Raw genomic sequence first — 55,617 nt, 5'->3', positions numbered from 1 at the left:
CCGGCGTCGACGGCTATCTCGACCTGTCGGTGCGGGTGGTGTGCTCCTCAGGAACCTACATCCGCGCGCTGGCTCGCGACCTGGGTGCCGCGCTCGGAGTCGGCGGCCACCTCACGTCGTTGCGTCGCACACGGATCGGGCCGTTCAGCGTCGCTGACGCACCGACACTTGACGACCTCGACATGTCGACAGCCCTGATTGGACCGGCGGATGCTGCCACCCTGCTCTTTCCCCGTCTTGACCTGAGTGCAGAGCAGACCATCGACCTCGGCCACGGCAAGCGCATCGAACTGGATGCCGGCCAACCGGCCTCTGTGCCGATCGCTGCCATCGCGCCCGACGGCAGGCTCGTCGGACTCATCGAACGGCGGGGAAACTCGTCGAAGGTGTTGGTGAACTTCCCGCCGGATGAGCCAGGCCCCCCGGCGCTGTCGAGCGAGCAGGCGGCGCCGAGCGGGCAGGCAGCGCCGAATGACACCGCGGCCAACCCACAGGCTCACACACAAACAACTACGAACGAGGATTCTGCAGAATGATCGAATGGTTCGCCTGGATCCAGATCGCCATTGCCACACTTGCCGGCGTCATGTCGATTGTGCTCGGCCTCGTCGGTCGGAAGCCGAATGATCTGACGATGGGGGCAACCCTGCTCGTCGAGATACTGCTCATCGTGCAGTTCGTCGTCGCCTTGATCGCTCCAGCGCTCGGAAACGCGGCGAGCGGCAGCCTTCTCGAGTTTTACGTGTATTTGGTCAGTGCCATCTTGCTACCGATCGCCGCCGGGTTCTGGGCTTTGATCGACCGCAGCAAATGGAGCACCGTCATCCTCGGCGTCGGCTGCCTGTCGGTGGCCGTCATGCTCTACCGGATGCTTCAGATCTGGAATGTGCAGGTCGGTTGATTTGTCACGCGCCACGATGCTGCGATAATTGCTAGGCGATGACTGAACTACAGACTGAAAAAGCCACTCCGTCGACCGGAGTCAAAGGCGTTGGCCGACTCCTCATTGCCGTATACGGCGTGCTCGCGCTGGCGGCGACCGGTCGATCGTTTGTGCAGATCGTCGGCAAGTTCGACGAAGCCCCTGTGGCCTACTCGCTCTCAGCCCTCGCAGCCGTCGTTTATATCGTGGCAACTGTCGCACTGATCGCCCGCGGCGGTATCTGGTATCGCATCGCCTGGATCGCCATCGGATTCGAGTTGCTCGGCGTCCTGGTCATCGGCACGCTCAGTCTGGTTGATCCTGCGCTCTTCCCGCATGACACCGTGTGGTCCGTCTACGGTCGCGGCTACCTCTTCATCCCGCTGGTGCTTCCGCTTCTCGGTATGTGGTGGCTGGCCAAGCACCCTCTCTCACCTCAAGTGCGTTCGTCCAACTGATGAGGACCTTCTACGGCGTCGAAGAAGTACCGGCCGACTGGCCGGCTTCTGCTATCAGTATCGGAAAGTTCGATGGTGTGCATGCGGGTCACCGTGCAGTCATCGGCGAGCTGAAGGCCCTGGCCGAACGCGACGATCTGGCATCCGTCGTAGTTACCTTTGACAGAAATCCACTGGCGCTGCTGTCTCCGGAAGACTGCCCGAAATCTCTCGTGAGCACCGAACAGAAGCTTGACCTGCTGTCTGAAACCGGCATCGATGCGACTGTCGTCATCGCTTTCACTCGCGAGTTTGCCGCGCTCTCGCCGCAGGAGTTCATCGAGCGCATTCTCGTGAGCTCCCTGCACGCCACTCACGTGATGGTCGGGTCAGACTTCCGCTTCGGCGCGAAGGGCGCAGGGGATGTTGCTCTGCTCCAGCAGCTGGGCAGCACGTACGGCTACACGGTGCACATCGTCGATGACGTCAAGCCCGATTCCACGCACCGAGTGTCATCAACCTGGATTCGCGAACTACTTTCTGCCGGCGATGTCGCTGCGGCCAGTGAACTCCTCGGGCACCTGCCGACGGTACGCGGGATCGTCGTACACGGCGCTGCCCGCGGTCGTGAGCTCGGTTATCCCACAGCCAACCTGTCGCCGGAGTCCGAGGGGCTCATCCCCGAAGACGGCGTTTATGCCGGATGGCTGACGGATGCAGGCATCCGCTATCCCGCAGCGATCTCGGTTGGCAACAACCCCACATTCGAAGGCGTCCCGCACAAGCAGGTCGAGGCATACGTTCTCGACGAAGACATCGACTTGTACGGCCACATGGTTGATGTGTCGTTCGTCGAACGCATCCGTGGCATGGTCGCGTTCACCGGGATCGCCCCGCTGATCGAGCAGATGGCCGACGACGTCGACAAGGTGCGCGCGGTCTTGTCTTAGGCACCTGACCGAAACGGGCCGCTACCTATGAAGAGAGCGGCCCTTTTTCGCGCCCGAACAAGAAGACCAAGTGCTCCTGCGCAGTGCGCTCCAACGGGGTTCCTGCACCGACGCGCCACTCAGCATCCGTTGCGACAAGCACGCGCGTGCGCAGCACCGCCTTGATCTCGGTGGGTGCGATGAGGCTGCGTCGGAGGGCAACTGCACCGGATGCCGCGGGAGCGACGGGTAACTCGATGCCGAGCGGTTCGGCCAGGTCGATGCCGTGCACGACTGCTTCGGTCAGTTCGCTGATACCGGTGCGCCCCTTGCCTACCGTTTTGTCTGCAGCGATCTGCCTGAGGCGGGCGATGAGCTCGGCCGGCTCCGCTTTGGCCGCCTGCCTGCTGACATCGTCGATGGCCTTGTTGGGGTTCACGTGATGCCCGACGTAGGCACGACCGATGCTGGTGAGCATCTCCCGATTCGAACTGCCGGTGCGCCAGACCAGGTGGCCGACGACATCCTGCACCCGCCAGCCCGCGCAGAGGCTAGGTGCCGCCCACTGTTCTGGGGTGATGGTGGTGAGGGCATCGGCGATGGCATTCAAGGTGACACCGATGTGCCCGCCCCAGTCGGCGTTTACCCGAGACTCGTCACTGCGTGCACGCAGGCTCAGCGGAAGGTAGTTGGCGAAGGTGGCCATGCGCTCCAGCCTAGACTTCATTCGTGATTGATAACCCGGCCAAGGCTCTCTGGGCCGGTCGTACCCTGGCGCTGCTCGGCATTATTCTCGTTGCGGCGAATCTTCGAACTGCTGTCGCCGCGCTCTCACCGATCGTTTCAGACATCACTGTCGACGTGCCGCTGAGTTCGTCCGCTGTCGGAGTCCTGGGGATGCTGCCGCCCATCTGTTTCGCCGTCTTCGGCATTTTCACGCCCCGCTTCACCCGAAAGTTCGGGCTGGAGAGCGTCTTGATCGTGTCGCTCATCGCGATCGGTCTCGGTCACCTCATCAGGGGAACGTCAGGATCGCTGGCTGTTCTTCTGATCGGCAGCGTTGTCACCTTCGCCGGTCTCGGCGCTGGAAACGTGTTGTTGCCGCCGCTGGTCAAGAAGTATTTCCCGGATCGGGTCGGACTGATCACCTCCCTCTACGCGACGGTCTTGTCGTTCAGCACACTGGTGCCGCCGCTCGTCGCTGTTCCGGTTGCTGAATCGGCCGGCTGGCGAGTTTCGCTCGGCATGTGGTCTGTGCTGGCCCTGATCGCGCTGGTGCCGTGGATCACGATGATCATGAGACACCGCACGTCGTCTGTTCCGACGCCCACCGCTGACGATGCCGAACCGCGGGTGCTAGGCAACATCTGGCGCTCGTCGATCGCCTGGGCGATTGCCATCGTTTTCGCGGCATCCGCTCTGAATGCCTACGCCATGTTCGCCTGGCTGCCGCAGCTGCTCATGCAAACCGCGGATGTGACGCCGGCGCAGGCCGGACTGCTGCTCTCGCTGTACGCGGCGATGGGTACGCCCTGCGCGCTGATCATTCCAATCCTCACTTCGCGCATGCGCAACGTGGGAATTCTCGTGTATGTCGGTGCCGTCTGTTTTGTGCTCGGTTACCTCGGCCTGATCCTGGTCCCGGCCACTCTCACCTGGCTCTGGGTTGTTCTGGCCGGACTCGGCCCGCTGCTCTTCCCACTCGTGCTGGTGCTCATCAACCTGCGCACCCGTACCCACGACGGTTCGGTCGCTCTCAGCGGATTCGCCCAGAGTGTCGGCTACAGCATCGGCGCACTCGGGCCTCTTGTCGTTGCCCTGCTGCACGAGGTGACCGGCGGCTGGACCTGGCCACTCATCTTCCTCATCGTCACGGCGCTCGTTGTTGCCATCGCCGGCGCCATCATCTCGCGCCCGCACATGCTGGAAGACGAACTACACATCCCGACCTGAGGCATCCGCTCTCCCCAAGCCAGCCCTGGCTGAGTACTCTTGCCCCAGGTGCACCGGCGCCGGGTGGGAGCAGGAGCCATGGAGACAGTACGTTCGGCCGACGGAACGGTCATCGCATTCGACCGATCCGGCACCGGCCTGCCGCTCGTGCTCATCGGCGGTGCCTTCAACACACGGATGTCGGCGAGCGGCTTGGCTGCGTTGCTGAGCGACAGATTCACCGTCTATTGCTACGACAGGCGAGGGCGCGGCGACAGCGGTGGCACACGCGACGCCGGGGACTACGACATCGAGTGGGAAGTTCAGGATCTGGCCGCAGTCTTGTCGGCCACAGGCGGTGATGCGTTCGTATACGGGCATTCATCGGGTGGATCCATCGCGCTCGAGAGCTCGGCGCGTGGTCTGGCCATGCAGAAGCTGGCCGTCTACGAGCCACCGTATGCCGGCCAGGATGGTCCGACAGCGGAGTTCGCCGAGAAACTTCGTTCCCTGGTTGAGAATGGCCACCGCGATGAGGCTGCGGCGGAGTTCATGGCACTGGTCGGCATGCCCCAACCGATGATCGAGCAGGTGAAGCAGTCACCGTACTTCCCGTCGATGGCAGCCATGGCGCACACTCTTCCCTACGACGTGGCACTCGTAAACGGGGGAGTGGCGCCGGTGGATCGGTTGGAGAAAGTCACTGTGCCCGCCCTTGCCATCGCGGGCGGATCGAGTCCCGCCTGGGCGACGAACGCCGCGCAGGTCATCGCGGAGTATGTTCCGGAGGCGACATACGTCGTCTTGCAGGGTCAGGACCACAATGTGTCGGATGAGGTGCTCGCCCCCGTGCTGGCCCAGTGGTTCGGCCAGGCAGTCTAGGCATCTGCGTCGGAAGGCTGCCGCCGCGTCGCGAATACAGGGCGAATCGGTCAACTGTCACCGAAAACAGGAAGAATTCGCCGATTTCGCATCACGCTTCCTGTATTCGCGACGTTGCAATGGAGTCGAGCCCTGAACCTAGACGAGCTCCGCGCGATGAATCAGTGCCGCGGCGCCGATGAGTGGCCCTTCACCAGAGAGCGACGACGGTACTACCTCCACGCGACGCGCGAACTCGAACTCGGTGCGCAGCTCGATCGCCTCCCGTATGAAGTCGAACAGGTCGGGCGTCACGTGTGAGAAACCGCCACCGATAGCCACACGGTCGAGGTCGACCAGGTTGGTCGCTGAGGAGATAGCCTGGCCGATGGCTGTGCCGCTCCGCCGAACAGCCGCGCGGGCGATCTCGTCTCCAGCCGCGTAGGCCGCCGCGAGGTCTTCGCCGGTGTGGCCAGCCCAGCCCTGACGTTTGGCCCAGGCGACCGTGTTCGGACCGGATGCGATGGCCTCCAGACATCCGCTTCCGCCACACGCGCAGGGATCGTCGAAGCCGCCGACCTCGACGTGGCCGATATGTCCGGCGTTGCCGCTCGGGCCAGCGACGGTCTGGCCATTCAGGATGAGCCCGCCGCCGACGCCCGTCGAGATCACCATGCCCATCAGGTTCCTGACTCCGATACCGGCTCCGACCCAGTGTTCTGCGAGCGTGATGCAGAGGCCATCCATGCGGAGGCGCACCGTGGTCTCCGGCGCCAATTCCTGCACCAGGTCGTGCAGCGGGTACCCTCGCCAGGCTGGAAGGTTGAGAGGTGAGACTGCGCCGGTGGACACGGTGATCGGGCCGGCGGTGCCGATCCCGATCCCCGCAAGTATCGCGTCGGCCGGCAGCGCATTCAGTGCACTTCTCACAACGGATGCCACGCTCGCAGCCAGGTCGGCGCTCGACGCCGCAGGGCCGGTTGCCGCGCGAGCCCGGGTTCCCGGAAGCAGTGCACCAGTGTCATCGACGATGGCGGACTCGACCTTGGTGCCACCCAGGTCGATGGCGATGGCGAGGGCGCCATGGGTTGTCTCTGACGGTGCTGGCACTTCAATCTGCATGCTCAGAGCTTAGGGCTAGGTCGACGGCTGGCCTTCAGCCTGCATCTCCGCGAGCATCCGCCTTTCGAGCTCGGATTCGGGATGGTCGTTGGGGTCCATGCCGATGAGCCAGGTTAGTCCCTTGTGTCCGTTCGGATTGCGGCCCACCAGTGCAATTGCGATGAGTACGCCTGCAGCTGCCGTTTCCTTCGCCCAGGCGTGTACCTCGGTGAATGTCGCGTCGGTCACATCGACAGTGTGGATCGCTCGCTCAGGCCCGGTGGCGAAATAGACCCGGAAGGTCGGCCGCCGGGTTGCCATACTGGGCGGATGACATCCGCACCAGTAGATCCGTCGCCCGCCGTTCCGCAGCTCGTGCCAGAGCTGGGCGTTACGGATCTGGGCGAGAGTCTCGCTTTCTGGGTCACGCTCTGCGGATTCGAGGTGCTCTACGATCGCCCGGAAGAAGGGTTCGCCTACATCCACGTGGGCTCTGCGCACCTCATGCTTGACCAGATGGGCGTAGGGCGCGACTGGACGACTGGCCGTCTTGAGCGGCCACTCGGTCGGGGGGTGAACTTCGAAATTGCGGTACCGGATATCGCTCCGATAGTTGACCGGCTCGCGGCAGCCAAATGGCCGCTGTTCATGGAACCGGAAACCAAGCGCTACCAAACCGGAGAAACGGACGTGCAGGTGTCCCAGTTCCTGGTTCAGGATCCCGACGGGTACCTCGTTCGATTCTCAGCGCGCGTCACTGCCGCCAACAACTAGTCGGACTGCGCCAGTCTCGACTCATGGTTGGGCGGCACGCGGGACCACGTATGCATCTCTGGTCGACTCAGCGACGCGATTCGGTGCGGCTACTACCGGAAGGCATTCTGGACGTAGTCAACACCGTCCTCGGGATCGACGCCGAGCTCTCGGACTCGCTCCACATACGCGCGGGCCGCCGCCTGCGCCAATCGCTGGTTGGTGTCGCCGCGCCGGGCAATGAAGGAGCCATGACGGCCCCGCGTTTCGATGACCTCATCGTGTTCCAGGGCGCGATAGCACCGCGCTACGGTGTTTGGTGCAAGACCGAGGTCGCCCGCAAGCCGCCGCACGGTGGGCAGCCTGGTGCCGGGGGCGAGTTCGCCATCATGAACCTGCCCGGCGATTTGGATGCGCAGCTGCTCGTACGGCGGAACCGGTGAATGCGGGTCAATGCTGAGCATCAGTGCGTGGCTCGCTCCGGCAACGGCCAGAGTCGCCGGTTGGTTCGCCTGCTCGCGGGGAGAGCCGTCAGAACAATGGGGAGATACCCGATCACACAAACTGCGTACACCTCAATCGGCGCGGGCCCAACTAGCCAGGAAGCAGCGGTGACCAGCGCCGCGGTGCTGAGGGCAATGGACGCGATCCACAGATCACGGAGCGCGGATGCCCGGAGTGCGTCATCCCACTGAAGTTCAAGTTCGCTGCTGGCTGGCTGGGGAACGGCAAGCAACGCTCGGCAGAGGAGGGCAACAACAGGGACACCGATTAGGGCAATCGCGGCAAGCGAGACCACTGCGGGCAGCGGAAGGCCGATGTCGGCATCGGGTCTACGCGAGCCGAGGAGGAGAGTGGCTCCGGCGGCAGTTGCAACCCCGGCCGCAGTCACCGCAGCCCACACCCAGCCCGGATGTACGTAGTCGAACAGGCTGTGCGACCTGGCACGCGCAACTCGCGAGGCGTCTGGGCCTGGCTCTGCGAACTGGCGCACGGCGACGAGTGCAGCGCTTGCGGTACCCACAGCAATCGCAATGCTCCCCACTGCGTATCCTGCGACGCCGCTGGGAACGAGAGCAGGGTTCTTCACAAAAAATGGGATCAGGAACAGGAGTGACGCGATCCAGCCGAGCCCGAAGCCGGCGAAACGATTCCAGACTCGTCGATCAATATTCATAACGATGTCTTCGGTGACCGGGAGCCTGATTCGATTGACAACGGCATAGACGAGATACTCGCGCCGACTCTTCGATGACCGGTAGATCATGCTCCCGCCGATGATGAGCACCGAGATGCCGGTGAACCACAATAGAAAATCCATGTCGCTGTTTCCCCCGGGTCTTTCTAGCCTTGTAGCAAGGTTGTACCAAGGTATCCCGATTGAAGTCGAATGTTCCAGAGGATGGCTTGAATGCACATCCGCTATCTGCTCATATGAGCAACTACGCCCACACGTGTTGATCCGAGCAGCGGAGCCACCTAGGGTTGAAAGAGCGGCCACGAGCTGCACCCAGCGGATGGAGGTCAAGGCGTGAGTGAAATCGACGAGTTGTTGTCCATCCGTGCGGCTGAGCTGTACTACGAAGAGAACAAGACTCAGGATGAGATCGGGTCGATTCTTCGGCTCACCCGCTGGAAGGTCGGGCGCTTGCTCGCCCAGGCGAAGGCCAGCGGCTTCATCAGAATCGAAATCGTTCACCCACGGGCCAGACGCCTGCCTGTCGAACGCCGTCTCCGCGAGGTGACGGGCCTGTCCGACGCGATCGTGGTGTCATCCGCCGGCGTTTCGGGTGACGAACTGCAGTCCCGCACCGCCCAAGCCGCGGCCGACTACCTCACGAGCCTGCGTCCGATTCCGCGCACCCTCGGTATCAGCTGGGGTCGTACCCTGCATGAGGTCTCGCTTCACCTCAAGCAGGGCTGGGCGCCCGGGGTCAACGTCGTGCAGATCAACGGAGGCGTGAGCCTCAATAAGCGCGCGGGAACCGCAGCCACGACTGCAGTCACCATCGCGCAGAAGGCGATGGGTGCAGCGACGCTGCTGCCGAGCCCAGCCATCCTTGAACGACTCGAGACCAAGCAGGCGATCGAAGGCGACCGCGCAGTCGCGGCCGTCCTCGACATGGGAACGAGCGCATCCGCTTACCTGTACAGCGCCGGTCAGGCCGACGAAAACTCGGCGCTCGTCGACAGCGGCTACTTGACCACCGAGCAAGTGAGTGAGCTCGTGCGCAAGGGAGCTGTCGGCGACATCGTCGGACGCTACATCGACAGCAACGGCAACATCGTCGATCCCGCGCTTGATGAGCGCACCGTCGGCATTCAGCTCGAACAGCTGCGACGCGCGAAGACGGCAATCGCCGTCATCGCTGGCAGCAACAAGCACGCGGTCGCCCAGGCCATCGTGCGCAGCGGTCTCTGCACAGTTCTGGTGACAGACGAAGAGACAGCGAACGCAATTCTGAACGATCACAACCGCAAGGGAAACTCATGACAAGCAGTCAATTGGCCACCAGGGAGCGCACACTGACGCTTCTGGGAGGCGAGGCAACGGATGCGAACCTGCGCCGCTACCTGCACGGCATCCCGGGAGTCGACGCTGTCGGCCTCGAACAACGTGCAGCAGCCCTCGGTACCCGCTCGATCAAGACCACCTCGAAGCGCTGGGCACTCGACACGATCATCCGCCTGATCGACCTCACCACGCTCGAGGGTGCAGACACCCCAGGCAAGGTGCGCTCGCTCGTCGGCAAGGCACTCATGCCCGACCCGTCAGACCCGAGCTGCCCGCGCGTTGCAGCCGTGTGTGTGTACGGCGACATGGTTCCGTACGCCGTCGAAGCGCTCGGTTCTGCCCACTCGGCCGGTACCGACAGCGGCATCAACGTCGCAGCAGTGGCCACCGCCTTCCCGAGCGGCCGCGCATCGCTCGCCATCAAACTGGCAGACACAGCGGATGCCGTCGCCTCCGGCGCAGACGAGATCGACATGGTCATCGACCGCGGCGCTTTCCTGTCTGGCCGATACGGTGAGGTCTTCGACCAGATCGTCGCAGTGAAGGAAGCCTGCAAGCGCGCCGACGGCAGCTACGCCCACCTCAAGGTCATCCTCGAGACCGGCGAACTGAACACCTACGACAACGTGCGCCGCGCATCCTGGCTGGCCATCCTCGCTGGGGGAGACTTCATCAAGACCTCGACGGGCAAGGTCGCACCGGCCGCCACTCTGCCCGTCACCCTGTCGATGCTCGAAGTCGTCCGCGACTGGCACCGCCTCACCGGCGAAAAGATCGGCGTGAAGCCGGCCGGCGGCATCCGCACCTCCAAGGATGCGATCAAGTACCTCGTGGCCGTCGCCGAGACCGTCGGAGAAGAGTGGCTCCAGCCGCACCTGTTCCGTTTCGGTGCGTCGAGCCTGCTCAACGATGTGCTGCTGCAGCGCCAGAAGATGACGACCGGGCACTACTCCGGCTCCGACTACGTGACGATTGACTAAGGACTCCTCCATATGAACTTTCTCGACTACGCCCCGGCGCCCGAGTCGCAGGCGATCCTGAATCTCCGCAGCGACTACGGCCTCTTCATCAACGGCGAGTTCGTCGCCGGTCGCGGCACACCGTTCGCCACCATCTCTCCGGCAACCGAGAAGCAGATCGCCATGATCAGCAACGCCAATGCAGCGGATGTCGACGCCGCCGTCGCCGCTGCCCGCCTGGCCCACGACACCGTCTGGTCGAAGCTGTCCGGCAGCGACCGCGGCAAGTACCTGTTCCGCATCGCTCGCCTCGTGCAGGAGCGGGCCCGCGAGCTCGCCGTCGCCGAGAGCCTCGACAACGGCAAGCCCATCAAGGAGAGCCGGGATGTCGACGTGCCCCTGGTCGCCGCGTGGTTCTTCTACTACGCCGGCTGGGCAGACAAGCTCGACCACGCAGGCCTCGGCCCGAACCCGTCATCGCTCGGTGTGGCAGCCCAGGTCATCCCGTGGAACTTCCCGCTGCTGATGCTGGCCTGGAAGATCGCGCCGGCATTGGCCGCGGGTAACACCGTCGTGCTGAAGCCCGCAGAGACTACCTCGCTCACCGCACTGCTCTTCGCTGAGATCGTGCAGCAGGCCGGTGTGCCAGAGGGCGTCGTCAACATCATCACCGGCGCGGGAGACACAGGGCAGCTGCTCGTCAACCACCCGGACGTCAACAAGGTTGCCTTCACCGGATCAACGGCAGTCGGCCGGGCCATCGCTCGCTCCGTTGCCGGCACCGACAAGAAGATCACCCTCGAGCTCGGTGGCAAGGCCGCGAACATCGTCTTCGACGATGCTCCAATCGACCAGGCCATCGAGGGCATCGTGAACGGTATCTTCTTCAACCAGGGCCAGGTCTGCTGCGCAGGCAGCCGTCTGCTTGTGCAGGAATCGATCCACGACGAGGTCGTCGACCGTCTCAAGGAGCGGATGTCCACCCTCCGTCTCGGCGACCCGCTCGACAAGAACACCGACATCGGTGCCATCAACAGCGCCGAGCAGCTGGCGCGCATCACCGAGCTGTCGAACATCGGAGAGCAGGAAGGCGCCGAGCGTTGGAGCGCCGACTGCGCGATCCCCGAGAACGGGTTCTGGTTCGCCCCGACGATCTTCACGAACGTCTCGACGAGCCACCGCATCGCCAGGGACGAGATCTTCGGACCTGTGTTGTCTGTGCTCACCTTCCGTACGCCGGCCGAGGCAATCGCCAAGGCGAACAACACCCCGTACGGCCTGTCTGCCGGAATCTGGTCAGACAAGGGCAGCCGCATCCTTGCCGTTGCCGACAAGCTGCGTGCCGGCGTGATCTGGGCTAACACCTTCAACAAGTTCGACCCGGCCAGCCCGTTCGGCGGCTACAAGGAATCCGGCTACGGACGCGAAGGCGGCAAGCAGGGCCTGTCCGCCTACCTGAAGTCGGCATCCGCTCGGCCCGCGCTTGTGCGCGATCAGGCAGCGGTTGCGGGCGACGCAGCGACGCAGAAGGCTGTCGAAGGCGAAGCAGCAACCAAGAAGACCGCAGACAAGACCTCAGAGAAGTCAGCAGCAGGAAAGAAGGCCACCAAGTGACCCGCCTCGCCGTCCCCAAGACCTACAAGCTCTACATCGGCGGTAAGTTCCCGCGCAGCGAGTCCGGCCGCGTGTACGAGATCACCAGCCGCTCGGGTGAGTTCCTCGCCAACGCTGCGCTGGCTTCGCGCAAGGATGCCCGTGATGCAGTCGTCGCAGCCCGCTCGGCGGGTAGCGGCTGGGCAGGAAGCACCGCGTACAACCGTGGCCAGGTGCTGTACCGCATCGCCGAATTGCTCGAGGGTCGTCGCGCACAGTTCGTCGACGAGATCATGCACTCGGAGGGTGTCACCGCGTCCGTCGCCGCCGAGCAGGTCGATGCTGCCATCGACCGCTGGGTCTGGTACGCCGGCTGGGCTGACAAGTACGTACAGGTCGCGGGCAACGCCAACCCGGTGTCAGGCCCGTACTTCAACCTGTCGGTGCCAGAGCCCACAGGTGTTGTGGCCATCGTCGCGCCGCAGGGCGCTGGCTCACTGCTTGGACTCGTCAGCGTCGTTGCCCCTGCACTTGTCTCCGGCAACACCGTCGTCGTGATCGCCAACGAGGCGATGCCGCTCTCGGCCATCAGCCTCTCCGAGGTGCTCGCCACCAGCGATGTTCCCGGTGGCGTCGTGAACATACTCACCGGTTCGCCGGCCGAGATGGCTCCCTGGCTCGCCAGCCACGCCGACGTGAACGCACTCGACCTCACGGGGGCAGGCGCACTTGACTGGGTCGACCTGCAGATCGCAGCAGCAGACACCCTCAAGCGCGTCATCGCGCCGGAGAACGGACCGGATGCCGCATCCCCATCCATCGACCGGATCGTCGCGCTCACCGAGACCAAGACCGTGTGGCACACCAAGGCGCTGATCTAACACCAGCACCACGCACTACCAGCACCACCTCGTGACCGCGCCAGAACTGGCGCGGTCACTGTGCATTCCGGCAGAGTTCCGGGTGCAAGGGGCCGCGCAACCGTAGTCTGAGGTGATGAGCAGACGCCGAGTTCTCGTCACGGGTGCGACAGGTTATATCGGGGGGCGACTCGTCCCGCGCCTACTTGAAGCCGGATACGACGTTCGCGTGCTGGTGCGGTCGCCACAACGACTGACCGATGTGCCGTGGGCAGCGGATGTCGAGATCGCCCAGGGAGACCTCACCGATCTGGAATCGGTTCGCCAGGCCTGTGAGGGTGTCGACGTGCTCTATTACCTCGTGCACTCCATGACAAGCGGCGGCGACTTTGAGCGGATGGAGCAGCTCGCGGCCCGCAACGTCGCCCGCGCTGCGAAGGAGGCCGGGGTGTCTCGCATCGTGTATCTGGGCGGACTGCACCCCGATGCGCCCAAGCTGTCTCCTCACCTGCGCTCTCGAGCCGAGGTCGGCCGAATCCTGCTCGACTCGGGTGTTCCCACAGTCGCACTGCAGGCGGGTGTGGTCATCGGGTCAGGATCGACCTCGTTCGAGATGATCCGACACCTCACCGACGTGCTGCCGTACATGCCTGCTCCCAAATGGGTGCGTAATCGCATCCAGCCCATTGCCGTGCGCGACGTGCTCTACTACTTGCTCGGGGCTGCCGAGCTTCCACCTGAGGTCAACCGCACCTTCGACATCGGTGGCCCGGATGTGCTGCGCTACGGACAGATGATGAATGGCTACGCCCTTGAAGCTGGTCTGCACCAGCGCCCGATCGCCGCGCTCCCTGTGCTGACACCGTGGCTTGCCTCCCAGTGGGTGAACCTGGTCACCCCGATTCCGCGCAGTCTGGCCGTGCCGATCATCGCGTCGTTGCAGTACGACTGCGTCATGCACGAACACGACATCGACGACTACATTCCACAGCCGGATGGCGGGCTGACTCCATACCGGCGGGCAGTGCGTCTGGCTCTCGGCAAGATGAGTGACGGCCAGGTCGAGACGAGCTGGCAGAACGCATCGATCGTGGGAGCACCCGCCGATCCGCTGCCGAGTGACCCCGACTGGTCGGGTCACCTCGTCTACACCGACATCAAGGAGCGCCACACCAAAGCCAAGCCAGCAGACCTGTGGCGCGTCATCGAGAGCATCGGTGGAGAGAACGGTTGGTATTCGTTCCCGCTGGCCTGGGCTGTGCGCGGGTGGATGGACAAACTCGTCGGTGGCGTCGGCCTTCGCCGCGGGCGCGTGCACCCCGACAAACTGCACACAGGGGATGCCCTCGACTTCTGGCGGGTTGAGAAGATCGAGCGTGGCCATCTGTTGCGGTTGCGGGCTGAAATGCGCGTGCCTGGCGGGGCATGGCTGGAGATGCGGGCAGAAGCGGATGCCGACGGCGGCTCAATCTATCGGCAACGCGCAGTTTTCTTTCCGCGTGGACTGGGCGGTCGCCTGTATTGGTGGTCGATCCTGCCCTTCCACGGCGTTATCTTCAGCGGAATGGCCAACCGGATCACCGCAACGGCCGAGGCGTTGTCAGCGCGAGATTCTAGCCGGACAGCGTCTGCTGATTCGGCGCATCCGCTGTGAATCCTTTCGCGCGCGCAGCGTTCGAGGCATGATGGATGAGGAGGCCTCATGACTGACTCACTTGTGTTTATCGGAGATGGCCTGACGTCCGGCGGTCGCTGGGACGAATGGTTTCCTGAGTTCAACGTGCACAATTTCGGCGTGAGCGGTGAGACTACCGATGCCCTGCTCCTGAGATTGCAGCAGGTCAGCGAACTCGAACCGAACGCCGTCATTGTGCAGATCGGTACCAACGACGTCGGCTGGCGGCGGTCAGACGAGTACATCGTCCGCAATGTCGAGACGATCCTGTACAGGCTGCGCAAGCAACTGCCAGACACACGAATCCTGGCGCAGTCGATTCCCCCTCGTGAACGTGATCACGTCGACGTGATCCGCTCTATCAATCGGCACATCCGGCAATTTGCCCCTACCCTGCACGCCGGATACCTCGATTTGTGGCCGATGCTTGCCGATCCAGATGGCGAGATCAGCGAGGGATTTTCCGAAGACAGACTGCACTTGAATGACGCGGGCTACGCCGTCTGGCTGGCCGAGATGAAGCTGGCGCTCGAACTGCTCTACGAGACACCAACGTCGACCTCCGTGATTCCGGTTCAGTACATCTAACGCCAGATCATAACGAAATAGATCGTCACATCTGGCGAAATAGGCACTCGCAGGCATACACGGCGGCTGCTATCACTACTACTCTCACCAGCACTGAGGTTTACTCACGAGCGGTGTCATTTGATGGGAGTGTGTTGTGAACGCAATTACAGATCACGAGCAGCAGGAAATCGTCAGGGCGAACGAATCTGGCTTGAAACCGGTGGTGTTCATCCACGGGCTGTGGTTGCTGTCCAGCAGTTGGGACCGCTGGCGGGCGCTCTTTGAAGAGAACGGCTTCGCGACCATCGCCCCCGGCTGGCCGGACGACCCTGAGACCGTCGCCGAGGCAAAGCGTGACCCCGAGGTGTTCGCCAAGAAAATGATCCAGCAGGTCACCGCTCACTATTTGGACGCTATCGGAGAGCTCGCCATTAAACCGGCGATCATCGGCCACTCATTCGGAGGGCTCATCGCGCAGCGAATCGCAGGAGAAGGTGCATCGGCTGTGACTGTCGCCGTCGACCCTGCACCGTTCAGAGGTGTGCTGCCGCTACCGCTGTCCTCGCTGAAGTCGGCGTCGCCGGTACTGGCCCACCCTGGCAACGCGGGCAAGGCGGTTTCGCTCACCTTCGAACAGTTCACCTATGGCTGGGCGAATGCCCTCGAAGAAGACGAAGCCCGCGCGTTGTACGAAGAATTTCACGTGCCTGCAGCGGGTGTGCCGCTGTTCCAGGCGGCCACAGCCAACCTCAACCCGTTCAGTGAGGCCAAGGTTGACACCAAGAACCCCGAGCGAGGACCACTCCTCATCATTTCGGGGGAGAAAGACCACACAGTGCCATGGGAAATCGCCAACGCGAGCTTCAAGCTGCAGAAGAAGCACAACCCCAATCTCACCGAGATCATCGAGATGCCGGGTCGCGGCCACTCACTCACCATCGACCACGGCTGGAAAGAGGTCGCTGAGACTGCATTGGCTTTCGTCAAGGAACATGCAGACGAGGTGCTCGCCCCGACTGAGTAGGTCGCCGCTTGAGCGCACAGCCGGAGTGCGCGTTGCTCGTGATCGGGGGCGGCTGAATCAGCTTCAGCTGGCCCCGATCATGCGCTTGTAGAACTCGATGCCGCGCAGGAAGGTCGCGACCCTGATGCGTTCGTTGACCGCATGCAGTGTTCCGCGTTCCTCACCGCTCATTTCAAACGGACTGAACCTGTAAACGTGGTCGCTGATCCGGGTGAAGTGGCGACCGTCGCTGGCGCCCAGCATCACGTACGGCGAGACGACGGTATCGGGGTATGTTGCCTCGATGCTGCGAGAAACCAGCTCCCAGGCCCGACCCGTTGTCGGCGAAACCGCCGACGGCTCATTCGCGTTCTCGGCCTCAATGCGCACCTTGGGATCTCTGATGGCCTTGGTGACGTGCTTCATCATCTGCTCGACGCTCGACCCCTGAGCGATGCGCACGTTGACGACCGCCTGAGCATTCTCAGCGAGGGCGTTCGTCGCCTGCGCGCCACTGAGCTGGGTCACGACCGCTGTCGTGCGCACGATGGCACGTGACTCGTCGCTCATCCGGCTGAGCAGAAGGGCAAGCGGCACGCGGAACAGCGATGCGCGTTCGAACACGAAACGCAGGATGCCGGTGGCGTGGGCACCCAGAGTCGTGATCATCTCGAAGTTTGTCGCGGTGAGTCCAGCGGGGAACGGACGAGCATTCAGCCGGGTGATGGCGCGAGCCAGACGTACAGGTGCCGCCATCCGTGGAGGGGTCGACGCATGTCCGCCAGCCTGCTCGACAGTGAGGATGACGCTGGTGATGCCCTTTTCGCAGACGCCGACGATGGCGATCGGCTTACTGACGCCGGGGAAGACGTTCTGTACGACAGCACCGCCCTCGTCGATGACAAGGCCAGGGCGGATGCCACGGCTCTGCAGCAGATCGACGATCGTCGATGCGCCCGTGCCTGTCGTCTCCTCGTTGTGTCCGAAGCTGAGGTAGATGTCGCGTTCCGGCTGGTAGCCGGCGAGCACCTGGGCTTCGACTGCCTCTAGGACGGCGACGAGTGCGCCCTTGTCGTCGAGGGTTCCGCGAGCCCAGATCAGCTGCTCGTCGCCCTCTCCGACGAGCTCGGCGGCAAACGGTGGGTGCACCCAGTCCTCATCGGTCGCAGAAACGACGTCGTAGTGGGCCATCAGAACCGTGGGGTCATCCGCTGAACGTCCGGCCCATCGATAGAGCAGTGAATGTTCGGCGACGATCTCACGCGTGAGCGTGGAGTGCAGCGCCGGGTACAGCTCGGGCAGTGTGGCAATGAACCTGTCGAACTGCGCCCAGTCGGTGGTTGTCTCGTCGAGCCTCGACATCGTTGGAATGCGAAGCAGCGTCTGGAAACGGGCTATGGATGCGGCGCCTGGCGCGGAAGACAGGGCTGAGCCTGAATCAGCAGCACCGGGATTGCGGAAGACAGGCGCGGCGTCAGGACCGCGGTCCAGATCCGGGGCTCGCTCAGCCACGGTTCTTCGTCAGTTCGAACACCTTCAGTAGTTCTTCGATGGCGTTGTCACGTTCTTCGCCGCCCGCTTCGAAGCTGTGGGTGATGTGTGTTTTCAGGTGGTTCTCGACCATGAGCTTGCTCAGTGAGCCAAGTGACTTCTGAATGGCAAGCGACTGCGTGAGGATATCGACACAGTAGTCCTCGTTCTCAATCATCTTCTCGAGGCCACGCAACTGACCCTCAAGGATGCGAGTGCGATGAAGGGCGCGCCTCTTGATGTCTTCAATCATTTCTAAACAATAGCGGGTGATAAGAATACCCATGAGGGGTATTAGTGCCGGGTATCTGCACACCGGGTTACCGCGTGATCTGCGCGGCCGGAAGGCACTCTGCGGCTCGGTAGTCTTGAGGGATGCGTCGACGTACCGGGTTCATCGCGAGCGCCATCGCGGTGACATTTTCACTGCTGGCCCTGATCGCCCCGACGACCGCGCAGGCGGTCGGCCACGACGCTGCCGCCCACAGCAGCGTTGTCAACCGCGCGACGGTGAATGCTTCCGTCGTTGCCGCAGGCATCGTTGCGACAGGCACTGATGATTTCACCTTCTCCTCGTGGCACTCCGATCTTGTGCTCGGCAGGGATGCCGACGGTCGGTCAACGCTCACCACGACAGAGACGATCGTCGCCGACTTCCCCGACTTCGACCAGAACCGCGGGATCAGGCGCGCGATCCCCACGCATTACGACGGTCACACCACTGACATCGACATCGTCAGCGTCACCGATGAGACAGGTAGCGCCCGCAATTATGATGCCGAGACGTCTGATGATGACGGAGAGTTTCTCGAGATCACCATCGCCGCGGATGATTACGTGCACGGCGCCCAGACCTATGTCATCACTTACACGCAGCGAAACGTCACGCTCTTTCCCGACGACGCCGCTGACAACGAGTTCTACTGGGAAGTCAACGGAACCGGCTGGGCACAGCCGTTCGGTTCGGTGACAGCAACCCTGTCGATGGATGCCGCGCTCGCCGACGCGCTGAACGGCCAGGCGTCCTGCTTCCAGGGTTCGGCGTCTTCCGGCAGTCAGTGCGTCTCGCTCGAGAAGACCGAGACAGCAGGCGGCACTAACTTCGAAGCGGATGCCGGCGAGCTCGGGCCTCACGAGGGCCTCACCATCGTCGTCGGTTTCGACGAGGGAACCTTCGTGCCGCGTGACGATTCGTTCTTAGCCAACCCATTTCCGACAATCGGACTCATTGGCGGCATTTTGGCCGTGCTCACTGCGATCGCAGCGTGGGTCGTTCGCCTGACCAGATGGCGAAACGCACCAGGTCGACCGACGATCATCGCCGAATACCTGCCGCCAAAGGGTGTCAACCTGCTGGTCTCCGGAGACATCGCGGGGGTGACAACCACGTCGATGCCCGCCCAGCTGCTGAGCTTTGCCGTGCGCGGCAACGTTCGCGTGCTTGAGGCGAAGGGCAAGGGCCACTACATCCTTGAGCTCGTACACGCCGATGGTCTGGAGGCCGCCGAACTCGCGCTCCTGACCGACCTGATGCCCGGCCTCACGCCAGGAACCCGTCTCGACCTGAAAAAGACGAGCTCGACCGTAACCGCCAAGATACAGAAGCATCTCGCCACGGTCAGGAAGACTGTGGTGTCGATGGGCCTGCGGGAGCACAAGGGCGGGGCGCTCCGCTCCTGGTTGATCGCGGGGGGAGTGTTCTCACTCGTACTCGCCTTCGTCGGATCGATTGGCGCTTTCGCAACAGAGGTCGCCGGCCTCTGGCCTGTGCTCACGATCTTCTGCGGCGTCATCGGCTTCATCGCCACGCTCGCAGCAACTGCCGTGGTGCGGCCGTTGACCGCAGCCGGAGCCGAACTCCGTGACTACCTGGCCGGTCTGCGCCTCTACATCGACCTGGCAGAAGCCGACAGGCTCCGCGTATTGCAGAGCCCGGCCGGTGCCCTCACCTCGCCGTATCGTCCGGTCATCGACTCGTCGGCTGTACCCATGCCCGGGCTCGACGCACCCGATTCTGAGCTCAAGATCGTCAAGCTGTACGAACGAGTTCTGCCATTCGCCGTGCTTTTTGGGCTCGAGAAGAACTGGTCGAAGGTGCTGGGGGACTACTACGCCAGGGTCAACGCCGAGCCAGACTGGTATGTCGGCACTAACGGTTTCAACGCAGCACTTTTTGCCACGGGAATCGGGGCATTCGCTTCATCAACCACAGCGGCGTGGTCTGGCAGCAGCGGCAGCTCAACAAGTTCAGGATTCAGTGGAGGCGGTTCCGTCGGAGGCGGCGGAGGCGGCGGTGGAGGAGGAGGCGTCTAGTGGGCGTTAAAGAATACGGAACCCCGAAGAAGCCGACGTTCACGCGTTCCGCGCTGGCGCCCGGTCTGCTCGGAGCCATCGCGCTGCTCGGTGGACTCGCCCTGCTCGACGTTGGCAGCTTCATCATCGTCCGTTACGTGGTCAGCATCCTCGCGGTGATCATGTGCGTTTTCGCCATTCAGGCGAAGGCCTGGTGGTGGCTGATCGGGCTGGTGCCGATCGCGATCATCTGGAACCCGGTCGTCGTCATCGACCTGCACGGGCAGGGGTGGGTGTCGATCCAGTTCATCGCTGCGATCGTGTTCATCATTGCCGGAATCAGGATCAAAGTTCCTGTACGCGAGCTGTAGGCTGCGGGCGTAGACTGGCAGCGCGCCGGGAGAACCCGGTCACCGTCTCGACCGTGCCGTTGCACTCACCTGCAACCGTTGCATTCATATGCAACAGACGCGCTGCTCGATTCAGGGTTCGGCGTATCGGTTGGGTCTGCAGCTTCGACGTTGTGGCCTAAGCCGGGGGCGGTCATTCCTGACCGCGGCTGAACAAATCAGCGGGATGCGATCGCAGTCAGCGACACCCGCGAAGTGGAGAAGAATGGCATACACGCGCCAACAGTCGTCAGGTTCCAGTGGCCGCGGAAGCGGTGGCAGTAGCCGCAATCGGCCGCGCACGCGGTCGCGCGACGACGATGCCCCGATCATCCCGATCCTTGCCCGCAAGGTTCGCGAAGTTGAGGCAAAGGCGCAGGCCAGTGGCAAGCTCGGCCCGACAAACCGCACGAAGTACCAGGTCATCGCCCTGCTGATGCGTGAAGAGCGCGCCAGGGTCAAGACCGATCCCGAACTTACTGACGCCAACCGGGCCGAGCTGCTGAAGCGCCTCGACGGTATCGCTCAGATCCTGGCGAAGACAGCAGGACGCGACACCAGCCTGATCACCCTGCTCGAACCGGATGCCTCAGTGTCGACGGTCGCGCAGAGGTTCCGTCGGGACTGGCTGATTGAATCAGGCGCTGAACTCAGCCCTGACGAACTGATCATCACTCGCGAAGCCGAAGCCAAACCAGAGGTGCCGGTCAACGTCAACCAGGTCATCCCACAGTCGGTCAAGGCCAGGGCGCTCGCGAACCCGTTCCTCGCGCCCGATTTCAGCGCGGCTGCCCCCGCGCCCGTCGTGCCGGTTCGCCGACTGGCCAACTGGGAACTTCTCGGTCCGCTCTTCAAGTCGTTTGAATACGGCGCAGGCGGACAAGCAGCCAGCATGGATCTGCCCGAAGCGCCGCCGATCGATCGCCTCGCGCCGGCCGGCATGGAGCTGATGCGCCACCAGGCTCGCTTCGTCGAGAGCGCCAGGCTCGGCCACCGCAGCTACCTGCTCGCCGACGAGCCAGGGCTGGGCAAGACGGCGCAGAGCTTGCTCGCGGCATCCGTCACCAACTCATATCCATTGCTCGCCATCGTGCCCAACGTCGTCAAGATGAACTGGGCGCGTGAGGTCGAACTGTGGACTCCGCACCGGAGGGCAACTGTCATCCACGGAGATGGCGATACCCTCGACGCCTTCGCAGACGTCGTTGTCGTGAACTACGACGTGCTGGATCGGCACCTGGCCTGGCTCGGAACTCTCGGCTTCAAGGGCATGGTCGTCGACGAGGCGCACTTCATCAAGAACTTGCAGTCGCAGCGGTCAAAGCACGTGTTGTCACTGGCCGAGCAGATCCGCCGCCGCACACCGGGTGGAAACCCGCTGCTGATGGCGCTGACCGGCACCCCGCTCATCAACGATGTTGATGACTTCAGGGCCATCTGGCAATTCCTCGGCTGGATCGATGGAGACAAGCCGACGGCAAAGCTGATGGCCAAGCTCGAGGCGACCGGGCTGACCCCGGCAGACCTCGGTTTCTATGCCGAGGCACGTGCGGCAGTCATCGACATGGGCATCGTCCGGCGCCGTAAGGTCGACGTCGCGGCAGACCTGCCGGCCAAGCGCATCGCCGACCTGCCCGTCGAGCTCGACGACGACCTCGGTCGCTCGATCCGTCAGGCCGAACGCGAACTCGCTGCCAGGCTCGTCATCCGTTACAACGCACTGGTCACAGCACGCTCGACCGGCGGCAGGAAGATGGTGCCTGACGAAGATCAGCGCGCTTCGTTCATCCGTGCTGTCGCGCACGCCGAACTCGAAGACTCCAAGAGCGCAACGACCGGTGAGAACGTCTTCACGATGGTGCGCAAGATCGGTCAGGCCAAGGCCGGCCTCGCCGCCGACTACGCGGCTCAGCTGGCGCGTTCTGTCGGTAAGGTCGTCTTCTTCGCCAAGCACATCGACGTCATGGACCAGGCTGAAGAAACATTCGCGAAGCGCGAGCTTCGTACAGTGTCTATCCGTGGTGATCAGTCGACGCTCGAGCGACAGGCAGCAATCGACGCCTTCAACAATGACCCTGAGGTCGCTGTCGTTGTCTGTTCGCTCACCGCAGCCGGTGTCGGCGTCAACCTGCAGGCAGCGTCGAACGTCGTTCTTGCCGAGCTCAGCTGGACAGCTGCAGAGCAGACCCAGGCAATTGACCGCGTACACCGCATCGGTCAGGACGAGCCTGTCACTGCCTGGCGGATCATCGCGGCGCACACCATCGACGCCAGAATCGCCGAGCTGATCGGCAGCAAGCAGGGTCTGGCTGCCCGCGCGCTCGACGGTTCGGAAGAAGAAGTTTCGTCCGCCGATTCGGTGCAGGCCAGCGCGCTTGTCTACCTGCTCACACAGGCGCTCGACGGAGACTTGTAAAAATCGTCGGTCGAGACTCTGGCGGGTCTCGACCGACGAATCGATTTGAGTCTGGGCGCCGATGCCCCCCATGATGTGTAGACGGTGAAGACGCCGTGATTGTTTCGATGCATGAAGGAGCGTCAGAAATGAAAATCGGTATCCTCACCAGTGGTGGCGACTGCCCAGGTCTCAATGCAGTCATCCGTGGTGCGGTCCTGAAGGGCGTGCGTGTACACGATGCCGAGTTCATCGGCATCCGGAACGGCTGGCGTGGTCTCGTCCAAGACGAGTTCATGCCCCTCGACCGTCACAGTGTCCGCGGCCTTTCGCGTCAGGGCGGCACAATCCTCGGCAGCTCCCGCACCAACCCATTCGAGGGTGACAACGGCGGCCCTGAGAACATCCAGCGCACGCTTGATGCTCATGGCATCGATGCCGTCATCGCGATCGGTGGAGAGGGTACTCTCACGGCCGCACGTCGTCTGACCGATGCCGGTCTCAAGATCGTCGGTGTGCCGAAGACGATCGACAACGACCTCGCAGCCACTGACTACTCCTTCGGCTTCGATACGGCAGTCGAGATCGCCACCGAAGCCATCGACCGCCTCCGCACCACTGCCGAGTCACACGGTCGCTGCATGGTGATCGAGGTCATGGGTCGCCACGTCGGCTGGATCGCACTGCACTCAGGAATGGCCGGTGGCGCGCACGCCATCCTCATCCCTGAGCAGCCGCAGACGATCGAGCAGATCTGCGAGTGGGTCGAGAGCGTTCGCGATCGTGGCCGTGCTCCGGTCATCGTCGTCTCAGAGGGTTTCCGCCTCGCAGGCATGGAAGAACCGCACTCCGACAAGGGCCTCGACGCCTTCAACCGCCCGCGCCTCGGCGGTATCAGCGAGATCATCGCGCCGATGATCGAGGAGCGCACCGGTATTGAGTCACGGGCAACAGTGCTCGGGCACACGCAGCGCGGCGGAGCACCGTCGGCATACGACCGCGTGCTGGCCACCCGACTCGGCATGGCGGCGATCGATGCGATCTACGACGAGCGCTGGGGTTCAATGGTGTCGCTCACCGGCACCGACATCAATGTCGTCAGCATCGCCGATGCGACCGGCGGGCTGAAGACTGTTCCGCAGGCGCGTTACGACGAAGCTGCAGTACTCTTCGGCTAAGCAGTCCTCACACACGGCACCCAGCCCTCGTCAGAGGGTCGGCCACGTAGCGGCACCCTGACGTTCAGTCGCCAGGGTGCCGTTCGTGCGTGTGGTTCAGGACAGCTTGGCCTTGACGTCGGCGAGCGACGGGTTCGTGGCAGACGAACCATCGGGAAACAAGACAGTCGGTACAGTCTGGTTGCCACCGTTCAGGCTCATGACGAGCTCAGCGGTGCCATCTACCTCTTCAATGTTGATCTCGCTGTATCCGATGCCAGCCTTTGTCAGTTGACCCTTCAAACGGGTGCAGTAGCCGCACCAGCTGGTGGTGAACATGGTGATAGTTCCAGTTTCAGGCACAAAATCCATGTCGTCAGCGTAATCCAGTCGTCTGAAAATCTCCGATACGCCGGGCTACGATGAGCGGATGACTTTGCCCCAGGTTTGCGTGAGCTACCTCATCCGCACCGGCGACCACGGTCGCCTCCAGGTATTGCTCGGACGCAAAAAGAAGGGGCTGGGGCTCGGCTACTTCGTCGGACTCGGTGGCAAGCTCGAGCAGGGCGAGAGCCCGGTGGATGCCGCTGTGCGCGAGATCGAGGAAGAATCTGGCCTGGTCGTTGCCCCCGGCGACCTCATCCCGATGGGCTACCTGACCTACCTGTTTCCACACAAGGAAGACTGGAGCCAGGGCTCGAGTGTCTTCGTTTCCCGTGAATTCCGTGGAGTCCCATGTGAATCCGATGAGTTAAATCCCGAGTGGTTCGACGTTGATGCCCTCCCGCTCGACGAGATGTGGGATGACGCGAAATACTGGTTACCGGGAGTTTTATCCGGAATCACCGTCCAGAAGACCTTTACGTTCGGTCCCGATTTAGCCTCTGTGGTGGCCTCTTCCTAAGTTGACCTCGCCTCCCGCGAGTGTCAGGATTATGCGGGTCCGATTTACGGCTCATGTACATCGTCTGAACGCCCGGCCACCCGTGCCGGCCCCAGAGAAAGTCGCCGGTGGATCTCACCCTCATCGTCGTGCTGGTCATAGTACTGGCACTCATATTCGACTTCACCAACGGATTCCACGACACAGCGAACGCGATGGCCACGCCTATCGCAACCGGTGCCATGCGTCCGAAGGTCGCGGTCACAGTCGCCGCCATCCTCAACCTGGTCGGAGCGTTCCTCTCGACCGAGGTTGCAAAGACGGTCTCAGGCGGCATCATCAAAGAAGGTCCTGGTGGGATTCAGATCACACCGGAGATCATCTTCGCTGGTCTGATCGGTGCGATCGTCTGGAACCTGATCACCTGGCTGAAAGGCTTGCCGTCGAGCTCGAGCCATGCGCTATTCGGTGGCCTGATCGGCGCGACGATCATTGGAGCCGGCTTCCAGGCCGTTGACTACATGGTTGTCGTCGAGAAGGTTGTGCTTCCGGCACTGATCGCACCGCTGATCGCTGGCCTGGTTGCGTACACCGCCACCAAGCTCGCCTACGCGATTACCAGGCGCGAGCTGAACAAGCCTGACGGTCGTGGCGGGTTCCGATACGCGCAGATCTTCTCGTCGTCGCTCGTTGCGCTTGCGCACGGTACAAATGACGCACAGAAGACGATGGGTGTCATCACCCTGACCCTGATCGCCGGTGGTTTCCAGGCCGCGGGCAGTGGTCCTGAGTTCTGGGTCATCGCATCCTGTGCACTCGCCATCGCCATCGGAACGTACAGCGGCGGCTGGCGCATCATTCGCACGATGGGTACAGGCCTCACCGAGGTCAAGCCTGCGCAGGGCTTCGCGGCCGAGACCAGCACCGCTGCTGCCATTCTGGCCTCCAGCCACCTCGGCTTCGCGCTCTCCACCACGCAGGTCGCCTCTGGCTCTGTAATCGGCTCAGGCCTCGGTCGTCGTGGTTCAACAGTTCGATGGGGCACCGCGGGTCGCATCGCGCTCGGCTGGCTCATCACGTTGCCCGCTTCGGCAATTATGGGTGCATTCGCTGCCGGTATCGCTCACTTCGGCCCGATCGGTGTCGCAATCGACGCCATCATCGGCGCACTGGTGATCGGCGGTATCTTCTGGTGGTCACGTAGGGACAAGGTCGCTCACCACAACGCGATCAACGACATCGATGATGCCGGTCGCGTCGTGAAGATTCGCAAGACGCCCAGGAAGCCTGCTCGCAAGGACCGGACGAAGGTTGCACTGTGATCGAGATCACCTCATTCCTCACTGTGGCCGTTGTGTCGCTTATCGCGACTTCCGTTGTCGTCAGCCTGTACTCGCTCGGTCTGCGGCTGTTAGTGACCGCTGGTCGTGCGCCGGTCGTTGAGCCGTTGGAGTTCACAGGAGCCATCACGGTTCTCACCCCGGCCCAGGCGGCCAAGGAAGCCAAGCGTGCACGCAAGGCCGCTGCGGCCAACCCGCTCACTCCAGTGCAGAAGCGCATCGCGCTCATTGGTGCGTATGCCTGCTTCACCCTCACGGGCTTCGCTGTGTTGTACGGCATCTTCCTGATCGTTCCTGCTCTGCACGGAGGCTAGGCCTCCTCCAGCGGCACAAGCCACCGTTCCCGCGCCTATGGCCTTACGGGATGGGGCTGCCTTCGACGCCTGTGCTGGTGTTGTCGTGCATAACTCCTGCTGTTTGAGGTCGGTGCTTGGTGAGCGCCCCGGAAACATGCGGCAGTTGCAGCGTCGCGCGTGGTTTTGCAGGAGTTATGCATCGAGCCTGCGCCTGGCTGTGGGGTCCTGGGGCGACGCGAGCTACCTGCGGGTGCCTAAGAATTCCTATGCAACGCGGGCTGCCTTCGACGCCTGTGCTGGTGTTGTCGTGCATAACTCCTGCTGTTCGATGTCTGTGCTTGGTGAGTGCCCCGGAAACATGCGGCAGTTGCAGCGTCACGTGCGGTTCTGCAGGAGTTATGCATCCAGAGCGGGCGTGCGGTGTGCGCAATCGCGTCCGCTGCAGCTGACGAGCAGGGTTTAACGCCTAAAAAGCAGGGCCCCGTCGTTCTTCAACGACGAGGCCCTGCTTTTCTGTGCCGTCCGCTGCTGGCTGCAAGCGGATGACGTGATTACAGCGTGTTGCGCGCGCGACCGACGGCGGTCATCACGTGGTAGATCACGATGGCTGCAATGGTGCCGAGGGCGATTCCGTTGAAGCTCAGTGTTCCAGCGTTCCAGGTGAAGTCGGCGATGCCGACGATGAGAGCAGTTGCAGCGGTGAACTGGTTCACCGGCTTGGAGAAGTCGACCTTGTTGTCGAGCCAGATCTTCACACCGATGATGCCGATGAGACCGTAGAGCGCTGTCGTGACGCCACCGAGCACGCCGGCGGGGATGGTGTTGATGACTGCACCGATCTTGGGGGAGAGACCGAGCAGGATGGCGACGAAACCGGCAACCCAGTACGCAGCGGTCGAGTAGATGCGAGTCGCTGCCATCACGCCGATGTTCTCGCCATACGTGGTGGTTCCCGAACCGCCGCCGAAGCCGGCGAGCATGGTGGCCAGGCCGTCAGCGAACAGAGCGCGACCGGTGTACTGGTTGACCTTGGCATCCGTCATCTGGGCGACACCCTTGATGTGGCCGACGTTCTCGGCGATGAGCACGAGTACGACAGGAAGGAAGGCAGGCAACAGGCCGATGACCGCGGGGTTCTCGAACGGGTTGGTCGGCAGGGTGAACTGCGGGAGGCCGATCCAGGCGGCGTTCTTCACTGCGTCGAAGTCGACCTCTCCCGCGATGACAGCGGCGATGTAGCCGATGACGACACCGATGAAGATCGACAGACGCCCGAGAATTCCCTTGAACAGAACGGTGCTCAGGATCACAGCAGCGAGCGTGATGAGCGCGGTGAGTGGTGCCTGCACGAAGTTGTTCTTCGCCGCGGGGGCCAGGTTGAACCCGATCAGCGCAACGATGGCTCCGGAAACAACGGGGGGCATCAGCCAGTTGATCCAGCCTGTGCCGGTGAGATGCACCACTGCGCCGATGATCGCCAACAGGAGGCCGACGGCAATGATGCCGAACAGTGCGCCACCCATGCCCTGCGAGGCGGTCGCCGCGGTGATCGGGGCAATGAACGCGAACGAAGAGCCGAGGTAGCTCGGTACTTTATTGGCTGTGATCAGCAAGAACAGAATGGTGCCGATACCGGAGAACAGCAGCGTCGTGCTCGGCGGGAAGTCGGTGAGGATGGGAACGAGGAAGGTCGATCCGAACATCGCGACGACATGCTGGGTGCCGATTCCGATGGTGCGAGGCCACGTGAGACGCTCGTCGGGGCCGACAATTTCAAGCGCGCCGACTGATTTTCCGTCGCCGTGCAGCTTCCAGGGCAGTGCCACTATTTCTCGTTTCTCGTAATTGAACTCTGCCGATGCTACTTGGCCTGAGCCCGGGCTTTTGCACAGGTCGGTGTCTGAGCGAGGGGTCAGTTTGCCTGAGTGGCGGCTGGATACCGGCGATTCGCCTAGACTTGACGCTGATAATTCGTAGCGAATTCAGCCAGGAGCCCCATCATTTCCAGTACAGAGACCAATACGGCGACGTCGCAGCCGAGCGGTGGATTCAAAGCCCGCCTCGATCGCTATTTCGAGATCACGCAGCGCGGTTCGTCCTGGGGCCGAGAGGTCCGTGGCGGTCTTGTCTCGTTCGTCACGATGGCCTACATCGTCATCCTCAACCCACTGATCCTTGGCGGCTTCAGCGCTGACCAGGCGGCAACGGATATCTCGGGCAACTGGCTCCCCGCTGCGCAGGTCGCCGCGGTCACCGCGCTGACAGCCGGTGTGATGACAATTCTGTTCGGTGTGGTCGCACGACTGCCGTTCGGGTTCGCTGCAGGTCTCGGCATCAACTCCTTCCTTGCCGTCAGCGTCGTCGGAGAAGTCACCTGGCCTGAAGCCATGGGTCTCGTCGTCGTCAACGGCCTGATCATCGTGCTGTTGGCATCCACCGGGCTCCGCTCGATGATCTTCAACGCAGTGCCACGACAGCTGAAACTAGCAATCACCGTCGGTATCGGTATGTTCATCGCGTTCCTTGGCCTCGTAGACGCCGGTTTCGTGCGTACGAGCGGCCAGGCATCACCGCCGCTGCAGCTGGGCGACGGCGGATCGGTCGCCAGTTTGCCGACAGCCGTCTTTGTCTTCGGCGTGGTCATCATGGGTGTGCTCATCGCGCGCAAGGTCAAGGCTGCTCTGCTCATCGGTATCGTCGCAACGACGATTCTGGCCATCATCGTCGAGGCAGTCTTCAAGGTCGGTGCATCATTCGACAACGGCCCGACCGGCTGGAACCTCAATGCACCGAATATTCCGTCGAGCATCGTGTCGTTGCCCGATCTCAGCCTCGTGGGCGACGTGAGCTTCGGAGCCTTCGAACGTATCGGTGCCCTTGCAGCAATGGTGATTGTGTTCACCCTGGTCTTCACTAACTTCTTCGATGCCATGGGCACCATGACCGGTCTGTCCAACGAAGCGGGCCTGGCCGACAAGAACGGCAACTTCCCCCGCCTGAAGTCGGCGCTTGTCGTCGAGGGTGTCGGTGCTGTCGTCGGTGGTGCAGCCTCGGCGTCATCGAACACTGTCTTCGTGGAATCCGGAGCCGGAATCGGCGAAGGCGCTCGCACCGGATTCGCTAACATCATCACCGGTTTGTTGTTCCTGGCCGCCATGTTCTTCACGCCGCTCACGCAGATCGTGCCGATCGAGGTGGCCGGTGCCGCTCTCGTGATGGTCGGCGCAATGATGGTGTCGCAGATCCGATTCATCGAATTCGACGAGTTCTCGATCGTGCTCCCGGTGTTCCTGACGATCATCGTCATGCCGATGACCTACTCGATCGCCAATGGAATCGGCGCAGGGTTCGTCAGTTGGGTGCTCGTGCGTTCACTCTCTGGCAAGGCAAAGGGCATCAGCCCGCTGCTCTGGATCGTGGCTGCTGGCTTCGTCGTGTTCTTCGTGCGCGGGCCGATCGAATCGCTCATGGGCCTCTGACACCTCGCGTAGTCGGCGGATCAACCGCAGGTCATATCTGGGGGATAGCCCCATAACGCGGCCGAGACGGCATCCGTAACGTTGTTGGTGAGCCGTTCTGGCTCCTCACACAAGCAGGAGAACCCAATCATGACTACCTCATCCGTTTACCAGGGTCAGACGACTGCGACCCAGCCCTCGAAGGCGCTTGGCATTTCGAGCCTGGTTCTCGGACTCGTCTCGATCTTCGCCGGCTGGACGTTCCTGGCCCCGATCGCCGGTCTGGTAACCGGCATCATGGCACTCAGCCGTGAACCGGAGAACCGCACGATGGCGATCTGGGGCATCGTTCTGAACGGTGTCATCCTGGCTGGGGCCGCAGTTGTTGTCGTGCTGATGCTGGCCTTCGGCCTCGCACTACTGCCGTTCATTCCCCTCGCGTTCATCTAGGTAGCGCCGCTGCACAGCAGCATCGCCCATGCACCACGACAAACGGATGCCTCCCCGCTGACAGCAGGGAGGCATCCGTTTGTTGGTGCTCTTTCGATTACTGCAGAAAGCCGCGCAGCAGCGCGGCCGAACCCGCGACGTGCTCGCTCATGGCAGTCGCAGCGGTTTCGGGGCTGCCGGTGAGGATCGCGATCACGATCTGCTCGTGTTGTTCATCGGAGTGAGCGATGTTCGGGCCGAGCGATGGAATGCTGTCGAGCATCTCGTTCACGCGCATCCGAACCTCGGCGATGAGTGGCATCAGCGAGGGCGATCCGGCGACCTCGGCGATCGTCAAGTGCAGTCGCGAATCCAGGCGGCGATAGTCATCATCGGTTGCCCCCTTCGAGTCGCTGAGGCTGGCCCACAGCAGTTCGCGTTCGGCCTGGCTGAGCGAGCGGCCGGCCGCATGTCGGGCAGCACCGACCTCGAGGATGTCGCGCAGTATTAGCGTGTCTTCTATCTCGTCGACCGGAAAGTGCCGACGGGTGACGAGTTCACCAGAGGCATCGACGCCCGGGGTGCCGAGCGGAAGCTCGTCGCTGACGAATGTGCCGCCGTAGCGACCTCGGCGGGAGACCAGGTAGCCGGCATCGGCGAGAGCTGCGATCGCATCGCGCAAGGTATCCCTGCTCACCGCGAGCATCGCCGCGAGCTCGCGCTCGGCTGGCAGCCGGTCCCCGGGGGCCATCATGCCGAGTCGCACGGTCTGCAAGAGGCGCTGCACGGTCTCCTCGAATGCGTTGCCACCACGTACCGGTCGCAGTAGTGCCTCACCGCTCGGGTGGACTACCTGGTCGTCGTCTGTCATCACTGTTTCGACTTTATAGGGGTGTGACGTATGCAGAGCTGATGCCGCCATCGACCAAGAAGGTCGAGCCGGTGATGAACGAGGAGTCATCACTGGCGAGAAAGGCAACGGCAGCCGCGAGTTCTTCTGGCTCGGCGAACCTGCCGACGGGAATGTGCACCAGCCGACGCTGGGCGCGTTCCTGATCCTTGGCAAACAGCTCCTGCAAGAGTGGAGTGTTCACTGGGCCTGGACACAGCGCGTTCACCCGGATGCCCTGCCTCGCGAACTGCACGCCGAGTTCGCGGCTCATCGCAAGCACGCCTCCCTTCGAGGCCGTGTACGAGATCTGACTTGTCGCCGAACCGAGCACAGCGACGAATGACGCGGTGTTGATGATCGAGCCTGACCCCTGCTTGGTCATGTGGCGAAGCGCTGCCCGACAGCACAGGTAGACCGACTTGAGATTGACGTCCTGAACCCTCTGCCAGGCCGGCAGCTCGGTTGTCTCGATCGAATCGTCATCCGGCGGTGAGATTCCGGCGTTGTTGAACGCGATGTCGACGGAGCCATAGGTGTCCTTTGCTGCGTTGAACAGGGCGTTGACTTCGTCTTCGTCAGTGACGTTCACCTTGACGAACAATCCGCCCACCAACTCGGCGGCAACCGGGCCGGCGATCTCGTCCATGTCGCCGATCACAACTGTCGCGCCCTCAGCGGCGAATCGTTTCGCCGTGGCCAGGCCGATTCCGCTTGCGCCGCCGGTAATGACCGCGACCTTGCCTGCCAGTCGCTGGGTGAGATCGATGGGGGTGATGCTGCTCATGCTGGCTCCTTAGTCAGGCCTGTCGTGCGAAAGTGTGCTGAAGGTGGTGCTGAAAAACTACATATGCCGCGACCGGCATCAATCGACCGCGATGAACACGTTCTTCGTCTCGGTGAACGCGAGCGGGGCATCGGGGCCGAGCTCCCGGCCGAGCCCCGACTGCTTGAAGCCGCCGAACGGGGTGGAGTACCGCACCGACGAGTGCGAGTTCACCGACAGGTTTCCCGCCTCGACATTCCGGGCGACGCGCAGTGCACGCCCGACATCGCGGGTCCAGATCGACCCTGACAGTCCGTACTCGGTGTCGTTTGCGAGCTGGATGGCATCCGCTTCGTCGTCGAACGGCAGCACGGTCACCACCGGTCCAAAGATCTCTTCGGTGACGACGCGGTCGGTGCGCGACGTCGGGGTGAGTACCGTGGGGGCGAACCAATAGCCCGCACCGGTCGGCGCGCTGCCTCGAAATGCGACGTTCGTGTCGTCAGGGACGTAGGCCGAGACTGCCGCGTGGTGCTTGGCCGAGACCAGCGGTCCCATCTCGGTGGCTTCGTCTGCGGGGTCGCCGACCTTGACGCCCTGGACTGCGGGTTCGAGCAATTCCATGAAACGGTCAAAGACAGTGCGTTCGACCAGGATGCGGCTGCGGGCGCAGCAGTCCTGGCCGGCGTTCTCGAACACGCCATAGGGTGCGGTGGCTGCGGCCTTCTCCAGGTCGGAATCGGCGAACACGATATTGGCGCTCTTGCCGCCGAGTTCGAGCGTGACCCGCTTCACCTGTTCGGCGCAGCCGGCCATGATCCGCTTACCGACCTCTGTCGAGCCGGTGAAAACCACTTTGCGCACCGTGGGGTTGGTCACGAAGCGTTCGCCGACGACCGAACCGCGGCCGGGCAGCACCTGGAAGAGCCCCTCTGGAAGCCCAGCCTCGAGGGCGAGTTCACCGAGACGGATGCTGGTGAGCGGCGTCCACTCTGCCGGCTTCAGCAGCACTGCGTTGCCGGCAGCCAGCGCCGGCGCGAAGCCCCAGGCGGCTATGGTCATCGGGAAGTTCCACGGGGTGATGATTCCCACGACGCCCAGCGGTTCCTGGAATGTCACGTCGATGCCGCCGGCCACCGGGATCTGCTTGCCGAACATCCGCTCAGGCGATGCAGAGTAATAGGTGAGTACGTCACGCACGTGACCGGCTTCCCAACGTGCCTGAGAGATCGGGTGCCCCGAGTTTGAGACTTCGAGTTGGGCGAGGTGTTCCCTGTCGCTGTCGACAGCCTCAGCGAAGCGTCGCAGCAGCTGGGCCTTGTCGGCGGGGGAGACGCCGGCCCACGCCTTCTGGGCCGCAGAAGCTGCAGCGATCGCTTCGTCGGTGGCATCGACGTCGAGCAACTCAATGCTGCTGATCTCCGACTCGTCCGCCGGATTGATGACCGTGTAGCTCGTCACGAGCGTGCCTTTCTGTTCGGTGCGTTCGTCTTGTCTTGTGCGTATGTCGTCGCCGCGTCGACGAGACCGGCAAACAAGCGGATGTCGTCTGTCGCCTCCTCCGGATGCCACTGCACCGCAACCCCGAACGGCACAGACGGAAGCTCCACTGCTTCGATGACCCCGTCGGCCGTCGTCGCGCTGACGATAAGGCCCTCTGCCACGCGGTCGATCGCCTGGTGGTGATACACCGGAACCGACAGCCCACCGCCGAGCAGACTGTGCACTGTGCTGTCAGGCGTGACAGCGATATCAACAGCGCTGAAGACGCCTCCGCCCAGCTGGTATCCGTTCTGGCCGATGACATCCGGCAGATGCTGGTGCAGCGTGCCGCCGAGGGCGACGTTGAGCACCTGCGCACCGCGGCAGATGCCGAGGAATGGCAGCTCGCGGTCGATTGCCCGGCGAAGCAGTGCGTCTTCCCAGGTGTCCCTGTCGCGACGCGGCTCATCGGTAAGCGGATGCGGCTCCTGCCCGTACCTGGCCGGATCGACGTCTTTGCCGCCGGTGATGATCAAGCCGTCAAGGCTGTCGAGCACCCGATCGGCGATGCCCTCGTCGACGGGCTGTGGAGGCAGCAGCACCGCAATACCGCCCGCTGCGGTGACCGCCTCGAAATAGACCTTGGGCAGGAACGATGCAGGAACATCCCACACGCCGGTCTTCGACTGTTCCAGGTAGGTGGTGAGGCCGATGACGGGGCGCGGGACGGCGCCGGATGAGGTATCAGAGACGCTCAAAGCCGCGCACCCTTTCCCAGTCGGTGATGGCGGCGTCGTATGCAGCGATTTCGATGCGTGCGTTGTTGAGGTAGTGGTCGACGACCTCGTCGCCGAACGCCTCACGGGCAATGGCCGACTCCCCGAACAGGGCTGCAGAGTCGCGCAGTGTTGCAGGCACCCGCACCATGTCGCTCACGTAGGCATTTCCTTCGAAGGCGTCCTCAAGCTCAAGCTCGTTATCGATGCCGTGCAGGCCGGCTGCGATCAGGGCGGCAACCGCCAGGTACTGATTGACGTCTCCGCCAGGAACCCGGTTCTCCACCCGCATTCCGTGGCCACGTCCCACTACGCGCAGGGCGCAGGTGCGATTGTCGTGGCCCCAGGCGATGGCCGTCGGGGCGAAACTGCCGTCGACGTAACGCTTGTACGAGTTGATGTTGGGAGCCGAGAACAGAGTGAGTTCGCGCATGCCTGCAAGCTGGCCGGCCAGGAAATGCTTGAACATCTGTGACATGCCGTCAGCGGCATCCTTGTCGGCGAACACTGCGGTGCCATCGGTACCGCGCAGGCTGATGTGGATGTGGCAGCTGTTGCCCTCGCGCTCGTTGAACTTGGCCATGAAGGTGAGGCTCTTGCCGTGCGCATCGGCGATTTCCTTTGCGCCGTTCTTGTAAATCGAGTGGTTGTCGCAGGTAGCGAGTGCCTCGTCGTAGCGGAATGCGATCTCTTGCTGGCCGAGGTTGCACTCACCCTTGACGCCCTCGCAGTACATGCCGGCGCCATCCATTGCCAGTCGGATCTCCCGCAGCAGCGGCTCCATGCGGGTCGACGCCAGCAATGCATAGTCGATGTTGTAATCGCTGGCCGGGATGAGGTCTGTGTAACCCTTCTTCCAGGCCTCGCGGTAGCTGTCTTCGAACACGATGAATTCGAGCTCCGTGCCCACGAATGCGCTCAGCCCGCGATCGGCCAGGCGCTGCAGCTGTTGCTTCAGGATCTGCCTGGGGGATGCGACGACGGGAGCCTCATCGAGCCAGTGCAGGTCGGCGGTGACCAGCACGGCACCGGGTAGCCAGGGCGCCTGGCGGAGTGTGGCGAGATCGGGGATCATCGCCATGTCGCCGTACCCGCGCGACCAGCTCGACATTGCATATCCTTCGACGGTGTTCATCTCGACGTCGACGGCAAGCAGATAGTTGCAGCATTCGGCGCCGTGGTTGTAAATGTCTTCAAGGAACAGTCTGGCCGAGACCCGTTTTCCCACCAGGCGACCCTGCATATCGGTGAACGCGACGATCACCGTGTCGACCTCGCCCGTGGCGACCTGCTCGGTCAACTGGGCGATGGTGATGAATCCGGAGGCCTGGGTCATTAACTTCTCCTCAGCGAGATCGTCGATGGTGCAGCTTTAATTGGGCGTAACGCAGACCATTACATCACAACAGCCCCGCGATACGTCCACTGGTCAGGGGAACTATTTCTGAGATCTCAGCGATTATTTCTTCCAAAGGTAGTACCGCCAGACCATTGATGGCCCTATAGTCATGCCAGCAACTGTCAGCTTTGTATGCGTTGGCGCTCGTCGCGTGTGCAACCCAATCGAGAAGGAATCGAGATGGCAAAGGACACACTGCGGGTGTCGGGCGTGACGTACACGACGGCAGAGCATGGATACTTCGAGAAGCGAAAGCTCAAGCGGTCGGCCGGCGTCTGGGGGCTGTGGGGCCTCGCCGTCGCGGCCGTAATCTCCGGCGACTTCTCGGGGTGGAACTTCGGCATCGACTACGCCGGGTTCGGCGGGATGCTTATCGCCTTCGCCCTCCTGATCGTCATGTATTACGGCATGATCTTCTCGATCGGGGAGATGGCCTCTGCCATGCCGCACACCGGCGGTGCCTATTCGTTCTCGCGGGCAGCCATCGGGCCATGGGGCGGCTTCATCACCGGGCTCGCAGAGACGATCGAATACGTCGCGACGACAGCCGTCATCGTGTTCTTCTCTGCCTCGTACGCAGATGGCATCACGAGCGAGTTGCTGGGCTTCTCAATGCCGGCCTGGATCTGGTGGGTGGTTCTCTACCTGATCTTCATCGCGCTGAACACCGCTGGCGCAGCCATCTCCTTCAAATTCGCCATCGTCGTCTCCATCATTTCCATCGGCATCCTGCTGGTGTTCTCCGTCATGGCGGCCTTCACAGGGCACTTCTCGTGGGACAACCTGTTCAACATCGTTCCGGATGCCGGCCAGAGCGCCTTCCTGCCCCACGGTGTGCTGCCCATCCTGTTCGCGCTGCCGTTCGCGATGTGGTTCTTCCTCGGCATCGAAGAGCTGCCGTTGGCCGCCGAAGAGGCGCACGACCCCGTGAAGGACATCCCGCGCGCCGGCCTGTGGGCTCGCGGCACGCTGATCATCACCGGCCTGCTCGTCTTGTTCCTGAACACCGGAATCCTCGGCGCTGACGCCACTGGGACGGCAACGGAGCCCTTGCTTGACGGCTTCAGGGTCATTGTCGGTGACGAGGCCGCTGCCGTGCTCGCCCTCTTCGCCCTGATCGGCCTCTTCGCCTCGCTGCAGGGCATCATGTTCGCCTACGGGCGCAACATGTACTCCCTCTCACGTGCCGGCTACTACCCGAAGTTCCTTTCGCTCACCGGCAAGCGCCAGACGCCGTGGGTCGCCCTGGTCGCCGGTGCCGTGATCGGCTTCGTCGCCCTGGTCGTCGTCGACGTGCTGAGCAGCCTGGATGCCACGGGCGCCGGCGCAGTCGCCGGTGCCATCGTGCTGAACATCGCGGTCTGGGGCGCGGTGCTCGCCTACCTGATGCAGATGGTTTCATTCGTGGTGCTGCGCAGGAAGTACCCCAACGCCAAGCGCCCGTACGTCAGCCCGTGGGGTGTTCCAGGCGCGATCATCGCCGGCCTGTTGTCCGCTGCGATCTTTGTCGGGTTCCTGCTCAACGAGGCATTCCAGCCGGCCATCGTGGCCATCGCAGTGGTGTACGTCGTGATGCTCATCGGCTTTGCGCTCTGGGGTCGCCACCAGCTCATCCTCTCTCCAGAGGAGGAGTACGCGGTTTCAGGTGGCCTGCACGGCGACCCGCAATCAGAAGGCTACGGCGGTGACGTTGAGGAAGAGCTTCTGGGTCTCGACGGTGTCGATGGCTCTGAAGGTTCCGCGGAGGAGCCGGAGAAGGTCTAGCCGGCCAACCCGGCCAACCCGGCCAACCCGGCCAACCCGGCCTGACCAAGCCAGCTCTGTCGAACCGCGCCCGCTAGTGCGGGCGCGGTTTGCCTTGAGGCGCGCGGCCGTGGTCGCGTGTGATCAGGTAGTAGGGGCGCGGCGACGCGACATTCAAGCATCCAGTCGCTCGCGCAGGAACGCGACCACCCGTTCTCTGGCCAGAAGTGCCGGATGCCCCGGAGTCTCTCGAACCTCGCTGGTGAGCACCGAGTGCGCGCGAGTTGAGAACCCGCCGGGGTTGCCCGGCGACGAGTCCAGCTCGATGACCTCGAACGCATCACCCAGGCGCTCCTGAAGTCCGCGAAAACGGGACCGGGGCACAACTGCATCCTCGCTGAATCGCAGCCCGAGCACGCAGAGCTCGCCGCTCGTCGTCCGTTGGATGATGCGGTCGAGTTCTAGGGCTGAGACTGCGGGATCGGCCTGCATCTTCTTGGTGACCGGAAACGGAACCGCAGGCTGACTGACGACGGATGCCAGCACCGAGTCGTCAACCGCGGCAGCCAACGCGAAGCCGCCGGTGAAGCACATGCCGATGACACCGACACCGCGGCCAGGTGTGCGTGCCGCCAGATCCCGGGCGAGAGCACGCAGGTAGTCGGAGATGGGGCGGTGGGCATTGGTGGCGAATGCTCGAAATTCGGCCGAGACGCAGAGCCGCATCACGACGCCAGCGGTGTATCCGGTTGTTGCGCGCCGCCCCGGCTCACCGAATGGCGACGGCACGACAACGGTGAAGCCGGAATCGACCAGGTGCTCGGCAAACCCCAACACCTCTGGAGTCATGCCGGGAATCTCGGGGATGAGCACGACGCCAGGGCCGGTTCCTTTTTCAAAGCAGTCGTATGTGGTGCCTGCGGCGGAGAACGGGCTGCGAACCCAACCCGTCAAATTCGCTTCAGGTGCGTGAGTATGTGTGCCCGTCCGGTCGTCGGCCATGATGCTCCCCTCGTTCTGCTCCAGAGGTGCCCAGAGAGTGGTGCCCCCGAGAATAGACGGCGAAAGCCTGCATGGCGACTATCCGACACGCACGTGCTGCGCGTCGAACGGCCCGGACGCACGAAATGTTGCGTGAGGCGCGAACCTTGCGACAGTCTGCTGCGCTCAGCCCAGTTTTCATGCGTGCATCCCGCGATAGAGTTGATTGGTCAGGAGCTTCGGCTCATCTCAATCGGCAATGGAGCCAGTGTGTCAACCAGCGTGTCAGCAAACCCATCACTTCGATCTGATTCGACTAATTCTGGTCAGGGCCAGGGAATGGAGAGCGTGACTGTGGCTCAGCCCGGCTTCCGCATCGAGCGCGATTCACTCGGACCGCTAGAGATCCCGGATGCCGCCTATTGGGGCGTGCACACCAAACGAGCGATGGACAACTTCCCGATCGCCAAGCGCCCCATTTCTGTATACCCAGATTTCATCGTCGCCCTTGCCTCGGTGAAGCAGGCCTGCGCCAGGGGAAACGCCGAGATCGGAGCCCTCTCGCCGGAGAAGGCGGGCTGGATCGATGCAGCCTGCCAGGACATCATCGACGGCAAGTTCCACGACGAGTTCGTCGTCGGCGTCATCCAGGGTGGCGCCGGTACGTCGACCAACATGAATGCCAACGAAGTCATCTGCAATATTGCGCTCGAACACGCGGGATATGCCAAGGGTCGCTACGACATCCTGAGCCCCATCGACCACGTCAACCGCAGCCAGTCGACGAACGACACATATCCCACGGCAATCAAGATCGCCCTGACGTTCTCACTTCGTCACCTGCTCCGTGAGCTCAAGGCCCTGCAGGGCGCTTTCTCGAACAAGGCAGTCGAGTTCAATCATGTGCTGAAGGTCGGGCGCACCCAGCTTCAGGATGCCGTGCCGATGACGCTCGGCCAGGAGTTCCACGGATTCGCGACGACACTCGGCGAAGACTACGACCGACTCACCGAGGCTGTCTGGTTGCTCGCGGAGATCAACCTCGGAGCGACCGCGATCGGGACGGGTATCACCGCCGATCCCGGGTACGCGGCTGCCGCCATTCGTCACCTCAATGAGATCACCGGGCTGGCTTTGGAAACGGCCCCCGACCTGATCGAATCGACGAGCGACGCCGGTGGATTCATGTCGTTCAGTGCCAACCTCAAGCGCAGTGCCATCAAACTGTCGAAAATCTGCAACGACCTGCGCCTGCTGTCATCCGGCCCTCAGGCTGGCTTCGGCGAAATCAACCTGCCTCCCAAGCAGGCAGGCTCCAGCATCATGCCCGGCAAGGTTAACCCGGTCATTCCGGAGGTTGTCAACCAGGTCGCATTCGCGGTCGCCGGTGCTGATGTCACCGTCACCATGGCGGCAGAAGGAGGCCAGCTGCAGCTCAACGCTTTCGAGCCTGTAATCGCTCACTCCCTGCTGCAGAGCCTGGCTTGGATGACCCAAGCAATGTGGACACTGCGGGTCAATTGTGTCGATGGAATCACGGCAAACGAGGATCACCTCGACGCGATGGTCGGTTCAAGTGTCGGTGTCATCACCGCGCTCATTCCGCACATTGGCTACTCGGCTGCTGCGGCGCTCGCCAAGACGGCGCTGCTCACCGGTCGCAATGTGGCAGACCTCGTTGTCGAGTCGAAGCTGATGACCAGGGAAGACGTGATGCGCGAACTCGAGCCGGCCAGGCTCTCTGGAATGACCGTCGCTACGCCGACAACGTCGATTCCGATCATCGAGTAGTCCTTTTCCAGCTCACCCATCGCTGACGTCGCGGTTGGGGTGAATCCATGGCGATTCACCCCGACCGCGATACGCTGAACGAGTGTCCATCTGGGAGCAATTCCGACTGAACATCGGGGAGAGCACTCGCGAGGAACTCGCGCTGCGTGATACCGCGTTGCCAGATCTCGACTGGACAATCTTTCCGCCAGACGCTGTCCGCTCCACGTTTGATGCACCGAGCGGCTCGCTTTCTGTCATCTCTATTGGGCAGCCTGAAGCGCCGCGAGTCGTGCTCGTGCCCGGTGTGACCGGTTCGAAGGAAGACTTCGTGTTGCTCGCGCCGTTATTGGCAAATGCTGGCTATTTCGTGCAGAGCTACGATCTGGCCGGTCAGTATGAATCCGCCCTTGCCGGGCCGACAGGCACCGAGCAATACAGCTACGACCTCTTCGTCATTGATCTGATCGCTTTTCTGGAGAGTGGATCGACTCCGGCACACGTACTCGGCTATTCATTCGGGGGAATCATTGCCCAGATCGCGCTCGCTCAGCGTCCCGATCTGTTTGGGACGCTTGCCCTGATGAGTGTTCCGCCTCGCTCTGGGCAGTCGTTCAGCGGGGTGCGTTGGATCGGGCCGATCAGCTATGTAATCTCCGCCCGCGGTATCGCCAGCCTGATGGTCTGGGGCATCGTCACGAATAAAAACAAGGTGCCGCCTGGGCGGCTTGATCTGGTGCGGATGCGCTTCTCGTACACGAGTCGCCGGAGTATTGACGACATCACCCTGCTGATGAAACACGTTCCTGACTCCAGCGTCGACGTTCGTTCGAGCAAGGTTCCTCTGCTCATCGCGGTCGGCCATCACGACCTGTGGCCCATCGATCAGCACCGGGAGTTCGCTACCAGAATCAATGCCGAATTTCGGGTCTATCCGACCGGCCACAGCCCGTGCGAAACGACCCCGCATCTGCTGGCATACGATCTGATCGAGCTATTCCACCGGACACCAATTACACCTTGAGCGCGTCTATGGGGCGTGGAGCGCTGTATCGCTCGTGAACCGAGCACACCCAAGCGACCGGTTCACGCGGTGCGGCGATCGCGTTCATCTGAAACGATGCGGGTCGCTCGCTTGATTGCAGCGCGATGCCAGGGCGTTTGCTCCGGATGCATCGCGAAGGTTCGGTACGCCCAGATGAGCCTTCGGCTGAAACCACTCCAGGTGCTGAACGGTCTGGCCGAGATCCCAACGCGGAGCGACGGTTCGTACGCCACGATGACGTTCGGGTCGAGGTGCAGGCTCAGATCAAGATCGTCGTGGATGTCGCCACGATTGCGGTGCACGTGGTCGCGTACATCGAGCCAGATCGCCTTGCGCATTGCAAAGTTTGAGCCGAAAATCGGCGACTGCGTCAGCCAGAGGTTCACCGTGTGAAAGAAGCCCCCGATATAGAGAGTCTCACCGAGAAATGCAACGACCATGTTGCAGTCGTAGAAGTCGCCAGGGCCGGTGATCACGTCGATCTCCGGTGACAACGTGAGTTCGGCTTCGATATGCATGAGCCAGTCGATCGGAGGAATTGAATCGGCATCCAGACGGGCGATAACGTCGCCGGATGCCGCGTCATATCCGGCAGCTGCCGCCGGCCAGATGCCCTGGAGTGGCTCGAAGATCACGGTGGCCCCCGCCGCCGCGGCCACGGCGGCAGTGTCATCGGTTGAGGCGTTGTCGACGACGACGATCTCATCGGCTGGCCGAAGCTGGGCGGCGAGTGCGTCGAGAGCCCGTGCGAGCATCTCGGCGTCATTCCATGCAGGAATCACCACCGAAATTCGTAGCATCCTCTGCCTCCTCCCCACCTGCGGCAGCAGAATGAACCTCAGCCTACGCTCGTAGCGAGCCAAAGTAGAGGGTGAACCCGACGCCTGCGCATGTCACACGTTCTGCTCTGATGTTGCGCGGCGCTAGCCCGAGTTAGAAGGCTGGATGCTGCGATTCCAGTCGCGAACCCGCCGGCTAGATCTCGCGGCAGTATGTGGTGAGGTAGCCGATCTTGTCGACGGAGACGGTGACGGTCGAGCCGTCGCGAAGGAAGACCTGCGGCTTGCGGCTGTAACCGGCGCCGCCGGGGCTTCCCGTCGAAATCAGTGTGCCGGGCAGCAGGGTCGATGTGCTCGAGAGGAACGCAATGATCTCTGCAACAGTGCGAACCATGTCGCCGCTGGAAGCATCCTGCAGGATGCGTCCGTCGACGTGGGTGGTCAGCCAGAGATTCTGAGGGTCACCGATTTCATCAGCTGTCACGACGATCGGGCCCGTCGGAGTGAAGCCGTCGAATGACTTGCAGCGTGACCACTGAGCTTCGGAGAACTGAAGGTCTCTGGCGGTGATGTCGTTGACGACGGTGTAGCCGAAGACGTAGTCGAGTGCGTTTTTGACCGAGACGTTGCGGGCAGCGCGACCGATAATGACACCCACCTCTGCCTCGTAGTCGACCTGCGTAGCGAGGTCCTTCGGCCAGGTCACCGTCGACTCATGGCCGGTCAGCGAGTTCGGCCAGAGCGAGAACACCGTTGCCGCAGTCTCAGAGCGCAGCTTCAATTCTGACGAGTGCGCAGCGTAATTCGCCCCGATCGCGATGATTTGCGGCGGACGAAGCACGGCTGAAGAGTGGCGTAGTTCCTCAATGGGGGTGAGCGAGATGCTGTTGGCCCGCGCGTTGTCGACGTGAGCGCGGACACGCTCGAACCCGGCATCGCCCTGTTCGAGCATCTCCTGGAGGTCGCGAGGGGCGTCTTCCATCACCTCGTCAAGGAAGAGCGCGGCGTCTCCTATCGTCACGGCAAGACGTGGGGTGGACTGACCTTCAACTCTGAGATGCGCAAACTTCACCTCTCTAGGCTAGCGGGGTGCCTTCAATTCGCTGGTGTGCCACACATCACAACGGGCGACGCCGGGCGTTGGAGACATCAGCGCAGAGCTGAGCAGCACTCATCAAGCGCTCAAAATGTGGCAGTAGTCTTGAACCTTCCGTTCCCATCAGGAAGACGCGCCAATGAACTCGCTAGACCCTGCAATCCAGCCCATTTTCGACAGTGTTCTTCGACGCAACGCTGGCGAGGTGGAGTTTCACCAGGCGGCACGCGAGGTGTTCGAGTCCCTCGGTCGTGTTGTGGCCAGGCACCCGCAGTATGCGGAAGCGTCAATCCTGCAGCGCATCTGCGAGCCGGAACGCCAGATCATCTTCCGAGTGCCGTGGACTGACGATGCTGGTCGCGTGCAGATCAACCGCGGCTTCCGTGTCGAATTCAACTCGGCGCTCGGCCCGTTCAAGGGCGGACTCCGCTTCCACCCGTCGGTGACGCTGGGCACCGTCAAGTTCCTCGGGTTCGAGCAGATCTTCAAGAACGCACTCACCGGAATGCCCATCGGTGGCGGCAAGGGCGGCAGCGACTTCGACCCCAAGGGTCGGTCAGACGCCGAAGTCATGCGCTTCTGCCAGTCGTTCATGACTGAGCTATACCGTCACATCGGTGAGTACACCGACGTTCCGGCCGGCGACATCGGTGTCGGTGGCCGCGAGATCGGCTACCTGTTCGGTCAGTACAAGCGCATAACCAACCGCTTTGAATCCGGTGTTCTTACCGGCAAGGGCGTCGGCTGGGGCGGATCGCGCGCCCGCACAGAAGCCACCGGCTACGGCACCGTCTTCTTTGCTGAGCAGATGCTCGCCACCCGCGGATCTAACTTCGACGGCGCTCGTGTTCTCGTGTCAGGGTCGGGCAACGTTGCGATCTATGCCATCGAGAAGGTGCACCAGCTCGGCGGCACCGTCGTTGCGTGCTCCGACTCGACGGGCGTCGTCTACGACAAGGACGGCCTCGACATCGAACTGCTGCGCGAGATCAAGGAGAACCGCCGCGGGCGCCTCTCCGAGTACGCGGAGCTTCGTGGCGACGCATCCGAGTACCGCGCAGGTGGCAACATCTGGTCGATTGCAGCTGAAACCACGATCAATGTTGCACTGCCGTGCGCAACCCAGAATGAGCTTCACGCAGCGGATGCCGAGCTGCTCGCGGCTAACGGCGTAAGCGCCGTTGCCGAGGGTGCCAACATGCCGTGTACTCCTGAAGCTGTCCACGTCTTCGTTGAGGCCGGCATCCTGTTCGCACCGGGCAAGGCAGCCAACGCCGGTGGCGTGGCTACGTCCGCCCTGGAGATGCAGCAGAACGCCTCACGCGACTCGTGGACCTTCGAGCACACCGAGGAGCGTCTCGCCGAGATCATGCGCAACATCCACGAGAGCTGCGCCACCACAGCTGAAGAGTATGGCGAGCCGGGAAACTACGTCCTGGGTGCCAACATCTCGGGCTTCACTCGGGTAGCGGATGCCATGCTCGCGCAGGGTGTTATCTAAGAACTGACAGCAGTCATTCGGGCGCTCTGCCCGACGAGTCCCTTCGGGTGCGCGTCGGACAGGGCGTCCTATGTCGTGTGCAATCCCGTGTAATTTAGCGATCATGTCTGCCGAATTCCTCACCCGCCTCCGCACCCAGTTACCGACAAGCGTCAGCACCGATCAGCAGGAGCTCGCTGCCAGCAGGGTCGACAAATCCGGCTGGGTCGCAGACGGCACTCCTCTTGCCATCGTGCACGCGCGATCGATCGCCGATGTGCAGCAGACCCTTCGCCTGGCCACCGAATTCCGCATACCTGTGGTCACTCGTGGGGCCGGCACCGGACTCGCCGGGGGAGCGTGTGGTGGCGGCGGCTCAATCGTGCTGAGCGTTGCCGGAATGAACCGCATCCTGGAGATCAGGCCAGAAGACGAACTGACGGTCGTCGAGCCAGGTGTCATCAACCAGGATTTGAACGACGCGCTCGCCGAGCACGGATTGTGGTTCGCGCCCGACCCGGCAAGCAAGGCGATTTCAAGCGTGGGTGGCAACATCGCCACCAACGCCGGGGGATTGCTCTGCGCCAAGTACGGCGTGACGAGAGAAGCCGTGCTGGGCTTGAAAGTGGTCCTGGCCGACGGTCGGCTGCTGGAGATGGGCCACCGCACGGTCAAGGGTGTCACCGGCTACGACCTCACCGCTTTGATGACAGGCTCCGAGGGCACGCTCGGTGTCATCGTCGAAGCGACTGTGCGCACGCGCAGAGTTGTGCAGGGCACCACGGTGACCCTCGGCGCGGTGTTCCCCGACGTGACGACCGCTGCGGCGGCATCCGCTCAATTGATTGCAGGCGGTGTGGGACCGGCAGTGATGGAGCTGCTTGATCCTGTCGCTCTCGCCGCGATCGCCGGGTACCTCGGCGCAGACGGCACAGCCGGACTGCCGATCGATGGTGGAGCATTCCTGCTCGTTCAGACAGATGGGGCAGCAGCTGTTGCAGAAGCCGAGCTGGCGTACGAACTGCTCACCGCGAGCGGTGGCGTGACACGCATGTCGACGGATGCCGCCGAAGGGGAACGGCTGCTCGCCATCCGTCGGGCGTGCCACCCGGCCCTCGCCGCGCTCGGCGAGGTGCTGATCGAGGATGTCAGCGTGCCGCGTTCGCGCATGGCCGAGATGTTCGAGGCGATCGCCGAGATCAGCGCCAGAACCGGCATCGCGATCCCGACAGTTGCGCACGCCGGTGACGGCAACCTGCACCCGAACTTCGTGATTCAGGTCGACCCAGCACGACCCGTCGACGCTCCTGTCGTACCCGAGGAGATCTGGGAAGCAGCCAGCGAGCTCTTCCGTGCCGCGCTGGCCCTCGGCGGAACGCTGACGGGGGAGCACGGTGTCGGGATCCTGAAGCGTCGCTGGCTCAAGGAGGAGTTGGGCGATACGAGCTACGAACTCCAGCGCCAGTTGAAAGCGGTGTTTGATCCTCTGGGCATCTTGAATCCTGAGGCCATGTTCGAAGGATCGTAACGGGCTCGACGAGTGCGTTTTCTCCGCGAGAGGAGTGCACAGAGACGAAACAGAGACGAAGTCGTTAACGGGAAGAACTCGCCGCCCGGTGGTGTGGCACTGCCTACGACTCTCCCGGGTCAACGAGTTCATCTGTTAACAGACTGCACCCGACGTACCGTTCGCGCAAGGATGAATTTTGGGTTGTGCGTTTTGCGCGTACATCCGGTTGGATGGATACATGACTGATTTGAATTCAAAGCCAGAAATTGACGCACCCGAGGGACCGGCGCCCGAGGGACTCGAAATCGTTGACATCGTCGTAGGCGATGGCGCGGAAGCAACACCGGGCGCAACGGTAGACGTTCACTACCTGGGCGTTGCGTACGACTCAGGCGAGGAGTTCGACTCGTCGTGGGGCCGTGGCCAGTCCATCAACTTCCCGCTCGACCGCCTGATTGCCGGCTGGCAGCAGGGTATCCCGGGTATGAAGGTCGGTGGCCGTCGCAAGCTCGTCGTTCCGCCGCACCTGGCATACGGACCCGCCGGTTCAGGCCACCAGCTGAGTGGCCAGACGCTGATCTTCGTGATCGACCTGCTGGGCGTCAGCTAACAACCCGAACCTGTTTTACCCGCGCGGCGTGGCCACGGATGATGCTGACAGCACTCCGGGCCACGCCGTAGTGCGTTGCAAGCACACGGATGAGCGCATCATTTGCCGCGCCGTCCACTGCGCGTTCCTGCAGATAAACGGTTACCTCAGGCTCAGCGAGTCGTGACGACACAGCCGCTGCCCCAGATACGGATTCGGCATCCGCAGGCATGGTCGAAACGACCAGCGGCCCCTTGCGGCTGCCCGGCTTCACACGCACAGTCAGGTTTAGCGTCGTCATCCTGCCGATTGTTTCAGACTCGACTCGGTATTCCCTTCTGGCGCGAAGCGCGCTGATAATGGGGGATGATCTCGACTGAATTGGCACGTGAACTGCGGTTGTCCGGTCTGGTGTGGAGGCCGACCGCAGGTGACGCATTCCGAATTGAACGCACCGAGCTGGAGAGCGATGTCTTCACGGTGAGCGATATGACAATCGAACCTCATGAGTTCGACACCGGTACGATCCTCGGGTTCAACGGCACCACGGAGTGGGCACTCGACTCGCTCGCCCTCGAAGATGCACTGTGGTTACCCCGCGAAGACCAGCTGCGCGAGCTGCTTGGCGCTGGCTTCCACTCGCTGACTCGACTCGATGATGAGTCGTTTGAGGTGCATGTGGTGCGTGGCGGCTCGGCATCCTTCATCGCGAGCGATCCAGCGGATGCCTACGCTGCAGCCGTGTTATCGGCGCTCGTGCCTCGGTAACTGTGCGTCAATAGCGTCGCGTCAGCAGCGCTGTTTCACGACCGCGCCTGCTTAGTAACGCTCAGGTTCCGGCCCCAGGTTGAAGCGGCGCCCCGTGATCTCAGTCGGATCGATTTCGACGAAGATGTACTTCAACGTCGGGATCAGCGGAGTCAGCGGTAACTCGTTGATCGAATCGATCTCTGGCTGCTTCTCGATGATGCGCGCCGTGCCCTTGATGACAACGCTCCACGCCTGATCATTTCCAACTCCATCGGCCTCAAGCGCCACCTTCTGGTTGACGACGAGGGCGAGAAGTTTGGTGCCCTCAGCGCTCCGGAAGTACACCTTGCGGTCAGCAGTGACGAAATTGATCGGGAAGATGTCTGGTTCGCCACCGACGCTGACGCCGAGCCGTCCCAGACTGGTCGAGAGCAGGGCCTCCCAGCAGGCATCTTCAGAGAGCACTTCAACGGGTCCTGAGTCGATTTCCATACCGCCCATGGTGGCACGCCGCGCAGATGTCGACATCCGATCATGGGTAAGTGTCGGCACTCGGCGTGTCGTTAGCGTCACTCTCAGCGAGAGAACGGATGTATGAGCTTCGAGAGAGCGGATGCGTTAGGTCGCTGAGTCGCGGTTGGCTGCGCGTACGCGGTCAACCAGTTCTCGCCACTGCCCGGATAGCTGGGGTTCAGCAAGAACCACTTCGTGTGGTGCGCAACGGATGCGATAGACGTATCGATCGGGTTCGGGCGCTTGCTGTGGGGTGTCATCCCAGGGCAGCGCTGCCAGGAGGTCTCGCCAGTCGGGCGCATCGGGTTGTTCATCGATTCGAACTTCCCACACCGTGCGCATCCCGGCGATCCCGCCGCTGCGCGACACCACGACCCTCATGCCGAGATGCTACCTCGCTTTGCTGCCGTCACCCCGACCCGAACGGACAGCGCCGGTCACGTGATCAGCTGCTCTTCACCGGAGGCGACGAATTGCGCGAGCGGAATGCCCACTGAGTTCCATGCTGCGATCACTGCATCTCGCTCGGGCGATCCATCGCCATATCTGTCAGTGGCGGCAGCGACGGTGGCCGCGGCAAATCCGGCGAAGTCGACCGTTGCTGACAGCGTCGAGGACGTCAGCGTGTCGTACCAAATCTGCCCGGGGGCCTCCCACGCATAACCCCCGAGTGCTTCAGCGACGAGGTAGAAGGCATGGTTCGGGATACCCGAATTAATGTGCACGCCTCCGTTGTCATCGGCTGTGACAACAAAGTCGGCCATATTCGCCGGCTGGGGATCCTTGCCGAGAACGTCGTCGTCATATGCGGTGCCCGGGGCCTTCAGCGACCGCAATGCCGCCCCCTGCACGGCGGGCGTGAAGAGCCCCTCGCCGATAAGCCAGCTGGCCTCTGCGCTGTTCTGCGTGTGGGCATGCTGTTCAACAAGCGCCCCGAAAACATCGGAGACGGACTCGTTGAGTGCACCAGACTGGCCGCGGTATTCGAGGTTTGCCGTGAACTGTGTGACGCCATGGGTGAGCTCGTGTCCGATCACGCTCAGCGACGCCGTGAATCGTGTGAAAACCTCTCCATCCCCGTCGCCGAACACCATGCGCTCGCCGTTCCAGAACGCGTTGTCATATTCGATGCCGTAATGCACTGTTGCGTCGAGCGGCAATCCTGCCCCGTCGATTGATGCGCGTGAAAATGCGTCGAGAAACATCGTGAAGGTATATCCGAGGCCGTCGTAGGCCTCAGTGACGGCGATGTCAGACGTTGCAGGCTCTCCTTCACTGCGCACCAGGGTGCCAGGTAACGTCTCGCGGCCGGCGGCATCGAAGATGCTCCGCTGCGGAGTGGACGTGAGTTGTGCGCCCTGAGTCGACGTCGTCGAGATGATTTGTTGCTGCACCTGCTGCACCTGCTGCACCTGCCGCACCTCCCTCATCGGGCGATCGTGCAGGAGTGATCGTCTGGCCGCCAATGCCGCGGCTTGAAACTTCGGATCGTTCACGGTGGCGAGCCGCGCTAACAGGTATGGGGGAACAATGCCGCAGATGTGCCCGGTGTGCGGTTGACGAGATGCTGAGCTCTGAATGCCTGACATGGCGTGAGTCTGCCACCCACGACCGACAGTGCGGAAGTGAAATAGCCAAATGACCGACAGAACGATCGGGGCGAAGCGGATGTGCGCATCCGTAGACTCGCACTATGCGTTATGGAATCACGATTCTCCCGCAAGACTCCTGGGCCGAGGCCCGCCGAAAGTGGGTAGGTGCCGAGGACCTCGGCTTCGACCACGCCTGGACTTACGATCATCTGTCCTGGCGCACCCTGGCCGATGAGCCCTGGCACGCGACAACGACGACGCTGGCCGCCGCCGCAGTCGTGACGAGCCGGATCACGCTCGGTACCTTTGTCTCGTCACCCAACTTCCGGCATCCGGTACCGTTCGCCAAGGAAGTTGCGACGATCGACGACATCTCCGGCGGACGTTTCCTGCTTGGCATCGGATCGGGCGGCACCGGGTTCGACGCCTTCGTGCTCGGACAATCCGAATACACACCGGCCGAGCGCCACGCACGTTTTGCCGAGTTCGTGGCGGGGCTGGATGAGCTGCTGCGGCATGAGGCGCCCGGTTCTGGCGGCATCAGTTTCACCGGGGACTGGTTCACTGCCGTGAACGCCCGCATGGTCGGGGTGCCCGCGCACTTGCCCCGCGTTCCTTTCGTCATTGCAGCGAACGGGCCGAAGGGTCTGGGGCTGGTCTCCACGTTCGGCGACGGCTGGGTGACGACGGGCAAGGATGGCGCCGTCGGCGATGAATGGTGGAGCGCGGTTGCCGTTCTCGTGCGTCGCCTTGAGGACGCGGCTGTCATGGCGGGGCGCGATCCAGCAACGATCGATCGCTATCTGTCCCTCGACAGCGGTGGCGGGTACTCGCTGAGTAGCCTCGGCGCCTTCGACGAGGCCGTCGGGCGCGCTGCCGAACTCGGTTTCACGGATGTCATCAGCCATTGGCCGCGCGCCGATGGCATCTACGCCGGCTCGGAGTCGGTGCTCGAAGAGGTGGCCGCGCGACTGCAGAAGCCAGAGACGAACAAGGGAGTTGACCAATGACGCTTGTCGATGAAGTCGGGCACGGACTCACTGGTTTGGAACAGCTGCAGGCGCTGATCGCGTCAGGTCGACGACCTGGCATCGCCGAGTCTCTCGACTTTCAGCTGGTCGAGGTCGGTGACGGCACCGCAGCGTTCGAGGGAGTACCGGGGCACCACGCCTATAACCCAATCGGTACCGTGCACGGGGGATATGCCGCCACCATGCTCGACAGTGCCTGTGGCTGCGCCGTGCACTCGAAGCTCACAGCGATCCAGGGGTACACCACACTCGAGCTGAAGGTGGCGTATCACCGGCCAATGACTGCCGACACCGGACTGGTGCGGGCCGAGGCCAAGCTGCTCTCATTCGGCAGGCGGGTGGCATTTGCCGAGGCGACGGTGACGGATGCCGCCGGTCGTCTCTACGCGAGCGCGACATCCACTTTGCTTATCTTCGATCGCTGAGATTACGGCCGGATCACCGGTCGAAGTAGGACGGCGACGGTATCCGTCAACTGATCAACAATCACCAGAATCGCACTGAGGTGCGAGCGGCAACCGTCGTGAGAAACGCCAGTGCCTACCTCAGTTCTCCAGGCCGAGAGGGCCATTGCCGCGACGTCGGCCGAAGGTGCGTGTTTGCTCCATATCCGCTTTCTGTTTGCCTTCAAAGGCCAACGTGGGCGGTCGAACGGAGCAAAGTTTAAGTGCAGGTATCCCCGGCTGCGTGATCCCCCCAGAGTGCCGGAGATGGATGGTTGTGGCGTCGACGGTCGGGTCGCCGACGCCACACGATTCGGACCCCACACGATTGGGCTTGACGGGCACGGGCGGGGCGTCCTCTGCTTGTCAGTTGCTTCGAGTTCTGCAAGCCAAACGGTCTTCGCGACAACGGGCGCACGCACCGCTGAATGATCTGCTGATGCAGGGGAGGGGTGGTGCCCCGCGGTTTCTGCTAAACTCGTGAAGTTGCCGTCAAGTCGGCCGCGGATAAAGAGAGCCCAGGCATTTCCGCCCCGGGCACCGCGCAGTGAACAGAAAGGGGATCCCATCTATGGCACTCGAAGCTAATGCTAAGAAGGCGATCATCGAAGAATACGCTACCCACCCAGGTGACACCGGATCCCCCGAGGTTCAGATTGCAATGCTCACGCAGCGCATCAAGGACCTCACCGAGCACCTCAAAGAGCACAAGCACGACCACCACTCGCGTCGTGGCCTGCTTCTGCTGGTTGGTCAGCGTCGTCGTCTGCTCGGATACCTTTCCGACGTCGACATCGCCCGTTACCGCTCGCTTATCGAGCGTCTCGGACTGCGTCGCTAGTCGCATTCGAAACGGGAGATTTTCGCTGATAACGCGAACTTCTTGAGACGGGTCGTCACCTTCGGGTGGCGGCCCGTTTTTGCGTTGTGGCTCGACGGCGCGTGCCGGTCTGTTGCTGGTCTGTTCTGCTGCATAACTCCTGCAATTCGCAGTTGGGCTCGGCGAGTTCCCCGGAATTCCGCGGCGGTTGCCTGTGGGAATCGCAATCTGCAGGAGTTATGCAAACGGGCGGAGACCCACGTGCGGGAGCAAGGAGCAGCTGCGGCGTGAAAGCCTCGACAAGGGGCAGCGCCCGGAGCAGAGTGAAGTCATGAACAAGCAGCTTCAGTTCGTGAAGAAACGCACCGATGCGCCGCCGCGCTTCTTTGAAGCCGAAGCCGCCGGCCTGGCCTGGCTCGCCGATGCACACGGCGCGAACGGCGCGAACGTCGCATCGGTGATCGATGTGAAGCCGGGTCATCTGGTCATCGCGCATATCGAAGAGGTGGAGCCCACAGCGGATGCCGCCCGCAACTTCGGTGCGGCCCTCGCCGTCACCCACGCGGCAGGTGCCGACGCATTCGGCGCACCGCCAGACGGGTGGGATGGGCCGCTCTACATCGGCAACCGGCAGCTGCCCGTTGCCCACGAAACCACCTGGGGGCCTTTCTACGCCCGCGATCGGGTGCTGCCGTATCTCGAGATCGCGGCCGAAGTCGGATCCATCTCCGAACACGGAGCGCAGCTCGTGCGCGACGCCTGCGCGCTCATCGCCACCGGTGAATTCGACGATGACGAGCCGCCGGCCAGACTGCATGGCGACCTCTGGAATGGCAACGTGCTGTGGTCTCCAGACGGCGTTGTCCTGATCGATCCCGCAGCTCACGGAGGGCATCGCGAAACTGACCTGGCGATGATGGTCTTGTTCGGCTGCCCGCACCTCGGCGCCATTCTGGGCGGATACGAATCGGTGCTGCCGCTTCGCCCACTGTGGAGGGAGCGGATTCCGCTGCATCAGCTGCACCCACTCGCCGTGCACGCAGCCGGGCACGGTCCGAGCTATGGCATCGCGCTGGCCGAAGCCGCCGAGAAAGTGCTAGCGCTCGCCGACTGAGCTGGCGGAGTTGGCGGAGTTGGCGGAGCTGTCGGGCCCGCCGTCCGAGTTCGTCGGACTCGCCGACAGCATGGAATAACCGACGACTGCGGAGGGTTGCCTTCAAGGATGACTACACAGCTTGCTCTCTCAGTACTCGACCTCATTCCCGTTCGCACCGGCCAGACCTCCGCACAGGCGCTCACCGCGTCAATCGGCCTGGCGCAGCGCGCAGACGCGCTCGGTTTTGAGCGATATTGGGTGGCCGAGCACCACAACATGGCGGCTGTCGCCTCGACGAACCCGCCCGTGCTCATCGGGATCCTTGCGTCCCGTACCGAGCGCATCCGCCTCGGCTCCGGCGGCGTCATGCTGCCGAACCACTCGCCCCTGATCATCGCCGAGCAGTTCGCCCTGCTTGAGGCCGCATTCCCCGGCCGCATCGACCTCGGTCTCGGCCGCGCTCCGGGCAGCGACCCCGTGATCAGCGCGCTGCTGCGCTCCAGCGGTGCCGTCAGCGAAGTGGATGCCTTCCCGCGCAACATCGGCGACATCACCGCGCTGTTGCACCCGGATGGCGCCAGCCTCGAACTGACGAGCGGTCGCACCTACGAACTTCACGCAACGCCGATCGCCACCTCGGTACCAGAGGTCTGGCTGCTCGGTTCCAGCGAATACTCGGCCCACCTCGCCGCAGAGCGCGGCATGCCGTACGTGTTCGCCAACCACTTCTCAGGCGACAGCACGACGACAGCACTCAACATCTACCGACGCGAATTCACGCCGTCTGAGACGCTGGCCGCCCCGCGCACCTTCCTCACGCTCAACGCGTCGGTTGCAGATACCGCAGACGAGGCATACGCTCTGGCGCTGCCGCAGATGCAGCAGATGGCCAGGCTGCGCAGCGGACTCCCGCTCGGACCACTCGCCACCGTCGAAGAGGCGTTGGCGACCGAGCTGGCTCCGACCCAGGCCGAACTCGTGAAGCGGATGTCAGCCAGCTGGGTGATCGGCGATGCCGCAGGTGCCGCAGCCCAGGTGCGCGATCTTGCCGCGAAGTTCGGTGTCGACGAAGTCATGCTGCAGCCGATCGCGTCTGCTCACGCTGACGCTGACCTGACGGTATCCCCGGCCCGAGTTCGGACCATCGAGTTGCTCGCGGAGCAACTGCTCGCGAGCTGAGTGCACTAGTCATGAAAACAGGAATCCGGTCACGTGAGAGCGTGATCGGTCCTGTTTCTGGTCGCAAATCGCTGTTTCGTCCTGTTTTGGGTGCGGGTATCAGGGGCGGCAGCGGCTACAGGATGCGGATGCCACGTGCGGGTGAGCGACGCATGACGCCCGCATTCGACGCTGCAGCCTGTTATCGGGCACGATAGAACGATGCCCCGTCGCCGTAGCCGCACCCGTGCCCGCGTGTTCCTTACAGTCGGCACTGCCCTGTACCTCGCGTTCGTCGCGTGGGTGACGCTCGGTCCGCAGCCGCTCGACGACGATGGCACCAGTTGGCTCAGAACGCTGACTGGCAGCTTCGCAGGCAACTCGGCAACAGCGTGGATCACCTACGACGTTGTCGAGTTCACCGCGAACATCGCGATGTTCGTGCCACTCGGTTGGCTGTTCCTGTCGTTGCTCGGCGCCAGACGCTGGTGGCTTGCCCTTCTCTTCGGCATCATCTTCACCTGTTTTATCGAGTTCTTCCAGCAATTCCTGCCGACCCGCGTACCCGATCTTCGCGACATCATCGCGAACAGCCTCGGCGCGACCATCGGAGTCGGTATCGGGCTCGCGATTATCGGCGTCCGCTCGTCGCGCCGCTAGCGTCCGACACACGCGCCACATCCGTGAACGATCCCCCTGCCACATGGGGTCGACCTGCGCTTGATGCACGACGATACTGAGTGCATGACGCTCGCTCGCAGCACCAAACTCACCGTTGTCGGTGCGGGAAGCGTCGGCTCCTCGCTCGCCTACGCGGCCCTCATCCGTAATTCGGCACGCGAAGTCGTGCTTTACGACATCGCAACGGCCAGGGTCAACGCCGAGGTGCTCGACCTCGCCCACGGCACACCGTTCGTCGGCTCATCCCGCATCACCGGCGGCAGCGACATCGATTTGGTCGCCGATTCGGACATCATCGTCATCACCGCCGGCGCGAAACAGGAGCCGGGTCAGACGCGTTTGGAACTAGCGGGCGTTAACGTGCGCATACTCAAGCAGATGCTGCCGCAGCTCGTCGCCCTCGCTCCTAACGCGGTGTTCGTCCTGGTGACGAACCCGTGCGATGTGCTCACCGCTATCGCCGAACGCATCACCGACCTGCCGCCAGGTCGCATCTTCTCGTCAGGCACTCTGCTCGACTCCGCCCGCTTGCGCTGGCTGGTGGCGGAAGCCGCACAGGTGTCCCCGCAGAGCGTGCACGCCTTGATCGTCGGCGAACACGGCGACAGCGAGTTTCCGCTGTGGTCGACGGCCACAATCGGGCAGACCCCTCTGCGCGACTGGACGGATGCCACCGGCACTGTGCTCTTTCCGCGGGAGCGTCTTGAGGCGCTCACCCACGAGGTCTCGAATGCTGCGTATCGGATCATCGAGGGTAAGGGGGCCACCAACTACGCGATCGGTCTCTCCGGTGCACGCATCATCGAGGCTGTCCTGCAGGACGAGCAGCGGATCCTGCCGGTTTCCAGCGTGCTGCATGGCTATCACGGCATCGATGGCGTGGCGCTGAGCCTGCCTTCGATCGTCGGCTCCGGCGGGGTGCAGCGCGTGCTCGATGTGACGCTCGACG

General features: G+C 62.8%; 58 protein-coding genes (2 of these 58 running past the window's edge). 37 read left to right on the top strand and 21 right to left on the bottom strand.

Annotation, left to right across the window (positions count from 1 at the left end; translation table 11 throughout):
* The 4 genes in view from truB to ACMT3I_RS13335 are tightly spaced (at most 38 nt apart) and all read left to right on the top strand, a layout consistent with a single transcriptional unit that may run on beyond the window.
* Positions 1–536 carry the final stretch of a tRNA pseudouridine(55) synthase TruB gene (gene truB, locus ACMT3I_RS13350; RefSeq protein WP_414804998.1) on the top strand. Its footprint begins 544 nt before the window's first position, so only the last 536 of its 1,080 coding nucleotides appear in the window; the start codon falls outside the window, past its left edge; it ends in the stop codon at positions 534–536.
* Positions 533–901: a hypothetical protein gene (locus ACMT3I_RS13345; protein WP_414804997.1), complete on the top strand. Its 369-nt coding sequence runs from the start codon at positions 533–535 to the stop codon at positions 899–901. Before truB ends, ACMT3I_RS13345 begins: the two co-directional genes overlap by 4 nt.
* A 38-nt stretch (positions 902–939) precedes the next feature.
* Positions 940–1,380: a hypothetical protein gene (locus tag ACMT3I_RS13340; RefSeq protein WP_414804996.1), complete on the top strand. Its 441-nt coding sequence runs from the start codon at positions 940–942 to the stop codon at positions 1,378–1,380.
* Positions 1,380–2,309: a bifunctional riboflavin kinase/FAD synthetase gene (locus ACMT3I_RS13335; protein WP_414804995.1), complete on the top strand. Its 930-nt coding sequence runs from the start codon at positions 1,380–1,382 to the stop codon at positions 2,307–2,309. The genes ACMT3I_RS13340 and ACMT3I_RS13335 overlap by 1 nt, the downstream gene beginning before the upstream one ends.
* A gap of 25 nt (positions 2,310–2,334) precedes the next feature.
* Here ACMT3I_RS13335 and ACMT3I_RS13330 read toward each other — a convergent pair whose 3' ends face one another.
* The gene (locus tag ACMT3I_RS13330; RefSeq protein ID WP_414804994.1) at positions 2,335–3,015 is read right to left on the bottom strand and encodes a maleylpyruvate isomerase family mycothiol-dependent enzyme; all 681 of its coding nucleotides are present in this window, start codon (positions 3,013–3,015) and stop codon (positions 2,335–2,337) included.
* Positions 3,016–3,017: 2 nt separating this feature from the next.
* On the opposite strand from ACMT3I_RS13330, the gene ACMT3I_RS13325 reads away from it, so the two are divergent.
* Both ACMT3I_RS13325 and ACMT3I_RS13320 read left to right on the top strand, forming a co-directional pair.
* Complete coding sequence (locus ACMT3I_RS13325; protein ID WP_414804993.1) at positions 3,018–4,241, top strand: CynX/NimT family MFS transporter; 1,224 nt, start codon at positions 3,018–3,020, stop codon at positions 4,239–4,241.
* A 78-nt stretch (positions 4,242–4,319) separates the two neighbouring features.
* Positions 4,320–5,102 (top strand): alpha/beta fold hydrolase, encoded by a 783-nt coding sequence (locus ACMT3I_RS13320; protein WP_414804992.1) that lies wholly within the window; start codon positions 4,320–4,322, stop codon positions 5,100–5,102.
* Positions 5,103–5,240: 138 nt separating this feature from the next.
* Here ACMT3I_RS13320 and ACMT3I_RS13315 read toward each other — a convergent pair whose 3' ends face one another.
* Together ACMT3I_RS13315 and ACMT3I_RS13310 are read right to left on the bottom strand one after the other, a co-directional pair.
* Positions 5,241–6,203, bottom strand: a complete 963-nt coding sequence (locus tag ACMT3I_RS13315) for an ROK family protein (RefSeq protein WP_414804991.1) — start codon at positions 6,201–6,203, stop codon at positions 5,241–5,243.
* A 15-nt stretch (positions 6,204–6,218) separates the two neighbouring features.
* The gene (locus tag ACMT3I_RS13310; protein ID WP_414804990.1) at positions 6,219–6,431 is read right to left on the bottom strand and encodes a hypothetical protein; all 213 of its coding nucleotides are present in this window, start codon (positions 6,429–6,431) and stop codon (positions 6,219–6,221) included.
* An 81-nt stretch (positions 6,432–6,512) separates the two neighbouring features.
* Between ACMT3I_RS13310 and ACMT3I_RS13305 the strand changes: the two genes are divergently transcribed.
* A complete protein-coding gene (locus tag ACMT3I_RS13305) occupies positions 6,513–6,956 on the top strand; it encodes a bleomycin resistance protein (protein ID WP_414804989.1) in 444 nt (147 codons plus the stop codon).
* A gap of 92 nt (positions 6,957–7,048) precedes the next feature.
* Here ACMT3I_RS13305 and ACMT3I_RS13300 read toward each other — a convergent pair whose 3' ends face one another.
* Together ACMT3I_RS13300 and ACMT3I_RS13295 are read right to left on the bottom strand one after the other, a co-directional pair.
* A complete protein-coding gene (locus tag ACMT3I_RS13300) occupies positions 7,049–7,399 on the bottom strand; it encodes a GntR family transcriptional regulator (RefSeq protein WP_414804988.1) in 351 nt (116 codons plus the stop codon).
* Complete coding sequence (locus ACMT3I_RS13295) at positions 7,399–8,256, bottom strand: hypothetical protein (protein WP_414804987.1); 858 nt, start codon at positions 8,254–8,256, stop codon at positions 7,399–7,401. The genes ACMT3I_RS13300 and ACMT3I_RS13295 overlap by 1 nt, the downstream gene beginning before the upstream one ends.
* Positions 8,257–8,466: 210 nt before the next feature.
* Between ACMT3I_RS13295 and ACMT3I_RS13290 the strand changes: the two genes are divergently transcribed.
* From ACMT3I_RS13290 to ACMT3I_RS13260, 7 genes are all read left to right on the top strand, one after another.
* Positions 8,467–9,429, top strand: coding sequence for a sugar-binding transcriptional regulator (locus ACMT3I_RS13290; protein ID WP_414804986.1), 963 nt, complete (start codon positions 8,467–8,469; stop codon positions 9,427–9,429).
* A complete protein-coding gene (gene deoC, locus ACMT3I_RS13285) occupies positions 9,426–10,430 on the top strand; it encodes a deoxyribose-phosphate aldolase (protein WP_414804985.1) in 1,005 nt (334 codons plus the stop codon). Before ACMT3I_RS13290 ends, deoC begins: the two co-directional genes overlap by 4 nt.
* A 12-nt stretch (positions 10,431–10,442) precedes the next feature.
* Complete coding sequence (locus ACMT3I_RS13280) at positions 10,443–12,023, top strand: aldehyde dehydrogenase family protein (RefSeq protein WP_414804984.1); 1,581 nt, start codon at positions 10,443–10,445, stop codon at positions 12,021–12,023.
* Positions 12,020–12,883 carry an aldehyde dehydrogenase family protein gene (locus ACMT3I_RS13275; RefSeq protein ID WP_414804983.1) on the top strand — a complete coding sequence of 288 codons (864 nt, stop codon included), beginning with the start codon at positions 12,020–12,022 and terminating at the stop codon, positions 12,881–12,883. Before ACMT3I_RS13280 ends, ACMT3I_RS13275 begins: the two co-directional genes overlap by 4 nt.
* A gap of 115 nt (positions 12,884–12,998) precedes the next feature.
* Positions 12,999–14,516, top strand: a complete 1,518-nt coding sequence (locus ACMT3I_RS13270; protein ID WP_414804982.1) for an SDR family oxidoreductase — start codon at positions 12,999–13,001, stop codon at positions 14,514–14,516.
* Positions 14,517–14,564: 48 nt separating this feature from the next.
* The gene (locus ACMT3I_RS13265) at positions 14,565–15,125 is read left to right on the top strand and encodes a GDSL-type esterase/lipase family protein (RefSeq protein ID WP_414804981.1); all 561 of its coding nucleotides are present in this window, start codon (positions 14,565–14,567) and stop codon (positions 15,123–15,125) included.
* A gap of 136 nt (positions 15,126–15,261) precedes the next feature.
* Positions 15,262–16,131: an alpha/beta fold hydrolase gene (locus tag ACMT3I_RS13260; protein WP_414804980.1), complete on the top strand. Its 870-nt coding sequence runs from the start codon at positions 15,262–15,264 to the stop codon at positions 16,129–16,131.
* A 63-nt stretch (positions 16,132–16,194) separates the two neighbouring features.
* Here ACMT3I_RS13260 and ACMT3I_RS13255 read toward each other — a convergent pair whose 3' ends face one another.
* Both ACMT3I_RS13255 and ACMT3I_RS13250 read right to left on the bottom strand, forming a co-directional pair.
* Complete coding sequence (locus ACMT3I_RS13255) at positions 16,195–17,622, bottom strand: M20/M25/M40 family metallo-hydrolase (protein WP_414804979.1); 1,428 nt, start codon at positions 17,620–17,622, stop codon at positions 16,195–16,197.
* Positions 17,615–17,893, bottom strand: coding sequence for a metal-sensitive transcriptional regulator (locus ACMT3I_RS13250; RefSeq protein ID WP_414804978.1), 279 nt, complete (start codon positions 17,891–17,893; stop codon positions 17,615–17,617). The genes ACMT3I_RS13255 and ACMT3I_RS13250 overlap by 8 nt, the downstream gene beginning before the upstream one ends.
* A gap of 122 nt (positions 17,894–18,015) precedes the next feature.
* On the opposite strand from ACMT3I_RS13250, the gene ACMT3I_RS13245 reads away from it, so the two are divergent.
* From ACMT3I_RS13245 to ACMT3I_RS13230, 4 genes are all read left to right on the top strand, one after another.
* Entirely contained in the window at positions 18,016–19,953 is a 1,938-nt protein-coding gene (locus tag ACMT3I_RS13245; RefSeq protein WP_414804977.1) for a DUF2207 domain-containing protein, read from the top strand.
* Positions 19,953–20,303: a DUF6804 family protein gene (locus ACMT3I_RS13240; protein ID WP_414804976.1), complete on the top strand. Its 351-nt coding sequence runs from the start codon at positions 19,953–19,955 to the stop codon at positions 20,301–20,303. Before ACMT3I_RS13245 ends, ACMT3I_RS13240 begins: the two co-directional genes overlap by 1 nt.
* A 244-nt stretch (positions 20,304–20,547) precedes the next feature.
* On the top strand, positions 20,548–22,737 hold the full coding sequence (locus tag ACMT3I_RS13235; RefSeq protein WP_414804975.1) for a DEAD/DEAH box helicase: 2,190 nt from the start codon (positions 20,548–20,550) through the stop codon (positions 22,735–22,737).
* 128 nt (positions 22,738–22,865) lie between these two features.
* The gene (locus tag ACMT3I_RS13230; RefSeq protein ID WP_414804974.1) at positions 22,866–23,894 is read left to right on the top strand and encodes a 6-phosphofructokinase; all 1,029 of its coding nucleotides are present in this window, start codon (positions 22,866–22,868) and stop codon (positions 23,892–23,894) included.
* A gap of 96 nt (positions 23,895–23,990) precedes the next feature.
* On the opposite strand, the gene ACMT3I_RS13225 is transcribed toward ACMT3I_RS13230, so the two are convergent.
* Entirely contained in the window at positions 23,991–24,245 is a 255-nt protein-coding gene (locus tag ACMT3I_RS13225; protein WP_414804973.1) for a mycoredoxin, read from the bottom strand.
* A gap of 58 nt (positions 24,246–24,303) precedes the next feature.
* On the opposite strand from ACMT3I_RS13225, the gene ACMT3I_RS13220 reads away from it, so the two are divergent.
* The 3 genes from ACMT3I_RS13220 to ACMT3I_RS13210 all read left to right on the top strand — a co-directional run bounded on the left by ACMT3I_RS13220 (position 24,304) and on the right by ACMT3I_RS13210 (position 26,410).
* A complete protein-coding gene (locus ACMT3I_RS13220; protein WP_414804972.1) occupies positions 24,304–24,777 on the top strand; it encodes an 8-oxo-dGTP diphosphatase in 474 nt (157 codons plus the stop codon).
* 107 nt (positions 24,778–24,884) lie between these two features.
* A complete protein-coding gene (locus ACMT3I_RS13215; RefSeq protein ID WP_414804971.1) occupies positions 24,885–26,078 on the top strand; it encodes an anion permease in 1,194 nt (397 codons plus the stop codon).
* Positions 26,075–26,410 carry a peptidase gene (locus tag ACMT3I_RS13210; protein WP_414804970.1) on the top strand — a complete coding sequence of 112 codons (336 nt, stop codon included), beginning with the start codon at positions 26,075–26,077 and terminating at the stop codon, positions 26,408–26,410. Before ACMT3I_RS13215 ends, ACMT3I_RS13210 begins: the two co-directional genes overlap by 4 nt.
* 533 nt (positions 26,411–26,943) lie before the next feature.
* Here the strand turns inward: ACMT3I_RS13210 and ACMT3I_RS13205 are convergent.
* Positions 26,944–28,218 (bottom strand): uracil-xanthine permease family protein, encoded by a 1,275-nt coding sequence (locus ACMT3I_RS13205; protein WP_414804969.1) that lies wholly within the window; start codon positions 28,216–28,218, stop codon positions 26,944–26,946.
* 171 nt (positions 28,219–28,389) lie between these two features.
* Between ACMT3I_RS13205 and ACMT3I_RS13200 the strand changes: the two genes are divergently transcribed.
* Entirely contained in the window at positions 28,390–29,871 is a 1,482-nt protein-coding gene (locus ACMT3I_RS13200; protein ID WP_414805037.1) for an NCS2 family permease, read from the top strand.
* A 129-nt stretch (positions 29,872–30,000) separates the two neighbouring features.
* On the top strand, positions 30,001–30,300 hold the full coding sequence (locus ACMT3I_RS13195; protein ID WP_414804968.1) for a hypothetical protein: 300 nt from the start codon (positions 30,001–30,003) through the stop codon (positions 30,298–30,300).
* A 97-nt stretch (positions 30,301–30,397) separates the two neighbouring features.
* Here ACMT3I_RS13195 and ACMT3I_RS13190 read toward each other — a convergent pair whose 3' ends face one another.
* The 5 genes from ACMT3I_RS13190 to ACMT3I_RS13170 all read right to left on the bottom strand — a co-directional run bounded on the left by ACMT3I_RS13190 (position 30,398) and on the right by ACMT3I_RS13170 (position 35,528).
* Positions 30,398–31,150 carry a FadR/GntR family transcriptional regulator gene (locus ACMT3I_RS13190; protein WP_414805036.1) on the bottom strand — a complete coding sequence of 251 codons (753 nt, stop codon included), beginning with the start codon at positions 31,148–31,150 and terminating at the stop codon, positions 30,398–30,400.
* Between the two features lie 13 nt (positions 31,151–31,163).
* Positions 31,164–31,955, bottom strand: a complete 792-nt coding sequence (locus ACMT3I_RS13185) for a 3-oxoacyl-ACP reductase (protein WP_414804967.1) — start codon at positions 31,953–31,955, stop codon at positions 31,164–31,166.
* Between the two features lie 78 nt (positions 31,956–32,033).
* Positions 32,034–33,395: an aldehyde dehydrogenase family protein gene (locus ACMT3I_RS13180; RefSeq protein ID WP_414804966.1), complete on the bottom strand. Its 1,362-nt coding sequence runs from the start codon at positions 33,393–33,395 to the stop codon at positions 32,034–32,036.
* On the bottom strand, positions 33,392–34,174 hold the full coding sequence (locus tag ACMT3I_RS13175; protein ID WP_414804965.1) for a gamma-glutamyl-gamma-aminobutyrate hydrolase family protein: 783 nt from the start codon (positions 34,172–34,174) through the stop codon (positions 33,392–33,394). Before ACMT3I_RS13175 ends, ACMT3I_RS13180 begins: the two co-directional genes overlap by 4 nt.
* The gene (locus tag ACMT3I_RS13170) at positions 34,161–35,528 is read right to left on the bottom strand and encodes a glutamine synthetase family protein (RefSeq protein ID WP_414804964.1); all 1,368 of its coding nucleotides are present in this window, start codon (positions 35,526–35,528) and stop codon (positions 34,161–34,163) included. The genes ACMT3I_RS13175 and ACMT3I_RS13170 overlap by 14 nt, the downstream gene beginning before the upstream one ends.
* Before the next feature lie 243 nt (positions 35,529–35,771).
* Here ACMT3I_RS13170 and ACMT3I_RS13165 point away from each other — a divergent pair, with 243 nt between their 5' ends.
* Positions 35,772–37,355, top strand: a complete 1,584-nt coding sequence (locus tag ACMT3I_RS13165) for an amino acid permease (RefSeq protein WP_414804963.1) — start codon at positions 35,772–35,774, stop codon at positions 37,353–37,355.
* Between the two features lie 153 nt (positions 37,356–37,508).
* On the opposite strand, the gene ACMT3I_RS13160 is transcribed toward ACMT3I_RS13165, so the two are convergent.
* Positions 37,509–38,336: a dienelactone hydrolase family protein gene (locus ACMT3I_RS13160; protein ID WP_414804962.1), complete on the bottom strand. Its 828-nt coding sequence runs from the start codon at positions 38,334–38,336 to the stop codon at positions 37,509–37,511.
* Positions 38,337–38,654: 318 nt separating this feature from the next.
* Between ACMT3I_RS13160 and ACMT3I_RS13155 the strand changes: the two genes are divergently transcribed.
* Positions 38,655–40,106, top strand: a complete 1,452-nt coding sequence (locus ACMT3I_RS13155; RefSeq protein WP_414804961.1) for an aspartate ammonia-lyase — start codon at positions 38,655–38,657, stop codon at positions 40,104–40,106.
* Positions 40,107–40,188: 82 nt separating this feature from the next.
* Positions 40,189–41,109, top strand: a complete 921-nt coding sequence (locus tag ACMT3I_RS13150; RefSeq protein ID WP_414804960.1) for an alpha/beta fold hydrolase — start codon at positions 40,189–40,191, stop codon at positions 41,107–41,109.
* Positions 41,110–41,171: 62 nt separating this feature from the next.
* On the opposite strand, the gene ACMT3I_RS13145 is transcribed toward ACMT3I_RS13150, so the two are convergent.
* The gene (locus tag ACMT3I_RS13145; RefSeq protein ID WP_414804959.1) at positions 41,172–41,915 is read right to left on the bottom strand and encodes a glycosyltransferase family A protein; all 744 of its coding nucleotides are present in this window, start codon (positions 41,913–41,915) and stop codon (positions 41,172–41,174) included.
* A 190-nt stretch (positions 41,916–42,105) separates the two neighbouring features.
* Positions 42,106–42,981, bottom strand: a complete 876-nt coding sequence (locus ACMT3I_RS13140; protein WP_414804958.1) for a fumarylacetoacetate hydrolase family protein — start codon at positions 42,979–42,981, stop codon at positions 42,106–42,108.
* A 163-nt stretch (positions 42,982–43,144) separates the two neighbouring features.
* Here ACMT3I_RS13140 and gdhA point away from each other — a divergent pair, with 163 nt between their 5' ends.
* From gdhA to ACMT3I_RS13125, 3 genes are all read left to right on the top strand, one after another.
* Complete coding sequence (gene gdhA, locus ACMT3I_RS13135) at positions 43,145–44,506, top strand: NADP-specific glutamate dehydrogenase (RefSeq protein ID WP_414804957.1); 1,362 nt, start codon at positions 43,145–43,147, stop codon at positions 44,504–44,506.
* Positions 44,507–44,609: 103 nt separating this feature from the next.
* Complete coding sequence (locus tag ACMT3I_RS13130) at positions 44,610–46,013, top strand: FAD-binding oxidoreductase (RefSeq protein WP_414804956.1); 1,404 nt, start codon at positions 44,610–44,612, stop codon at positions 46,011–46,013.
* Between the two features lie 220 nt (positions 46,014–46,233).
* Positions 46,234–46,605, top strand: a complete 372-nt coding sequence (locus ACMT3I_RS13125) for an FKBP-type peptidyl-prolyl cis-trans isomerase (RefSeq protein WP_414804955.1) — start codon at positions 46,234–46,236, stop codon at positions 46,603–46,605.
* Here the strand turns inward: ACMT3I_RS13125 and ACMT3I_RS13120 are convergent.
* The gene (locus ACMT3I_RS13120; RefSeq protein ID WP_414804954.1) at positions 46,598–46,885 is read right to left on the bottom strand and encodes a DUF167 domain-containing protein; all 288 of its coding nucleotides are present in this window, start codon (positions 46,883–46,885) and stop codon (positions 46,598–46,600) included. The genes ACMT3I_RS13125 and ACMT3I_RS13120 overlap by 8 nt on opposite strands.
* Positions 46,886–46,950: 65 nt before the next feature.
* Between ACMT3I_RS13120 and ACMT3I_RS13115 the strand changes: the two genes are divergently transcribed.
* On the top strand, positions 46,951–47,352 hold the full coding sequence (locus tag ACMT3I_RS13115; RefSeq protein WP_414804953.1) for a pilus assembly protein CpaE: 402 nt from the start codon (positions 46,951–46,953) through the stop codon (positions 47,350–47,352).
* A 51-nt stretch (positions 47,353–47,403) separates the two neighbouring features.
* Here the strand turns inward: ACMT3I_RS13115 and ACMT3I_RS13110 are convergent, their stop codons facing one another.
* The 3 genes from ACMT3I_RS13110 to ACMT3I_RS13100 all read right to left on the bottom strand — a co-directional run bounded on the left by ACMT3I_RS13110 (position 47,404) and on the right by ACMT3I_RS13100 (position 49,436).
* Positions 47,404–47,826, bottom strand: a complete 423-nt coding sequence (locus tag ACMT3I_RS13110) for a pyridoxamine 5'-phosphate oxidase family protein (RefSeq protein ID WP_414804952.1) — start codon at positions 47,824–47,826, stop codon at positions 47,404–47,406.
* Positions 47,827–47,952: 126 nt separating this feature from the next.
* On the bottom strand, positions 47,953–48,228 hold the full coding sequence (locus tag ACMT3I_RS13105) for a protealysin inhibitor emfourin (protein ID WP_414804951.1): 276 nt from the start codon (positions 48,226–48,228) through the stop codon (positions 47,953–47,955).
* Positions 48,229–48,284: 56 nt separating this feature from the next.
* Positions 48,285–49,436: a M4 family metallopeptidase gene (locus ACMT3I_RS13100; protein WP_414804950.1), complete on the bottom strand. Its 1,152-nt coding sequence runs from the start codon at positions 49,434–49,436 to the stop codon at positions 48,285–48,287.
* Positions 49,437–49,540: 104 nt separating this feature from the next.
* Here ACMT3I_RS13100 and ACMT3I_RS13095 point away from each other — a divergent pair, with 104 nt between their 5' ends.
* The 7 genes from ACMT3I_RS13095 to ACMT3I_RS13065 form a co-directional block, all read left to right on the top strand.
* Positions 49,541–50,449, top strand: a complete 909-nt coding sequence (locus tag ACMT3I_RS13095) for an LLM class flavin-dependent oxidoreductase (RefSeq protein WP_414804949.1) — start codon at positions 49,541–49,543, stop codon at positions 50,447–50,449.
* Positions 50,446–50,895: a PaaI family thioesterase gene (locus tag ACMT3I_RS13090; RefSeq protein ID WP_414804948.1), complete on the top strand. Its 450-nt coding sequence runs from the start codon at positions 50,446–50,448 to the stop codon at positions 50,893–50,895. The genes ACMT3I_RS13095 and ACMT3I_RS13090 overlap by 4 nt, the downstream gene beginning before the upstream one ends.
* A gap of 589 nt (positions 50,896–51,484) precedes the next feature.
* Positions 51,485–51,754 carry a 30S ribosomal protein S15 gene (gene rpsO / locus ACMT3I_RS13085; RefSeq protein WP_414804947.1) on the top strand — a complete coding sequence of 90 codons (270 nt, stop codon included), beginning with the start codon at positions 51,485–51,487 and terminating at the stop codon, positions 51,752–51,754.
* 310 nt (positions 51,755–52,064) lie between these two features.
* The gene (locus tag ACMT3I_RS13080) at positions 52,065–52,847 is read left to right on the top strand and encodes a fructosamine kinase family protein (RefSeq protein ID WP_414804946.1); all 783 of its coding nucleotides are present in this window, start codon (positions 52,065–52,067) and stop codon (positions 52,845–52,847) included.
* Between the two features lie 108 nt (positions 52,848–52,955).
* Positions 52,956–54,008, top strand: a complete 1,053-nt coding sequence (locus ACMT3I_RS13075; RefSeq protein WP_414804945.1) for an LLM class flavin-dependent oxidoreductase — start codon at positions 52,956–52,958, stop codon at positions 54,006–54,008.
* A 201-nt stretch (positions 54,009–54,209) separates the two neighbouring features.
* Positions 54,210–54,647 carry a VanZ family protein gene (locus ACMT3I_RS13070; RefSeq protein ID WP_414804944.1) on the top strand — a complete coding sequence of 146 codons (438 nt, stop codon included), beginning with the start codon at positions 54,210–54,212 and terminating at the stop codon, positions 54,645–54,647.
* A gap of 84 nt (positions 54,648–54,731) precedes the next feature.
* Positions 54,732–55,617 carry the 5' portion of an L-lactate dehydrogenase gene (locus tag ACMT3I_RS13065; RefSeq protein WP_414804943.1) on the top strand. Its footprint extends 68 nt past the window's final position, so the window shows 886 of its 954 coding nt (coding positions 1–886); it begins with the start codon at positions 54,732–54,734; its stop codon lies off the right edge, out of view.

The sequence above is a fragment of the Leifsonia sp. A12D58 genome (assembly GCF_047530025.1).
Classification (GTDB): domain Bacteria; phylum Actinomycetota; class Actinomycetes; order Actinomycetales; family Microbacteriaceae; genus Cryobacterium.
The sequence above is the reverse complement of the archived record's forward strand: the minus strand, read 5'-3'. Positions and strand labels throughout refer to the sequence as shown.

What these genes read in the sequence shown, in the direction of transcription:
- ACMT3I_RS13345 (WP_414804997.1), top strand. Translation starts at nt 533, where the DNA reads ATGATCGAATGGTTCGCCTGGATCCAGATCGCCATTGCCACACTTGCC.
- ACMT3I_RS13340 (WP_414804996.1), top strand. Translation starts at nt 940, where the DNA reads ATGACTGAACTACAGACTGAAAAAGCCACTCCGTCGACCGGAGTCAAA.
- ACMT3I_RS13335 (WP_414804995.1), top strand. Translation starts at nt 1,380, where the DNA reads ATGAGGACCTTCTACGGCGTCGAAGAAGTACCGGCCGACTGGCCGGCT.
- ACMT3I_RS13330 (WP_414804994.1), bottom strand. Translation starts at nt 3,015, where the DNA reads ATGAAGTCTAGGCTGGAGCGCATGGCCACCTTCGCCAACTACCTTCCG.
- ACMT3I_RS13320 (WP_414804992.1), top strand. Translation starts at nt 4,320, where the DNA reads ATGGAGACAGTACGTTCGGCCGACGGAACGGTCATCGCATTCGACCGA.
- ACMT3I_RS13315 (WP_414804991.1), bottom strand. Translation starts at nt 6,203, where the DNA reads ATGCAGATTGAAGTGCCAGCACCGTCAGAGACAACCCATGGCGCCCTC.
- ACMT3I_RS13305 (WP_414804989.1), top strand. Translation starts at nt 6,513, where the DNA reads ATGACATCCGCACCAGTAGATCCGTCGCCCGCCGTTCCGCAGCTCGTG.
- ACMT3I_RS13300 (WP_414804988.1), bottom strand. Translation starts at nt 7,399, where the DNA reads ATGCTCAGCATTGACCCGCATTCACCGGTTCCGCCGTACGAGCAGCTG.
- ACMT3I_RS13295 (WP_414804987.1), bottom strand. Translation starts at nt 8,256, where the DNA reads ATGGATTTTCTATTGTGGTTCACCGGCATCTCGGTGCTCATCATCGGC.
- deoC (WP_414804985.1), top strand. Translation starts at nt 9,426, where the DNA reads ATGACAAGCAGTCAATTGGCCACCAGGGAGCGCACACTGACGCTTCTG.
- ACMT3I_RS13280 (WP_414804984.1), top strand. Translation starts at nt 10,443, where the DNA reads ATGAACTTTCTCGACTACGCCCCGGCGCCCGAGTCGCAGGCGATCCTG.
- ACMT3I_RS13270 (WP_414804982.1), top strand. Translation starts at nt 12,999, where the DNA reads ATGAGCAGACGCCGAGTTCTCGTCACGGGTGCGACAGGTTATATCGGG.
- ACMT3I_RS13265 (WP_414804981.1), top strand. Translation starts at nt 14,565, where the DNA reads ATGACTGACTCACTTGTGTTTATCGGAGATGGCCTGACGTCCGGCGGT.
- ACMT3I_RS13250 (WP_414804978.1), bottom strand. Translation starts at nt 17,893, where the DNA reads ATGATTGAAGACATCAAGAGGCGCGCCCTTCATCGCACTCGCATCCTT.
- ACMT3I_RS13245 (WP_414804977.1), top strand. Translation starts at nt 18,016, where the DNA reads ATGCGTCGACGTACCGGGTTCATCGCGAGCGCCATCGCGGTGACATTT.
- ACMT3I_RS13235 (WP_414804975.1), top strand. Translation starts at nt 20,548, where the DNA reads ATGGCATACACGCGCCAACAGTCGTCAGGTTCCAGTGGCCGCGGAAGC.
- ACMT3I_RS13230 (WP_414804974.1), top strand. Translation starts at nt 22,866, where the DNA reads ATGAAAATCGGTATCCTCACCAGTGGTGGCGACTGCCCAGGTCTCAAT.
- ACMT3I_RS13225 (WP_414804973.1), bottom strand. Translation starts at nt 24,245, where the DNA reads ATGGATTTTGTGCCTGAAACTGGAACTATCACCATGTTCACCACCAGC.
- ACMT3I_RS13220 (WP_414804972.1), top strand. Translation starts at nt 24,304, where the DNA reads ATGACTTTGCCCCAGGTTTGCGTGAGCTACCTCATCCGCACCGGCGAC.
- ACMT3I_RS13195 (WP_414804968.1), top strand. Translation starts at nt 30,001, where the DNA reads ATGACTACCTCATCCGTTTACCAGGGTCAGACGACTGCGACCCAGCCC.
- ACMT3I_RS13190 (WP_414805036.1), bottom strand. Translation starts at nt 31,150, where the DNA reads ATGACAGACGACGACCAGGTAGTCCACCCGAGCGGTGAGGCACTACTG.
- ACMT3I_RS13185 (WP_414804967.1), bottom strand. Translation starts at nt 31,955, where the DNA reads ATGAGCAGCATCACCCCCATCGATCTCACCCAGCGACTGGCAGGCAAG.
- ACMT3I_RS13170 (WP_414804964.1), bottom strand. Translation starts at nt 35,528, where the DNA reads ATGACCCAGGCCTCCGGATTCATCACCATCGCCCAGTTGACCGAGCAG.
- ACMT3I_RS13165 (WP_414804963.1), top strand. Translation starts at nt 35,772, where the DNA reads ATGGCAAAGGACACACTGCGGGTGTCGGGCGTGACGTACACGACGGCA.
- ACMT3I_RS13160 (WP_414804962.1), bottom strand. Translation starts at nt 38,336, where the DNA reads ATGGCCGACGACCGGACGGGCACACATACTCACGCACCTGAAGCGAAT.
- ACMT3I_RS13155 (WP_414804961.1), top strand. Translation starts at nt 38,655, where the DNA reads ATGGAGAGCGTGACTGTGGCTCAGCCCGGCTTCCGCATCGAGCGCGAT.
- gdhA (WP_414804957.1), top strand. Translation starts at nt 43,145, where the DNA reads ATGAACTCGCTAGACCCTGCAATCCAGCCCATTTTCGACAGTGTTCTT.
- ACMT3I_RS13130 (WP_414804956.1), top strand. Translation starts at nt 44,610, where the DNA reads ATGTCTGCCGAATTCCTCACCCGCCTCCGCACCCAGTTACCGACAAGC.
- ACMT3I_RS13125 (WP_414804955.1), top strand. Translation starts at nt 46,234, where the DNA reads ATGACTGATTTGAATTCAAAGCCAGAAATTGACGCACCCGAGGGACCG.
- ACMT3I_RS13120 (WP_414804954.1), bottom strand. Translation starts at nt 46,885, where the DNA reads ATGACGACGCTAAACCTGACTGTGCGTGTGAAGCCGGGCAGCCGCAAG.
- ACMT3I_RS13115 (WP_414804953.1), top strand. Translation starts at nt 46,951, where the DNA reads ATGATCTCGACTGAATTGGCACGTGAACTGCGGTTGTCCGGTCTGGTG.
- ACMT3I_RS13110 (WP_414804952.1), bottom strand. Translation starts at nt 47,826, where the DNA reads ATGGAAATCGACTCAGGACCCGTTGAAGTGCTCTCTGAAGATGCCTGC.
- ACMT3I_RS13105 (WP_414804951.1), bottom strand. Translation starts at nt 48,228, where the DNA reads ATGAGGGTCGTGGTGTCGCGCAGCGGCGGGATCGCCGGGATGCGCACG.
- ACMT3I_RS13100 (WP_414804950.1), bottom strand. Translation starts at nt 49,436, where the DNA reads ATGTCAGGCATTCAGAGCTCAGCATCTCGTCAACCGCACACCGGGCAC.
- ACMT3I_RS13095 (WP_414804949.1), top strand. Translation starts at nt 49,541, where the DNA reads ATGCGTTATGGAATCACGATTCTCCCGCAAGACTCCTGGGCCGAGGCC.
- ACMT3I_RS13090 (WP_414804948.1), top strand. Translation starts at nt 50,446, where the DNA reads ATGACGCTTGTCGATGAAGTCGGGCACGGACTCACTGGTTTGGAACAG.
- rpsO (WP_414804947.1), top strand. Translation starts at nt 51,485, where the DNA reads ATGGCACTCGAAGCTAATGCTAAGAAGGCGATCATCGAAGAATACGCT.
- ACMT3I_RS13080 (WP_414804946.1), top strand. Translation starts at nt 52,065, where the DNA reads ATGAACAAGCAGCTTCAGTTCGTGAAGAAACGCACCGATGCGCCGCCG.
- ACMT3I_RS13075 (WP_414804945.1), top strand. Translation starts at nt 52,956, where the DNA reads ATGACTACACAGCTTGCTCTCTCAGTACTCGACCTCATTCCCGTTCGC.
- ACMT3I_RS13070 (WP_414804944.1), top strand. Translation starts at nt 54,210, where the DNA reads ATGCCCCGTCGCCGTAGCCGCACCCGTGCCCGCGTGTTCCTTACAGTC.